The sequence below is a fragment of the Streptacidiphilus albus JL83 genome (genome assembly GCF_000744705.1).
GTDB lineage: Bacteria > Actinomycetota > Actinomycetes > Streptomycetales > Streptomycetaceae > Streptacidiphilus > Streptacidiphilus albus.
Genome location: NZ_JQML01000001.1, coordinates 5,263,195 through 5,319,982 on the forward strand (window position 1 = coordinate 5,263,195; position 56,788 = coordinate 5,319,982).

Annotated in this window: 52 protein-coding genes, 1 tRNA gene and 2 pseudogenes (2 of these 55 running past the window's edge); 38 read left to right on the forward strand and 17 right to left on the reverse strand. The window is 72.1% G+C overall.

Annotation, left to right across the window (positions count from 1 at the left end):
- The 14 genes from BS75_RS22975 to BS75_RS23035 form a co-directional block, all read left to right on the forward strand.
- Positions 1-323, forward strand: partial view of an ammonium transporter gene (locus tag BS75_RS22975; protein WP_034089605.1) — the final stretch only. It extends 1,030 nt beyond the left edge of the window; only the last 323 of its 1,353 coding nucleotides appear in the window; the start codon falls outside the window, past its left edge; it ends in the stop codon at positions 321-323.
- A 304-nt stretch (positions 324-627) separates the two neighbouring features.
- Positions 628-3,042 carry a sodium-translocating pyrophosphatase gene (locus BS75_RS22980; RefSeq protein ID WP_034089606.1) on the forward strand — a complete coding sequence of 805 codons (2,415 nt, stop codon included), beginning with the start codon at positions 628-630 and terminating at the stop codon, positions 3,040-3,042.
- A 179-nt stretch (positions 3,043-3,221) separates the two neighbouring features.
- Complete coding sequence (locus tag BS75_RS22985; protein WP_152645743.1) at positions 3,222-3,911, forward strand: hypothetical protein; 690 nt, start codon at positions 3,222-3,224, stop codon at positions 3,909-3,911.
- A 215-nt stretch (positions 3,912-4,126) separates the two neighbouring features.
- Entirely contained in the window at positions 4,127-5,716 is a 1,590-nt protein-coding gene (locus tag BS75_RS22990; RefSeq protein WP_034093592.1) for a DUF7059 domain-containing protein, read from the forward strand.
- A 214-nt stretch (positions 5,717-5,930) separates the two neighbouring features.
- Positions 5,931-6,413, forward strand: coding sequence for a DUF3592 domain-containing protein (locus tag BS75_RS22995; protein ID WP_152645742.1), 483 nt, complete (start codon positions 5,931-5,933; stop codon positions 6,411-6,413).
- A 496-nt stretch (positions 6,414-6,909) separates the two neighbouring features.
- Positions 6,910-9,843, forward strand: coding sequence for a type I DNA topoisomerase (topA, locus tag BS75_RS23000; RefSeq protein ID WP_034089608.1), 2,934 nt, complete (start codon positions 6,910-6,912; stop codon positions 9,841-9,843).
- Between the two features lie 192 nt (positions 9,844-10,035).
- Positions 10,036-13,476 carry a dTMP kinase gene (tmk, locus tag BS75_RS23005; protein WP_034089609.1) on the forward strand — a complete coding sequence of 1,147 codons (3,441 nt, stop codon included), beginning with the start codon at positions 10,036-10,038 and terminating at the stop codon, positions 13,474-13,476.
- Between the two features lie 119 nt (positions 13,477-13,595).
- Complete coding sequence (locus BS75_RS23010) at positions 13,596-14,792, forward strand: DNA polymerase III subunit delta' (RefSeq protein ID WP_034089610.1); 1,197 nt, start codon at positions 13,596-13,598, stop codon at positions 14,790-14,792.
- Positions 14,793-14,999: 207 nt separating this feature from the next.
- Complete coding sequence (locus BS75_RS23015; RefSeq protein WP_156164278.1) at positions 15,000-15,365, forward strand: hypothetical protein; 366 nt, start codon at positions 15,000-15,002, stop codon at positions 15,363-15,365.
- Entirely contained in the window at positions 15,359-16,030 is a 672-nt protein-coding gene (locus BS75_RS23020; RefSeq protein WP_156164279.1) for a hypothetical protein, read from the forward strand. Before BS75_RS23015 ends, BS75_RS23020 begins: the two co-directional genes overlap by 7 nt.
- 56 nt (positions 16,031-16,086) lie before the next feature.
- Positions 16,087-17,682 (forward strand): alpha/beta hydrolase, encoded by a 1,596-nt coding sequence (locus BS75_RS23025; protein ID WP_034089613.1) that lies wholly within the window; start codon positions 16,087-16,089, stop codon positions 17,680-17,682.
- Positions 17,683-17,783: 101 nt separating this feature from the next.
- A complete protein-coding gene (locus tag BS75_RS51945; RefSeq protein ID WP_331281434.1) occupies positions 17,784-18,170 on the forward strand; it encodes a LysE family transporter in 387 nt (128 codons plus the stop codon).
- The gene (locus BS75_RS51950; RefSeq protein WP_331281435.1) at positions 18,077-18,448 is read left to right on the forward strand and encodes a LysE family transporter; all 372 of its coding nucleotides are present in this window, start codon (positions 18,077-18,079) and stop codon (positions 18,446-18,448) included. The genes BS75_RS51945 and BS75_RS51950 overlap by 94 nt, the downstream gene beginning before the upstream one ends.
- 91 nt (positions 18,449-18,539) lie before the next feature.
- Positions 18,540-18,613, forward strand: a tRNA-Thr gene (locus BS75_RS23035).
- A gap of 176 nt (positions 18,614-18,789) precedes the next feature.
- Here the strand turns inward: BS75_RS23035 and BS75_RS43480 are convergent.
- Positions 18,790-19,543, reverse strand: a pseudogene (locus tag BS75_RS43480) (class I SAM-dependent methyltransferase).
- 241 nt (positions 19,544-19,784) lie between these two features.
- Between BS75_RS43480 and BS75_RS23045 the strand changes: the two are divergent.
- Together BS75_RS23045 and BS75_RS23050 are read left to right on the forward strand one after the other, a co-directional pair.
- A complete protein-coding gene (locus BS75_RS23045) occupies positions 19,785-20,459 on the forward strand; it encodes an NUDIX hydrolase (protein WP_034089614.1) in 675 nt (224 codons plus the stop codon).
- Positions 20,452-20,865, forward strand: coding sequence for an NUDIX hydrolase (locus BS75_RS23050; RefSeq protein WP_034089615.1), 414 nt, complete (start codon positions 20,452-20,454; stop codon positions 20,863-20,865). Before BS75_RS23045 ends, BS75_RS23050 begins: the two co-directional genes overlap by 8 nt.
- 481 nt (positions 20,866-21,346) lie before the next feature.
- Here the strand turns inward: BS75_RS23050 and BS75_RS23055 are convergent, their stop codons facing one another.
- Positions 21,347-21,766, reverse strand: coding sequence for a PIN domain nuclease (locus BS75_RS23055; protein WP_034089616.1), 420 nt, complete (start codon positions 21,764-21,766; stop codon positions 21,347-21,349).
- Entirely contained in the window at positions 21,766-22,008 is a 243-nt protein-coding gene (locus BS75_RS23060; RefSeq protein ID WP_034089617.1) for a type II toxin-antitoxin system VapB family antitoxin, read from the reverse strand. Before BS75_RS23060 ends, BS75_RS23055 begins: the two co-directional genes overlap by 1 nt.
- 333 nt (positions 22,009-22,341) lie before the next feature.
- On the opposite strand from BS75_RS23060, the pseudogene BS75_RS51955 reads away from it, so the two are divergent.
- Positions 22,342-22,509, forward strand: a pseudogene (locus BS75_RS51955) (integrase); the annotation flags it as partial.
- Positions 22,510-23,173: 664 nt separating this feature from the next.
- Here BS75_RS51955 and BS75_RS23065 read toward each other — a convergent pair.
- A complete protein-coding gene (locus BS75_RS23065) occupies positions 23,174-24,580 on the reverse strand; it encodes a pyridoxal phosphate-dependent decarboxylase family protein (RefSeq protein ID WP_034089618.1) in 1,407 nt (468 codons plus the stop codon).
- A 133-nt stretch (positions 24,581-24,713) separates the two neighbouring features.
- On the opposite strand from BS75_RS23065, the gene BS75_RS46840 reads away from it, so the two are divergent.
- Positions 24,714-25,052, forward strand: a complete 339-nt coding sequence (locus BS75_RS46840) for a GntR family transcriptional regulator (RefSeq protein ID WP_231607871.1) — start codon at positions 24,714-24,716, stop codon at positions 25,050-25,052.
- On the opposite strand, the gene BS75_RS23070 is transcribed toward BS75_RS46840, so the two are convergent.
- Positions 24,997-25,698, reverse strand: coding sequence for an SDR family oxidoreductase (locus BS75_RS23070; RefSeq protein ID WP_034089619.1), 702 nt, complete (start codon positions 25,696-25,698; stop codon positions 24,997-24,999). The genes BS75_RS46840 and BS75_RS23070 overlap by 56 nt on opposite strands.
- Before the next feature lie 117 nt (positions 25,699-25,815).
- On the opposite strand from BS75_RS23070, the gene BS75_RS23075 reads away from it, so the two are divergent.
- Positions 25,816-26,430, forward strand: coding sequence for a TetR/AcrR family transcriptional regulator (locus BS75_RS23075; RefSeq protein WP_081982530.1), 615 nt, complete (start codon positions 25,816-25,818; stop codon positions 26,428-26,430).
- A gap of 38 nt (positions 26,431-26,468) precedes the next feature.
- On the opposite strand, the gene BS75_RS23080 is transcribed toward BS75_RS23075, so the two are convergent.
- Entirely contained in the window at positions 26,469-27,566 is a 1,098-nt protein-coding gene (locus BS75_RS23080) for an acyl-CoA dehydrogenase family protein (protein ID WP_052069628.1), read from the reverse strand.
- Positions 27,567-27,800: 234 nt separating this feature from the next.
- Between BS75_RS23080 and BS75_RS23085 the strand changes: the two genes are divergently transcribed.
- Entirely contained in the window at positions 27,801-28,388 is a 588-nt protein-coding gene (locus BS75_RS23085; protein ID WP_052069629.1) for a TetR/AcrR family transcriptional regulator, read from the forward strand.
- Here the strand turns inward: BS75_RS23085 and BS75_RS23090 are convergent.
- Genes BS75_RS23090 through BS75_RS23100 form a run of 3 tightly spaced genes read right to left on the reverse strand, consistent with a single transcriptional unit; the run spans position 28,344 to position 30,415 of the window.
- Positions 28,344-29,108 (reverse strand): HAD family hydrolase, encoded by a 765-nt coding sequence (locus tag BS75_RS23090; protein ID WP_052069630.1) that lies wholly within the window; start codon positions 29,106-29,108, stop codon positions 28,344-28,346. The genes BS75_RS23085 and BS75_RS23090 overlap by 45 nt on opposite strands.
- Positions 29,109-29,125: 17 nt before the next feature.
- Entirely contained in the window at positions 29,126-29,485 is a 360-nt protein-coding gene (locus BS75_RS23095; RefSeq protein ID WP_231607872.1) for a LysR family transcriptional regulator, read from the reverse strand.
- A gap of 30 nt (positions 29,486-29,515) precedes the next feature.
- Complete coding sequence (locus BS75_RS23100) at positions 29,516-30,415, reverse strand: ScbA/BarX family gamma-butyrolactone biosynthesis protein (protein ID WP_160312239.1); 900 nt, start codon at positions 30,413-30,415, stop codon at positions 29,516-29,518.
- 219 nt (positions 30,416-30,634) lie between these two features.
- Between BS75_RS23100 and BS75_RS23105 the strand changes: the two genes are divergently transcribed.
- Both BS75_RS23105 and BS75_RS23110 read left to right on the forward strand, forming a co-directional pair.
- The gene (locus BS75_RS23105) at positions 30,635-31,276 is read left to right on the forward strand and encodes a ScbR family autoregulator-binding transcription factor (protein ID WP_034089620.1); all 642 of its coding nucleotides are present in this window, start codon (positions 30,635-30,637) and stop codon (positions 31,274-31,276) included.
- A gap of 473 nt (positions 31,277-31,749) precedes the next feature.
- Entirely contained in the window at positions 31,750-31,962 is a 213-nt protein-coding gene (locus tag BS75_RS23110; protein ID WP_152645740.1) for a polysaccharide deacetylase family protein, read from the forward strand.
- 221 nt (positions 31,963-32,183) lie between these two features.
- On the opposite strand, the gene BS75_RS23115 is transcribed toward BS75_RS23110, so the two are convergent.
- The 4 genes from BS75_RS23115 to BS75_RS51555 all read right to left on the reverse strand — a co-directional run bounded on the left by BS75_RS23115 (position 32,184) and on the right by BS75_RS51555 (position 36,070).
- Complete coding sequence (locus BS75_RS23115; RefSeq protein ID WP_034089622.1) at positions 32,184-33,146, reverse strand: hypothetical protein; 963 nt, start codon at positions 33,144-33,146, stop codon at positions 32,184-32,186.
- A gap of 54 nt (positions 33,147-33,200) precedes the next feature.
- Positions 33,201-33,758, reverse strand: a complete 558-nt coding sequence (locus BS75_RS23120; RefSeq protein WP_081982533.1) for a SigE family RNA polymerase sigma factor — start codon at positions 33,756-33,758, stop codon at positions 33,201-33,203.
- Positions 33,759-33,973: 215 nt separating this feature from the next.
- Positions 33,974-35,173 carry a permease gene (locus BS75_RS23125; RefSeq protein ID WP_042437437.1) on the reverse strand — a complete coding sequence of 400 codons (1,200 nt, stop codon included), beginning with the start codon at positions 35,171-35,173 and terminating at the stop codon, positions 33,974-33,976.
- Between the two features lie 108 nt (positions 35,174-35,281).
- Positions 35,282-36,070, reverse strand: a complete 789-nt coding sequence (locus BS75_RS51555; protein ID WP_052069632.1) for a DUF4232 domain-containing protein — start codon at positions 36,068-36,070, stop codon at positions 35,282-35,284.
- Positions 36,071-36,383: 313 nt separating this feature from the next.
- Between BS75_RS51555 and BS75_RS23135 the strand changes: the two genes are divergently transcribed.
- Positions 36,384-37,202: an SAM-dependent methyltransferase gene (locus tag BS75_RS23135; RefSeq protein WP_034089623.1), complete on the forward strand. Its 819-nt coding sequence runs from the start codon at positions 36,384-36,386 to the stop codon at positions 37,200-37,202.
- Between the two features lie 69 nt (positions 37,203-37,271).
- Here the strand turns inward: BS75_RS23135 and BS75_RS23140 are convergent, their stop codons facing one another.
- On the reverse strand, positions 37,272-38,318 hold the full coding sequence (locus BS75_RS23140) for a terpene synthase family protein (RefSeq protein WP_042437436.1): 1,047 nt from the start codon (positions 38,316-38,318) through the stop codon (positions 37,272-37,274).
- Between the two features lie 216 nt (positions 38,319-38,534).
- Here BS75_RS23140 and BS75_RS43485 point away from each other — a divergent pair, with 216 nt between their 5' ends.
- From BS75_RS43485 to trxA, 3 genes are all read left to right on the forward strand, one after another.
- Entirely contained in the window at positions 38,535-41,381 is a 2,847-nt protein-coding gene (locus BS75_RS43485) for an ATP-binding protein (protein ID WP_052069633.1), read from the forward strand.
- Positions 41,344-41,544 (forward strand): helix-turn-helix domain-containing protein, encoded by a 201-nt coding sequence (locus BS75_RS48450; protein ID WP_052069634.1) that lies wholly within the window; start codon positions 41,344-41,346, stop codon positions 41,542-41,544. Before BS75_RS43485 ends, BS75_RS48450 begins: the two co-directional genes overlap by 38 nt.
- Before the next feature lie 76 nt (positions 41,545-41,620).
- Positions 41,621-41,992, forward strand: a complete 372-nt coding sequence (gene trxA, locus BS75_RS23150; RefSeq protein WP_034089624.1) for a thioredoxin — start codon at positions 41,621-41,623, stop codon at positions 41,990-41,992.
- A gap of 37 nt (positions 41,993-42,029) precedes the next feature.
- On the opposite strand, the gene BS75_RS23155 is transcribed toward trxA, so the two are convergent.
- Positions 42,030-42,635, reverse strand: coding sequence for a TetR/AcrR family transcriptional regulator (locus tag BS75_RS23155; protein ID WP_034089625.1), 606 nt, complete (start codon positions 42,633-42,635; stop codon positions 42,030-42,032).
- Positions 42,636-42,789: 154 nt separating this feature from the next.
- Here BS75_RS23155 and BS75_RS23160 point away from each other — a divergent pair, with 154 nt between their 5' ends.
- The 5 genes from BS75_RS23160 to BS75_RS23180 all read left to right on the forward strand — a co-directional run bounded on the left by BS75_RS23160 (position 42,790) and on the right by BS75_RS23180 (position 47,651).
- On the forward strand, positions 42,790-43,164 hold the full coding sequence (locus BS75_RS23160) for a Zn-ribbon domain-containing OB-fold protein (protein WP_034089626.1): 375 nt from the start codon (positions 42,790-42,792) through the stop codon (positions 43,162-43,164).
- A gap of 115 nt (positions 43,165-43,279) precedes the next feature.
- On the forward strand, positions 43,280-43,702 hold the full coding sequence (locus BS75_RS23165; RefSeq protein WP_034089627.1) for a hypothetical protein: 423 nt from the start codon (positions 43,280-43,282) through the stop codon (positions 43,700-43,702).
- 116 nt (positions 43,703-43,818) lie between these two features.
- Complete coding sequence (gene efeU, locus BS75_RS23170; protein WP_034089628.1) at positions 43,819-45,948, forward strand: iron uptake transporter permease EfeU; 2,130 nt, start codon at positions 43,819-43,821, stop codon at positions 45,946-45,948.
- Entirely contained in the window at positions 45,948-47,279 is a 1,332-nt protein-coding gene (efeB, locus tag BS75_RS23175) for an iron uptake transporter deferrochelatase/peroxidase subunit (protein ID WP_042437435.1), read from the forward strand. The genes efeU and efeB overlap by 1 nt, the downstream gene beginning before the upstream one ends.
- A gap of 132 nt (positions 47,280-47,411) precedes the next feature.
- A complete protein-coding gene (locus tag BS75_RS23180) occupies positions 47,412-47,651 on the forward strand; it encodes a hypothetical protein (protein WP_034089629.1) in 240 nt (79 codons plus the stop codon).
- Between the two features lie 227 nt (positions 47,652-47,878).
- Here BS75_RS23180 and BS75_RS23185 read toward each other — a convergent pair whose 3' ends face one another.
- Positions 47,879-48,187: a hypothetical protein gene (locus BS75_RS23185; RefSeq protein ID WP_034089630.1), complete on the reverse strand. Its 309-nt coding sequence runs from the start codon at positions 48,185-48,187 to the stop codon at positions 47,879-47,881.
- A 298-nt stretch (positions 48,188-48,485) separates the two neighbouring features.
- Here BS75_RS23185 and BS75_RS23190 point away from each other — a divergent pair, with 298 nt between their 5' ends.
- From BS75_RS23190 to BS75_RS23210, 5 genes are all read left to right on the forward strand, one after another.
- Entirely contained in the window at positions 48,486-50,237 is a 1,752-nt protein-coding gene (locus tag BS75_RS23190; protein ID WP_231607873.1) for a threonine/serine exporter family protein, read from the forward strand.
- Positions 50,238-50,256: 19 nt separating this feature from the next.
- Positions 50,257-51,357: a hypothetical protein gene (locus tag BS75_RS23195; RefSeq protein WP_063776575.1), complete on the forward strand. Its 1,101-nt coding sequence runs from the start codon at positions 50,257-50,259 to the stop codon at positions 51,355-51,357.
- A gap of 132 nt (positions 51,358-51,489) precedes the next feature.
- Complete coding sequence (locus BS75_RS44675) at positions 51,490-52,719, forward strand: C40 family peptidase (RefSeq protein ID WP_052069636.1); 1,230 nt, start codon at positions 51,490-51,492, stop codon at positions 52,717-52,719.
- Positions 52,720-52,815: 96 nt separating this feature from the next.
- Positions 52,816-53,547, forward strand: coding sequence for a class I SAM-dependent methyltransferase (locus BS75_RS23205; protein ID WP_034089631.1), 732 nt, complete (start codon positions 52,816-52,818; stop codon positions 53,545-53,547).
- Positions 53,548-53,985: 438 nt separating this feature from the next.
- Positions 53,986-54,309 carry a hypothetical protein gene (locus tag BS75_RS23210; protein ID WP_152645739.1) on the forward strand — a complete coding sequence of 108 codons (324 nt, stop codon included), beginning with the start codon at positions 53,986-53,988 and terminating at the stop codon, positions 54,307-54,309.
- A gap of 27 nt (positions 54,310-54,336) precedes the next feature.
- Here the strand turns inward: BS75_RS23210 and BS75_RS23215 are convergent, their stop codons facing one another.
- Positions 54,337-56,100 carry an MFS transporter gene (locus BS75_RS23215; protein WP_231608169.1) on the reverse strand — a complete coding sequence of 588 codons (1,764 nt, stop codon included), beginning with the start codon at positions 56,098-56,100 and terminating at the stop codon, positions 54,337-54,339.
- 321 nt (positions 56,101-56,421) lie between these two features.
- On the opposite strand from BS75_RS23215, the gene BS75_RS23220 reads away from it, so the two are divergent.
- Both BS75_RS23220 and BS75_RS48455 read left to right on the forward strand, forming a co-directional pair.
- Entirely contained in the window at positions 56,422-56,649 is a 228-nt protein-coding gene (locus BS75_RS23220) for a hypothetical protein (RefSeq protein ID WP_034089633.1), read from the forward strand.
- A 53-nt stretch (positions 56,650-56,702) separates the two neighbouring features.
- Positions 56,703-56,788: the start of a hypothetical protein gene (locus BS75_RS48455; protein ID WP_156164281.1), read on the forward strand. 91 nt of this gene lie beyond the right edge of the window; only the first 86 of its 177 coding nucleotides appear in the window; its start codon is at positions 56,703-56,705; the stop codon falls past the right edge of the window.

Genomic DNA, 56,788 nt, shown 5'->3' on the forward strand with positions numbered 1-56,788 from the left:
CCACGGCCCGGATCAGCGGCCACAAGGGCCTGTTCTACGGCGGCGGATGGGGACTGCTGGGCAAGCAGGTGGTGGCGATCCTGGCCGTCGCGGCCTTCTCCTTCCTGCTCACCTGGATCATCGCCAAGGTGGTGGACGTCGCGGTCGGCTTCCGCTCGGCCGAGCAGTACGCGGTCGTTCCGGGCGCGGACGAGGAGCGGGCCTACGACTTCGCCACGGCGGAGCGCCTGGGCGCGCTGGTCTCCGACCGGCCGGTCCGGAGCGACGACGAACTGGTGCAGGAGATCCGGAAGTTGCTGCGGGCCCGGGAGGAGGGCTCCTGATCCGACTGCCCCGGCCGATGGCGCTGAGGCGCCGTCAACGTCGCCCTGCGGCTGGGACGGCAGTGCCGGAGGGGCCGTGCGGACGACCCTGGTGCGGGTGGGATTTGGCGTGATTCGGTGCTGATCATAGGGTTTGTGCACTAATCCCTGCGCATACCCTGTTTTGATCAGGCCGTGATTCCTACAATCGCGGCCTGCCGTGTCGGCACAACAGGGATGCGACGCGGCGCACACTCGCCCGCGCAGCCGGGCGGCCAACTGCCGCTGCCCGCCCGGCGCACGAGCCAGACGTCAAGGAGGACGAATGGCCGGGCTCATCTTCACCGGTGCTCCAGCTACCGCTGGTGCCGTGCTGACCAGTACGGACCAGACCGTTGTCGTCATCGTCGCGATCGTCGCCGTCGCCGCACTCGGCGTGGCCTGGGTGCTCGCCCGCCAGGTCCTCGCCGCGGACGAGGGCACCGAGGCCATGAAGCGCATAGCCGGCGCCGTCCAGGACGGCGCCAACGCCTACCTGGCACGGCAGTTCCGCACCCTCGGCGTCTTCGCCGGGGCGATGGTGTTCCTGCTCCTGCTGCTGCCGGCCGACACCTGGTCCCAGCGCATCGGCCGCTCCGCCTTCTTCCTGGTCGGGGCGGCCTTCTCGGCGTTCACCGGCTACATCGGGATGCGCCTCGCGGTCCGCAGCAACGTCCGGGTCGCGGCCGCGGCCCGCGCCGCCACCCCGGCCGCCGGCTCCGCCGAGTCCGATGCGGATCCGGACATCCGGGGCGTCTCGCACCGGGCGATGCGGATCGCCTTCCGCACAGGCGGGGTGGTCGGCATGATCACCGTCGGTCTCGGCCTGCTCGGGGCCTCCGCCGTGGTGCTGATCTACAAGGAGAACGCCGCCAAGGTGCTGGAGGGCTTCGGCTTCGGCGCGGCCCTGCTGGCCATGTTCATGCGCGTCGGCGGCGGGATCTTCACCAAGGCCGCCGACGTCGGCGCCGACCTGGTCGGCAAGGTCGAGCAGGGCATCCCGGAGGACGACCCGCGCAACGCCGCCACCATCGCGGACAATGTCGGCGACAACGTCGGCGACTGCGCGGGGATGGCCGCCGACCTGTTCGAGTCCTACGCCGTCACCCTGGTCGCCGCGCTGATCCTGGGCAAGGCCGCCTTCGGCGACGACGGGCTGGCCTTCCCGCTGCTGGTCCCCGCCGTCGGTGTGGTCACCGCGGTCCTGGGCATCTTCGCGGTGTCCCCGCGCCCCCGGGACCGCAGCGGGATGACCGCGATCAACCGCGGCTTCTTCATCTCAGCCGTCTTCTCCCTGCTCCTGGTCGTGCTCGCGGCCTTCACCTTCCTCCCGGCCCGCTTCGCCGACCTCAAGGGCGTGCCCGCCGCGATCACCTCCCACAGCGGCAACCCCCGGCTGTTCGCGCTGGCCGCGGTCGCCATCGGGATCGTCCTGGCCGCCGTGATCCAGCAGCTCACCGGCTACTTCACCGAGACCAACCGGCGCCCGGTGCTGGACGTCGCCCGGACCTCGCTCACCGGACCGGCGACGGTGGTGCTCTCCGGCATCTCGCTCGGCCTTGAGTCCGCCGTCTACTCCGCGGTCATCATCGGCGCGGCCGTCTACGGGGCGTTCCTGCTCGGCGGCGGCTCGCTCACCCTGGCCCTGTTCGCCGTGGCCCTGGCCGGGACCGGGCTGCTGACCACGGTGGGCGTGATCGTGGCCATGGACACCTTCGGCCCGGTCTCCGACAACGCCCAGGGCATCGCCGAGATGTCCGGCGACGTCACCGGTGCCGGCGCGCAGGTGCTCACCGAACTGGACGCGGTCGGCAACACCACCAAGGCGATCACCAAGGGCATCGCCATCGCCACCGCCGTCCTGGCCGCCACCGCGCTCTTCGGCTCCTACACCGACGCCGTCAGCACGGCCGAGGCCAAGGCGGGGCCGGCCGCCCACGGGCTCAGCCTGAGCCTGGACATCTCCCAGCCGAACAACCTGGTCGGGCTGCTGCTCGGGGCCGCGGTGGTGTTCCTGTTCTCCGGACTGGCCATCAACGCGGTCTCCCGCTCGGCCGGTTCGGTCGTGTTCGAGGTCAGGGAGCAGTTCCGGACCAAGCCCGGCATCATGGAGGGCACGGAGCTCCCGGACTACAAACGCGTGGTGGACATCTGCACCCGCGACGCCCTGCGCGAGCTGGCGACGCCGGGACTGCTCGCGGTACTGGCGCCGATCGCCGTCGGGTTCCTGCTCGGCGTCGGCTCGCTGGGCTCCTACCTGGCCGGTGCGATCGGGGCCGGCACGCTGATGGCGGTGTTCCTGGCCAACTCCGGCGGCGCCTGGGACAACGCCAAGAAGCTGGTCGAGGAGGGCAACCACGGCGGAAAGGGCAGTGCCGCGCACGAGGCGACGATCATCGGTGACACCGTCGGCGACCCGTTCAAGGACACCGCAGGACCGGCCATCAACCCGCTGCTCAAGGTGATGAACCTGGTCTCGCTGCTGGTGGCCCCGGCCATCGTCCAGTTCAGCTTCGGCAAGGACGCCAACCTGGGGCTGCGCCTCGGCGTGGGCCTGTTCTGCGTCGTGGTGATCGTCGGCGCGGTGTGGGTGTCCAAGCGGCGCGGCATCGCCGTCGGCGCGGAGGGCGCGGAGGGCGCGGACGGTGCCACCCCGGTCGGCGAGGAGGTGTCGGCGGACACCGCCCCGGTGGTCTCCTGAGGAGCGGCCGTCGGCCCGACCGGTGGTGGACAGGAAGCGGTCCGCCACCGGTCAGGACCTCTCATAAATCATGGGATAACGGTCGTAATCGCTGACCTTCGTGCCGACCGGCCGTCCACTCCGTGTAGGTTCCCAGGCTGGGACTGGAGCACGCGCGGTGCGTGCGAGGAGAGGAATCCGTGGTGGCGAGGACATGGCTGAGACTCGCGGTTCCGGCCGTGCTGCTGGCCTTCGGTGCGGCGGGCTGCACGAGTGACAACACCGGACAGTTGAACGCCTGGGCCACGAGCCTGTGCCAGGGCATGCAGAGCCCGATCCAGCAGGCCAACACCGCCCTCGCCGACACCGGCGCGGTCAAGACGGGCGAGTCCCCGCAGGCCCTGCAGACCCGGCTGGCCACCGACCTCGGCACGCTGGCCACGGCCAACACCCAGATCGCCCAGGCGGTCCAGCAGGCGGGCATGCCGAAGGTCGACAACGGGGCACAGCTGCAGGCGAACGCGGTGGCCGAGTTGAAGAAGGCGGCGACCGGCTACACCAACGTGCAACAGGCGGTGACCGCCCTCTCCGTCGCCGACCAGGCGAAGTTCGCGGCGAACCTGAAGGGCATCGGCGACCAGGTCCAGCAACTGGCCGAGCTGTCCACCTCGGCCCTGACGCAGCTGCAGACGGGGGATCTGGGGACGGCACTGGCGAAGCAACCGGGCTGCAGCAGTGTGAACGCGTCGCCGACGGCGGGCGCGACCGACGGCTCCGGGGCCGCGCCGGTGCCCTCCGGCTCCACGGCGGGATCGTCCACGGCCTCGGGCAAGGCCGGGTCCGACGCGTCCGCTGCGGGTAAGCCGTCGCCGTCGGCGTCGGCCCACTGAGGCAGTCAACCGCACGCGGGCATCGGTCGACAGTCGGCGGCCGACAGTCGGCGGCTGACATCTGACGGCTGACAGCAGACGTCCGGCTGTCAGCCGCCGCCGGGTGCGACGCCCTCGGGGGCAGGCCGGGAGACAATGTCCCCGTGACGAACAGCACAGCTCCCACTCCCCAGCCCGCATCCGGTCCCGGCGCCGACAGCGCCCAGGCCGCGCCGCTGCGCCCCGCCGTCGACGTCGAACTGGCGGCCCGGCTCCGCGCGGCCTTCGTCGCCGCCGACTTCACCGCCGACGGCTGCCTCGACCTGCTCGGCGCGCCCGCGTACGCCGCGCTCGCCCGCAGCGAGACCGTGCCGGCCCTGCGGGCGACCGGCGGCGGCAGCGCCCGGGAGACCCTGCTGCGGCTCTTCCTGCTGCAGTGCCCGGTCTCTCGTGAGGCGGCCGAGGCGGCGGGCCTGCCGGTGGCGGAGTGCCTGGCGGCCGGATGGCTGGTCGCCGCCCCGACCGGGACCGGCGCCGAAGCCGGGACCGACTCGGGATCCGCCCCTGGGGCCGAGCAGGTGCGGGCCACCGTCGACGTCCGTCCCTACGCCAGCGACATCGCCGGGACGGACGACGCGGGCGACGCCTGGATCGTCTCCGACCTCGGCTGCGCCGTCGGCGGAGCGGGTGGGATCGGCTCGGCGGGGGGACCGGCCGGGGTGGAGCGCTCGGAGCTGGTGCTGGGCGTGGGCGGGGCGTCGACCACGCTCGCCAACATCACCGTGCGCCGACCGGTGCGCCGGGTGCTCGACCTCGGGACCGGCTCCGGCGTGCAGGCCCTGCACGCGGCCCGGCACGGCGGGCAGGTCGTCGCCACCGACGTCAACTCCCGTGCGCTGCACTTCACCCGGCTGACGATGGCGCTGTCGGGGCTGCCCCAGGTGTCCACGCGCCAGGGCAGCCTGTTCGAGCCGGTCGGCGTGGAGCTGTTCGACCTGATCGTGTCCAACCCCCCGTTCGTGATCTCGCCCGGAGGCCGCTTCACCTACCGCGACGGCGGGATGGCCGGTGACGACCTGTGCCGCAGCCTGGTGGCCGGGGCCGGGGAGCACCTGGAGCCGGGTGGCTACTGCCAGTTGCTGGCCAACTGGCAGCATGTGCGCGGCGAGGACTGGCGCGAGCGGATCTCCGGTTGGCTCGCCGGGACCGGCTGCGACGCCTGGGTGGTCCAGCGCGAGGTCCAGGACGTCTGCGAGTACGCCGAGTTGTGGCTCCGCGACGGGGGCGACCACCGTACCGACGCGGCGCACTACGCGGCCCGCTACGCGGAGTGGCTGGACGTCTTCGAGGCGGCGAAGGTCGAGGGGGTCGGCTTCGGCTGGATCACTCTGCGCAAGGCCCCCGAGGGCCGGGAGCCGGTGGTGCTGATCGAGGAGTGGCCGCACTCCGTCGAGCAGCCGCTCGGCCCGGAGGTCGAACGTTGGTTCGCCCGACAGGACTTCCTCCGCGCCCAGGACGACGCCGGGCTCCTGGACACGGCCTACCGGCTCGCGGACGATGTCGTCCAGGAGCAGGTCGGAGTGCCCGGGGCGGAGGACCCCGAGCATGTGATCCTCCGTCAGAACCGGGGGATGCGCCGGGCGACCAAGGTCGACACGATCGGTGCGGGCTTCGCCGGGGCCTGCGACGGCACCCTGAGCGCCGGCCGCATTCTGGACGCCATCGCCCAACTGGTCGGCGAGGATCCGGTCGCGCTGCGTGACCGTACCCCGGGGCAGATCCGCCTGCTGGTCGAACAGGGCTTCCTGCTCCCTGCCGACTCCTGAGCCCCACCGGCCCCCGGCCGCACCGGCCCCCGGTCCCGTCGGCTCCCGAGCCTGCCCGCCGCGAAGCGGGACGGCCGGGGGCCACGGGTCCGGCCCTCGGCGTTCACCATTCCTTCCCCCTGACGATGCCTGCCGTTCCCGGGGCCCTGTCAGTCTGACGGTCCAATAGGTCGCACAGTCCTATGAATCGTTACTCAGGGTGGTTGGGGCAGGCGTGGGGACTCCACTGGGCGTGTTCACCGGGGCGTTCTTCACGCTGTTCGGTCTGGCCGTGCTGGGGTGGTGCCTGTCCGAGATCCGGATCCGGCGCGTGCTGCTGCGCGGCGGGGCCCGGGCGACGGCGCGGGTGCTGCCCGGTCGGGCGCTGCCGACCGCTGCGTCGGCGACCGCCTCGGCGGCGCCCGGGGCGTCGGGCGCGGAGGCGGCCTTCGTCGACCATGCGGACACCTCGCCGGTGCTCGGCTTCCAGACCGAGGGCGGGGGCGTCGAGGTCGTTGTCCGCCCCCGCGGCTGGACCTCGATCCGGAGAACGCCGGCGCTGCCGCTGGACGCCCTGGTGCCGGTCTCCTACGATCCGGCGCGGCCGCAGCGGGTCGTGGTCCACGGGGTGAGCCAGGCCTTCAGCGACGTCTTCTGGCTGCTGCTCGGCCTGGCCTTCGCGGCGGCCGGCGTGGTCCTGCTGCTGCACACCCTCTAGCCGACCATGGCCGGTTCCGGTGCCCCTACCAGCGCGGTGCGGGGTCCGGCGGCCGGATGGTCGTAGACACGCCGAAAGAGTCGGATCTTCGCTCGATCCGACCGACGGCAGTCCTATCATCCGGCTTGTATCGGTCTGTCCAATCCCCTGGCCGATTCGGTCCACCCGGCACCGCGTCCGGTCCGTCGAGCGCACAGTTGCACAGCACAGCACACAGCAGGGCAGACAGCGGTAAACCGTGGTCGACCAGCCCAGGTCCGGCCAATCCCCAGCCTCTTCTGAGCCATACCCACGACCGTCGACGGTGATCTGCCCAGCGGGAACGACCGCTCTCGGGTTACCGTTCGAGTGGCGTCGGGTGGGTTCCACCGACGGCAGAGCGGCAAGCGTCCGTTTGACAAGGGGGACCTGGGTACGGTCACACTCCGCTTTCAGGGACGTTTCCTCAGTGAAGCGGACCGACGGCCCCCCACACGACCGGGAGAGAAGAGCGAAGGTGTCCCCGACCAGCGAGACCGCACGCGAAGGACGGCGACTCGTGATCGTCGAGTCGCCGGCCAAGGCGAAGACGATCAAGGGCTACCTAGGCCCCGGATACGTGGTCGAGGCGAGCGTCGGGCATATCCGCGACCTGCCCGGCACCGCCGCCGAGGTACCCGACGGCTACACCGGCGAGGTGCGCCGGCTCGGCATCGACGTTGAGCACGACTTCGAGCCGGTCTATGTCGTCAACGCAGACAAGAAGGCCCAGGTCGCGAAGCTCAAGTCGCTGCTGAAGGACGCCGACGAACTCTTCCTCGCCACCGATGAGGACCGCGAGGGGGAGGCCATCGCCTGGCACCTCCAGGAGGTGCTGCGCCCCAAGGTGCCGGTGCACCGGATGGTCTTCCACGAGATCACCAAGGACGCCATCCAGGCGGCGGTCAACAACCCCCGCGAGCTGAACAAGCGCCTGGTCGACGCCCAGGAGACGCGCCGGATCCTCGACCGCCTCTACGGCTACGAGGTCTCGCCGGTGCTCTGGAAGAAGGTCATGCCGAAGCTCTCGGCGGGCCGCGTCCAGTCCGTCGCCACCCGGCTGGTGGTGGAGCGCGAGCGGGAGCGGATGGCGTTCCGCTCGGCCTCCTACTGGGACCTGACCGCGGTCTTCTCCTCGGCCACCGCGACCGAGGGCGACCCCGGCACCTTCGGCGCCCGGCTGTCCTCCGTGGACGGCCGCCGGGTCGCCGCCGGCCGCGACTTCGACTCCCTCGGCCGGCTCAAGGCCGGCTCCGCCCAGGTCCTGCACCTGGACGAGGAGGCCGCCCGGGCACTGGCGGCCGGACTGGCCGGCGCGGACTTCCGGGTCCGCAGCGTCGAGTCCAAGCCCTACCGCCGCTCCCCGTACGCGCCGTTCCGCACCACCACCATGCAGCAGGAGGCCGGGCGCAAGCTGGGCTTCGGTGCGAAGCGGGCGATGGACGTGGCGCAGAAGCTGTACGAGAACGGCTTCATCACCTATATGCGTACCGACTCGACCACGCTCTCGGAAACGGCCGTCAACGCCGCCCGGGCCCAGGTCGAGCAGCTCTACGGACGCGAGTACCTGCCGGACGCGCCCCGGGTCTACACCGGCAAGGTCAAGAACGCGCAGGAGGCGCACGAGGCGATCCGCCCCTCCGGCGACCGTTTCCGCACCCCGGCCGAGACCGGGCTGCGCGGCGACGAGTTCCGGCTCTACGAGCTGATCTGGATGCGCACCGTCGCCTCCCAGATGAAGGACGCGGTCGGCCAGTCGGTCACCGTCAAGGTCGGCGGGACCGCCACCGACGCCCGGACCGCGACCACCCGGGACGTCGAGTTCTCCGCCACCGGCAAGATCATCACCTTCCACGGCTTCCTCAAGGCCTATGTCGAGGGCCGCGACGACCCGGACGCCGAGCTGGACGACCGTGAGCGCCGGCTGCCGCCGGTCGCCGAGGGCGACGCCCTGGGCGCCGAGGAGATCAACCCCGACGGCCACGCCACCAAGCCCCCGGCCCGCTTCACCGAGGCGTCGCTGATCAAGGACCTGGAGGACCGCGAGATCGGCCGCCCCTCCACCTACGCCGCGATCATCGACACCATCGTCGCCCGCCGCTACGTCTTCAAGAAGGGCACGGCCCTGGTCCCGTCCTTCCTGGCGCTGGCCGTGGTCCGACTGCTGGAGGAGCACTTCGGCCGGCTGGTCGACTACGACTTCACCGCCAAGATGGAGAACGACCTCGACGGGATCGCCCGCGGCGAGGGCGCCTCGGTGCCCTGGCTGCGCCGGTTCTACTACGGCGAGGCCGCCCAGGGCGACGTCGGCCCCTCGGCCGCCGACGCCGGCAACGGCGACGGCGACCACCTCGGCGGACTCAAGGAACTGGTCACCGACCTCGGTGCGATCGACGCCCGGGAGATCAGCTCGTTCCCGCTGGGCGACAGCGGCATCGTGCTCCGCGTCGGGCGCTACGGCCCCTACGTGGAGAAGGGCGAGCAGCGCGCCGACGTCCCGGACGAGCTGGCGCCGGACGAGCTCACCGTCGAGCTGGCCGAGGAACTGCTGGCCAAGCCCAGCGGGGTGCGCGAGCTGGGCACCGACCCGGTCAGCGGCAACGAGATCGTCGCCAAGGACGGCCGCTACGGCCCGTACTTCACCGAGGTCCTGCCCGAGGGCACGCCGAAGACCGGCAAGAACGCGGTCAAGCCGCGCACCCAGTCGCTGCTCAGCACGATGAGCCTGGACACGGTCACCCTTGAGGACGCGCTCAAGGTCTTCGGCCTGCCGAGGATCGTCGGCGCCGACCCGGAGGGCGTGGAGATCAGCGCCCAGAACGGCCGCTACGGCCCGTACCTCAAGAAGGGCACCGACTCGCGCTCCCTGGAGAACGAGGAGCAGATGTTCACGGTGACCCTGGAGGAGGCGCTCGCGATCTACGCCACCCCCAAGGCCCGCGGCCGGGCCGCGGCCAAGCCGCCGCTGAAGGAACTGGGCACCGACCCGGTCAGCGAGCGTCCGGTCGTGGTGAAGGACGGCCGCTTCGGGGCGTATGTGACGGATGGTGAGACCAACGCCACACTTCGCCGCGAGGACAGCGTCGAGGAGATCACCCCGGAGCGCGGCTACGAGCTGCTGGCGGAGAAGCGCGCCAAGGGGCCGGTGAAGAAGACCGCGAAGAAGGCCCCGGCCAAGAAGGCGACGGCGAAGAAGGCCCCGGCCAAGAAGGCGGCGACGGCCAAGAAGGCCCCGGCGAAGAAGGCGGCAGCCACCAAGGCGACCGCCGACGGGGCGGCCGCGACCGGCTCCGCGGCGGCCAAGGCCGCTGTGAAGAAGGCCACGGTCAAGAAGACCGCGGCCAAGACCGTGGCGGCGGAGGCAGGCACCGCCAAGAAGGCCGCGACGGTGCAGGCCTCGGCCGCCGAGTAGCCGTCGAGTAGCCACCGGCCAACGCTCGTTGCCGCTCCGGCGCCGCTCCGGTCCCGCACTCCCGGGACCGGAGCGGCGCCGTCCTCCGTCACCGTCGCCGAGCCGCTCCGGTCTGTCACGGGCCTGTCCTGAACCCTCGTCCGCCGGTTCAACGACCCCTACGATGACGGCCCCTCCGGTTAGGCTGGCCGCATGACGAGTGCGGAACTACCCGGATCCGACCGCCCCCAGCCTGCCGCCCGAGCCGAGACCGAGCGCGCGCGGGCCGTCCTGCGTGTCCGCCCGTACCGGCGGATGTGGCGGACGCAGCTGCTGGACGGTATCGGCGACCGGCTGGGGCTGCTGGTCCTGCTGATGCTCACCTGGACCGCAGCCGGAGAGAACGGCGTGTTCGGCGACACCGACCGGGGACTGCTGCTGGCCGTCGCCGCGGTCTTCGGCGTCCGGCTGGTCGGCACGGTCCTCTTCGGCGCCGCCCTGCTCGGGCCGGTCGCCCAGCTGACCCACCGGCTCGACCGCCGCTGGACCCTCCTCGGCGCGGACGCGCTGCGGGTCGTGCTGCTCGCACTCGCTCCCTTCTGGGCGGACTGGACCTCGTCCCAGGCCACGATCTGGCTGCTCGTCAGCGTCTTCCTGGCCGCCGTCGCCGAGCGGTTCGCCGTCGTCGTCCGTGAGTCCACCGGACCGCAGCTGCTGCCGGCCGCCGACCCGGGCACGAGCCCGCTCGACCAGCGACCGGCGCTGCGCCGGATCGACCGCTGGACCGGCTACGCGACCGTGCCGCTGGCCGCCGTCGTCCTCGCCGTCGTCATGGTCATCGAGAACGGCCTGGCCACCGGCATCGGCTGGCTGAACGACCATCAGGGCGCGCTCGCGGCCTTCGCCGCCGCCGGCATCTTCCTGGCCGCCGCCGTCCGGCTCTACCCGCAGAGCCTCCCGGCCGCCCCGGCCGCAGCCCTGCCGCCCCGGTCCCCGCTGACCGGTCTGCGGGCCCCCGCCGACACCACGCTCGGCCTCGGCCCGCGCGGACGCACCGGCAGCTCCGTCTTCTTCAGCTTCGCCGTCACCGGCGCGGTCGGCGCCATGGCCGCCTTCGCCGGCCTGGCCCTACCGCACGCCTACGACCTCGGCGCCGGACCGGTCGGCTTCGCGCTGCTGGTCCTCGCCGCCGCCGGCACCCCGCTGCTCGGCCTGCGGATCGCCCCGTCGGTGCTGCCCGCGCTGAGCCGCCGCCGGCTGCTGCCGCTGGCCCTGGGCACCACCGCCGTCGCGCTGATCCTCAGCGGCCTGGTCGTCGACTACGTGCTGGCCCTGGTGCTGGTCGTGCTCGCGGGCACCGCGGCCGGCACGGCCGTCCGCACCGGGCGCGCGCTGCTCGACCAGGAGACCGAGGAGGCCCGGCAGCCCAAGGTCGCCGAGCACCTGCACGCGATGCTGCGCACCGCCGTCGGCGCCGCGCTGGTCCTGGCCCCGCTGCTGGGAGCGGCCATCGGCGGCCAGTACTACAACAGCGCGACGGTCGACTTCGACCACGGCGGCGCGGGTCTGGCGATCGCCGTCGTCGGCCTGCTGCTGCTGGTCCTCTCCGTGGTGGTGCTGGCCCGCGTCGACGACCGCCGTCGCGTCGCCCCGTTCACCCGGGACGTCTGGGACGCCCTGCGCGGCGACCGGCAGCCGGTGCCGCACCAGGCCGGCCACGGCTACTTCATCGCCCTGGAGGGCGGCGACGGCGCCGGCAAGTCCACCCAGGCCCAGGCCCTCGCCGAGTGGATCCGCAGCAAGGGCCACGAGGTCGTGGTCACCCGCGAGCCCGGCGGCAGCGCGATCGGCCAGCGGCTGCGCGCGATGCTGCTGGACGTCGGCAACACCGGCATCTCGCACCGCGCCGAGGCCCTGCTGTACGCGGCCGACCGGGCCGAGCACGTGGAGACGGTGATCCGGCCCGCGCTGGAGCGCGGAGCCGTGGTCATCACCGACCGCTACCTGGACTCCTCCATCGCCTACCAGGGCGCCGGCCGGGACCTGTCCGGCAGCGAGGTCGGCCGGATCAACCGCTGGGCCACCGAGGGCCTGGTCCCGGACCTGACGGTGCTGCTGGACGTCGATCCGGAGGCGGCGCGCGAGCGCTTCACCGAGGCGCTGGACCGGCTTGAGTCCGAGCCGCTGGAGTTCCACAGCCGGGTCCGCGCCGGGTTCCTCGGCCTCGCCGCCGCCGATCCCGCCCGCTACCTGGTCGTCGACGCCGGCCAGCCGCCGGCCGCGGTGACCAGCGCCATCCGGCACCGGCTCGACCGTGAGCTGCCGCTCTCCGAGCAGGAGAAGGCCGCCCAGGCGGAGCAGGAACGGTTGGCCCGGGAGGCCGAGGCCGCCCGACTGGTCGCCGAGGCCAAGGCGAAGGCCGAGGCCGAGCAGGCCGAGCGGGACAAGCAGGCGCTGCTGGAGCGGCTGCGGATGGAGGCCGAGGAGCAGGCCAAGGCCCGCCAGGCCGAGGAGGACCGCCGCGCGGCCGAGGTCGCCCGGCTCGCCGCCGAGGAGGCCCGCAAGCAGGCCCTGGCCGAGGCCGACCGCCGGGCCGCGGAGGAGGCGGAGCGCCGCGAGGCGGAGCTCGCCGCCCGCCGCCACGCCGAGGCCGAGACCGCGCGCCTGGCCGAGCTGGAGCGCCAGCGCGAGGTCAGGCGGGAGGAGGAGCGCCGCCGCGCCGAGGACGCGCTGCGCCGGGCCGAGGAGGCCCGCCGGGCCCGGGACGCGGCAGCAGCGGCAGCGGCATCGGCATCGATCGGCTCCGGCGACGCTCCGACGGTCGAGACCCCGGTGGTCGGCGCCCTGCGGGCCGAGCCCGGCAACGCCGAGCCCCCCACCGCCGAACTGCCGGTCGTCGAGCCCGCGACCGCCGAGCTGCCGGTCGTGGAGACCACGGCTCCGGACGCCCGGACCGAGGTGATCCCGGCCGTGACCGACACGGCTCCGGAGGCCCTGACCGAGGTGATCCCCGCGGTCACCGATGCGCCGCCGAAGCCCAGCACCCCGCCGTCGGCTTCCCCCGTTCCGCCGAGCCCCGCCCCCGGGCAGCCCGCCGGGCAGCCGGACGCCGAGCCGGCGCCCGGGGCCGAGTCCGAGCCCGGATCCGGACCCGGCTCGGAGCCGGGCACTGGCTCCGCCTCCGGATCGGGATCCGGATCCGCCTCCGCGGCCGCCTCCGGATCCGTTTCCGGGTCCGCCTCCGGGTCCGGCGTCACACCGGTCTCGGCGAACGAGCGGACCGCGGTGCTGCCGCCGCTGCCGAAGGCCTGGCGGGTGGCCAGGCCGCGCAGCTCGGAGAGCGTGCAGGACCGGGTCCCCGAGTGGCTCTTCCGTCCGGAGGAGGGGACGGTCGAGACCGGTCACCGTCCGGTGGCCGCGCCCGCCGACGTCACCTCGACCCGGGAGATGCCCGCCGTCTCCGTGCCCGGGCCCGACGCCGATCCGGAGTCGACCACGGTGCTGCCGCGTGGCCGCTACGACTGGGCCGAGGAGACCCCGCTGGACAACCTGCCGAGCCTGACCGACGAACTGCTCGGTTCCCGTGACGAGTGGGCGCAGTGGCACGACAGCGGCGAGGAGGGCCCCGAGCCCGAGCGGCGGGGCAGGCGCTGAGCCGGGCGCAGGGCCTTCGGTCGAGCCGTCGGCGGGCGCGCCCTGTCGGTGCCGCCCGCTAGGGTCGGTGCAGAGCGGACGAGCAGTGCGGCAGACAGACAGGGCACCGGAGTGACAGCGTGAGCGTGTGGGACGACATCGTCGGCCAGGACGCGGTGGTGGAGCAGTTGGTCACCGCCGCCCGGGCGGCCCGCGCCGTGCTGACCGGTGAGGGTGGCGACACCTCGGGGATGACCCACGCCTGGCTGTTCACCGGTCCGCCCGGCTCCGGCCGTTCGACGGCGGCCCGGGCCTTCGCCGCCGCGCTCCAGTGCACCTCACCCGACCTGGAACTGGGAGGGGTGCCCGGCTGCGGCTTCTGCGAGGGCTGCCACACCGCGCTGATCGGCAGCCACGCCGACGTCGAGATGGTCCGCACCGACGTGCTCAGCATCGGCGTCAAGGAGACCCGCGAGCTGGTCCGCAGCGCCTCGATGTCCCCGGCAGGCGGGCGCTGGCAGATCATCGTGCTGGAAGACTCCGACCGGCTCACCGAGGGTGCGGCCAACGTGCTGCTCAAGGCCATCGAGGAGCCCGCGCCCCGGACGGTGTGGCTGCTGTGCGCGCCGTCGGTCGAGGACGCGCTGCCGACGATCCGCTCCCGCTGCCGACTGCTGGTGCTGCGCACCCCGCCGGTCCCGGCGGTCGCCGACGTGCTGGTGCGGCGCGACGGCATCGAGCCGGAGCTGGCGATGTTCGCGGCCCGCGCGGCCCAGGGACACATCGGCCGGGCCCGCCGACTGGCCACCGACCCCGCCGCGCGCGAGCGCCGCGCCGAGGTGCTGGCGCTGCCGATGCGCGTCGCCGACCTCGGCGCCTGCCTGGCCGGGGCGCAGAAGCTGATCGACGCGGCGACGGCCGACGCCAAGCAGGTCGCGGAGGAGGTCGACACCAAGGAGACCGAGGAGATGCGGGCCGCGCTGGGTGCGGCGGCCGGTATCGGCGGGCGGATGCCGCGCGGCACGGCCGGTGCGATGAAGGAACTGGAGGACCGGCAGAAGCGCCGGGCCACCCGGACCCAGCGGGACACCCTGGACCGGGCGCTGATCGACCTGTCCGCCTTCTACCGCGATGTGCTGGCCCTGCAGTTCGGCGCAGGCGGCGAACTGAACTGCGAGGACCTGCGCCCTGCGGTGCAGCGGGTCGCGGGGGAGTCCACGCCGGAGTCGACGCTGCGTCGGATCGAGGCCGTGCTGGCCTGCCGCCGGGCGCTGGAACGCAACGTGACCCCGCTGCTGGCGGTCGAGGCGATGACGGTGGCGCTCCGCGCGGGCTGACCGCGCGTCATGCCCGGGCTCCCCGCCGGGCCTCGTACCGACCGGGGCCTCATGCCGGGGCCTCACGCCGGGGCCTCATGCCCGCGCGCCCCACTTGGTGCGTCAGGGCCGCCTCGTCCCGGTCGCTCCTCTTTCGGCCGTCGCCCGATCGGGTGACAGTTGCTGCGGAGCGTGACGGGGACCGGCCCGGTTGGGGATGGCCTTCAAGTGATCTTTGCGGTGCTACTGGTGGCGGGCGTCTCGACGGCAATGTGGCTGGGCTGCGCGGCACAACGCTGCTGGCGCGAGCAACGGTCGGTGCTGGCCTACGAGCTGACGCCGCGCTATGTCGGCGCCGCCGTGCGCGGAGCGGCCGCGCTGGTCGCCCTGGTCTGTGCGACGGTCGGCGGGGTCCAGTTCGTCGCGGCACGCTCCGTGCCGGCGTCCCTCGCCGTCGCCGCCGACCGGGCCGTCGCCTCCGACGCCCGGGCCCCCGTCCGCACCGCCGTCCGCACCCCGCCGCCGCCGCCGGCCCGACCCCGGCGGCGGCCCAGGCTCCCGCCTCCGCAACCGCGCCCCTCGCGGGCATGGTGACGGTCGGTCATCCGGCCGGGGGCGAGCTGAGGCAGGGCGTGCTGCCGGGCTATCCGGGGCAGCTGCGGGTCTGGCTTCCGCAGCAGTACCCGCACCACAGCCATCCGCTGCAGGCCCTGGTCGTCCAGGTCGACGACGGGCAGCTGCCGGACGTCCTGGCCGGGCTGATCGCGGGGGTGGCCGAGGGCCGGGCCAACCCCTTCGTCGTGGTCCTGCCCGGCTGTGCCGGCCCGGTGGACGGGGACCGGCTCCGGGCCGCCGTGGCCCGGTCGTTCCATGTGGAAGCCGGCGCGCGGTCCTGGGGCGTGCTGGGCGTGGGTCCGGGCGCCGCCTGTGCGGTCGGGACGGAGCTGGCCCAGCCCGAGTCCTATGCGGCCGGGGCCGGGGTGAGCGGGGCCTACGATCCGCTGCTGCCGGTGCGGTCCGGTGGGCGGTCGGGGGCGCAGTCCACGGTTCGGCTGCTGCTGGCCGTCGCCCAGCGGGACAGCGCGGGCCAGGCGACGGCGGCCCGGCTGCGGCGTGCGCTCGCCGGGCTGCCGCAGAAGCAGGTGCGGCTGTCCAACAGCGTGCGCGACGTCGACGACCAGCAGGAGCGGGTCCGGCTGTGCCGGCTCGCGGTCGACTACCTGACCGAGCAGATGGCCCTGAGCTCCCGGTCGGCGTAGGTCGGCGTAGCCAGTTGTGCCGATACCTTTGGCGTACTCGAAGAGCGGGAGAAACGATGAGCAGGTTGCGGCAGGCGGCCACAGCGGCGTTGGTGGTCACGGGTCTGGCGTTGAGCGGGTGCAGCTCCGCCGGTACCGGTCCGTCCGCGGCCGGTAAGGGATCGGTGGGCGCGAGCGGCACCAGCAGTTCGCCGACCTCCGGCGACGCCGCCACCGCCCCGGTCCTCCAGCCCCTGGCCGCGTCCATCCCGGCCGACCTCCAGCGGTACTACGCGCAGAAGTTGAGCTGGACCCCGTGCGACAGCGGCTTCCAGTGCGCCACGATGAAGGTGCCGCTGGACTACGCGAACCCGTCCGGCGGTGACATCACCCTCGGCCTCGCCCGCAGTCCTGCGGCCGGGCACGGCTACAAGCGGCTCGGCTCGCTGCTGATCAACCCGGGCGGCCCCGGCGGCTCGGCCGTCCAGTACGCCGAGTACGCCGCCGAGACCTACCCGGTGCCGGTCCGGGACTCCTACGACTTCGTCGGCCTCGACCCGCGCGGCGTCGGCCGCAGCACCCCGGTGACCTGTCTCAGCAACCAGCAGATGGACGCCTACACCGCAGTCGACTCGACCCCGACCACCCCGGCCGAGGTCGACAAGCTGGTCGCGGCGGACAAGGCCTTCGCCCAGGGTTGCGAGCGGCTCTCCGGCAAGCTGCTGGACCACGTCAGCACCGTCGACGCCGCCCGTGACATGGACGTGGCCCGGGCCCTGCTCGGCGACGCCAAGCTGAACTACCTGGGCAAGTCCTACGGGACCTTCCTCGGCGCCACCTACGCCGGCCTGTTCCCGAGCCGGGTCGGGCACATGGTGCTGGACGGCGCGATGAACCCCTCGCTCACCTCGCTGGAGCTGAACAGCCAGCAGGCGGGGGGCTTCGAGACGGCGTTCAACGCCTTCGCCCGCGACTGCGTCAGCCGCAGCGGCTGCCCGCTCGGCAGCACCGTGGCACAGGCCGACAGCAACCTGGACACCCTCTTCGCCTCGCTCGACGCCAAGCCGCTGCCGACCGGGCAGTCCCGGACGCTGGACGAGTCGCTGGGCATGACCGGTGTGATCGCCGCCATGTACGACCAGCAGCAGTGGCCGCAGCTGCGCACCGCGCTGACCCAGGCCGAGAGCGGCGACGGCTCCGGCCTGCTGGCCCTGTCCGACCAGTACTACGAGCGCGACGCCACGGGCCACTACAGCAACCTGATGTACGCCAACGCGGCCGTGGACTGCCTGGACCTGCCGGGCGCCGCGAGCGATCCGCAGCAGGTCCAGCAGCAGCTGCCCGGCTACCTCCAGTCCTCGGCCCAGTTCGGCGCCTCGCTCGCCTGGTCCGGCCTGAGCTGCGCCTACTGGCCGGTCAAGGCGACCGGCGAGCCGCACACCATCCCGGCGAAGGGCGCCGGACCGATCCTGGTGGTCGGCACCACCCGCGACCCGGCCACCCCCTACGCCTGGGCGCAGGCGCTCGCGGCGCAGCTGGACTCCGGCACGCTGCTGACCTACAACGGCGACGGGCACACCGCGTACTCGCGCGGCAGCCAGTGCATCGACTCGGACGTCAACACCTACCTGCTCACCGACAGTCCCCCGGCCGCAGGAACCGTCTGCCAGTAGCCGTCGGCCGACGCTCCCCGGCAAACGGGTCCGGTAAGGACCGAAATAGTGCCACAATCCTTTCGTCATGCCAGTGGTCGGTGCGACGAAAGGATTGTGGCGTGTTCGGGGTCATCAACTACGGAACCTATGCGCTGGGCGCCCTGCTGATCGTGCTGGTCCCTGGGCCGAACTCGATGTACGTGCTGTCCGTCGGCGCCCGCAAGGGCATCCGCACCGGCTTCCGGGCCGCCTGCGGCGTGTTGGTGGGCGACAGCACGCTGATCGTGCTGACCTCGCTCGGCGCGTCCTCGCTGCTGCGCACCTCCCCGCTGGTCTTCGACGCGGTGAAGCTGCTCGGCGCGGGCTACCTGCTCTTCCTCGGCTACGGGATGCTGACCTCCGCCCGCAGCCTGTGGCGCGACCGCCACGCCGCGACGGACGCCCCCGACGCCCCGCCGAGCCCGACCCGGCCGGGGACCGCGAGCGACCGTTCCGCCGGGCCCTGATCGTCAGCCTGCTGAACCCGAAGGCGATCCTCTTCCTGCTCTCCTTCTTCGTCCAGTTCGTCTCCCCGAGCTACCACGACCCCGCGGTCTCCTTCGCGATCCTCGGCGTGACGCTGCAGTGCTACAGCGTGCTCTACCTCACCACCCTGATCCTCGCCGGCACCTACCTGGCCAACACCTTCCGCCGCCGTCGCCGCCTCGCCGCGGGCCTCAGCGCCGGTGTGGCCGCCGTCTTCATCGGCTTCGCCGCCACCCTGGCCACCGCCTCGGCCGGCTGACCGCCGCCGCCGGCGGCCCCCGCCGATGCTCGTCACGACCAGGTCCGCGACCTGTGTAGACTGTCCTCCGTTGCCGGTCATGGACCGGCTCGCCGCCTTAGCTCAGTTGGCCAGAGCAACGCACTCGTAATGCGTAGGTCTCGGGTTCGAATCCCGAAGGCGGCTCACTCAAGGCCCAGGTCACGTAGCCCGTGACCTGGGCCTTTTGCTGTTCCTCGGTATGTGGGCATGCGTCAGTGACGCGCTACAAGATCGCTTGTGTGAGCGATGGCGGGGCTGGGGCTAGGGGAAGCTGGTTCCTGGACTGTGGCCGGCCACCAGCCGTTCCTGGTGGATGCGTGTTACTTGGCCGCGGTGACGTAGACGCTGCCACACCGGCGTTTCGGGTTGGCCAGTGCTGGATCGAACGGCCAGGGCTCCACGGAGGTGAAGCCCGCCTCGGTGAAGAGCTGCACCAGCTTCTCGTGGTCGTAAGCCCACAGATGGGGGGGTGTAGGTGGGATCGTCGTCCTGGTCGCGGAAGACGTAGTTGATGAGGTCCAGATAGGTGTTGATGTCGCCGAGGCAGTCGCGTTTGGCGTACCAGCGGTGGACCATTTCTGTGGTCTGCTCCGGCGGGGCGGGGTGCTGCTGGAGCAGGAACGTGGCGTCCGGCACGCCCGTGATCAGCTGACCGCCGGGCGCGAGGACGCGGTGGGTCTCGTGGGCGTAGTGCTTGGCGGAGCGGGGGTAGTCGATGTGTTCCAGGAAGTGCTCGGAGAAGAGCAGTTCGACACTGCCCTCCTTCAACGGGATGCCTTCGCGGACGTCCCAGAGGAGGTCGGCCGGCGGAACCAGATCGATGTTGTAGAAACCGTCGAGCCGGTGGCTGCCGCCGCCGATCTGGACCTTGAGGGGGCCTTGGTCGAGGTCGAGATCGAGGCCGTTGGGCCAGGCTCGCTGGCTGACGCGGTGGTAGCGGCTGAGTTCGATTTCCTTGGCGGCGGCGCGCAAGACCCGGGCCAGACCGTGTGTGGTGGAAGGGTTGGCGAGGATCTCGGTGATCTGCTCCCCGAGCAGGTCGATGGAAGGTATGCGTGAAATGTCGCTTTCCATGACAGAGCTCTCCTATGGTCGGAGCGTCGGGCAGTTGGACGAAGGCGTTGGAAGAGAACGCGGCCGGGCCTCAGGAGGCGCTGGTGCCGGCGGCAGTCCACTGGTTGTTGCGCATGAGCGTGTACTTCATGCATCCGAGTCTGCTGCAGGTGGCTACCGACCACTAGGCAGCTCCAGTGCGCTGGCAATGCAGTTTGGTGCACATGTCCGGCACTTTGGCCGCAGCAAGGCGAGGGCACCCATGGACGTGATCGAAGCCTGGAGCGGGCGGTACGCCTGCCTGCTGCAAGCTGCTCTGCGCCTGACCAACGAGGCGTTCGCAGCTCAGCTCGGCATCGGCGTGAGGACTGTCGGGGCGTGGCACGCTGATCCGACGGTCGTCCCCCGCGCAGAGGTCCAGCAGCTCCTCGACCATCTGCACGAAGGAGCCCCAGCGGCGGCGCGCCAGCGTTTCCAGACGTCGATAGCAAGCGAGCGGGCCAGCCACGCACCGGCCCTTCCGGACACCCCAGCGGCCCAGGCGCTACGCGTAGCCATCGCCATCGTCACCCGCGAAACCGACGTCCTCCTGGTCTGCCGCCGCGACGACGAGACATCCGGAATCCGATGGCAGTTCCCAGCCGGGGTGATCAAGCCAGGCACGAAGGCCGAGACCACCACGGTCCGGGAGACCCTCGACGAGACCGGGGTCCGCTGCGCGGTACGGCAAGCCCTTGGCCAGCGGCTGCATCCGGTGACCGGAGTGATGTGCGAGTACTTCCTGTGCGAATACCTGGCCGGCGAGGCGACCAACAGCGACACAGTGGAGAACATGGACGTCATGTGGGTTCCGAGAAATGCCCTGACCCGCTTCATCCCGGTGGATACGATCTTTGCACCCGTCCTGGCCGCCCTGGAGGAGAGCACAAATGACTGAGCAGACTGCCCAAGAGCGGCCCGGGATTGCCGCAGCCGTCGTGACGGACGCCGGGCGAGTACTGATGGTCCGGCGCCGCGTCAGCGAGGGACAGCTCTCGTGGCAGTTCCCGGCCGGGGAGATCGAAGCAGGCGAGTCAGCCGAGCAGGCCGCCGTCCGGGAGACCCAGGAGGAGACCGGACTGACGGTGAAAGCCAACCAGCTGCTCGGTGAACGGGTGCACCCCAAGACCGGCCGGTTGATGTCGTACACAGCATGCGCGGTCGTCAGCGGCGTCGCCGAGGTGGTCGACACGGACGAACTGGACGCGTTCGCATGGGTGGCCCTGGCCGACATCCCCGAGTACGTGCCGTACGGGCTCTTCGAGCCGGTCCAGGAGTACCTGGACACCTTGCTCACGAGCTGACTGGGCCAGAGTGCAGTCGGTGGCAGAGAGTAGAACGGTAACGCTTCCCTCAGCGGGCGGAGGACACGTTGGGCTGAGGGCGAGGGCATCGCCCGGTAGGTGATCTTGATCAGGCCACCCCCCGGAAGCTATCTCTGGATCTATGTGCCGGACATCGCCGGGCGGACGAGTTGGGTCATTCACCGTGCGCCAGCGAGGTCGTTGATCAGGAGGGTTCCGCCGGCGGGCCCCGACCACTTCGTTGGACACCAGGAACAATTCGGGCTGGCGTAGAGCTGTTGGGCCAGCGTGGTCATGTAAGGAGGATCTGGGTTTGATCCCCTCGGGTCCTCGGGCTTCACTGGAAGCCCCGACGGGTGCGGTGTAGCGGCGGAGAGTAGTGGTCTGGGGTCTGGGCGTTCGTCACTGACACGATCCCGATGGCGAGGCCGGGCACGCTCCCTGCAGGAGTCAGCGGTCTCACTTGCGGTCTCAGTACCGTTCAGCGGTCGGCGATGCCTGGTGGCACGACCCACTCAGTGGGTTGGCCGGTGAGGGAGGCGATCATGTCGAAGTCGCCGTCGTAGTGGAGGACAGTCAGGCGGTTGAGCTCTGCGGTGGCGGCGATGAGCAGATCGGGGAGTGACAGTGCCCGGTGGAAGCCCGCGTTGAGAGCGTGGCGCTGGACCTCCAGCGCGCGGGTGAAGGTGTCGTCGTCGCTGTGCAGGTAGTCGAAGGCGTGGAGCCAGGTGCTGATTCGCGTTGCCTCGGCGGCGTCCCGGGCCGAGTGGATCATCTCGTACTCGGTGGGTTGGCAGACCGCGAGTAGGTAGCGTTCGTGGAGGGGCTTGAGTACCTCTCTGACGCCGGGTTTCGTCCAGCGTGCGAGAGCGGACTTGTCGATCAGGTAGCGGTCCTGCATCAGGCGGCCCGGCCGCCTTCCTGCTTGAGGGTTCCGTCAGCGTTGCGGGGGCCGGTGCTCTCGATGATCTCGCTGAAGTCGAAGTCGCCGGAGTCCATGGCGTCGAAACCCTCCTGGCGCAGGTGCCGTTTGACGGCGTCCTCCATGGCGAGGCGCACGGCTTGGGCTTTTGTCTTGGTGCCGAAGATGCGCATGGCCTCGGCGACCATGGTCTCGTCGAGGTCGATCACTGTTCTTGCCATGCTGGCCTCCTCGGGTCTTCAAGTACGTCAAACGATATCATCCCATAGTTGAAGACGATATCGTTTGCTGTGTGGCGGGATTTGCTGGGAATCGGGTGGCCCCCAGAGGGCGGCTGCGGAATGCGGTCGGTTGGCTGTCCAGGTCCGCATGGATGTCGCCGGTAGTGCTCCTCGTTGGGGTGAACCGGCGGCGTAAGGGGACTGCTTGTGTCCGTAGCGGTGATCCTTCTCTCGGGGGCGGATTCGGCTCTCATCGCAGAGGCGGGGCTGGGGGGCGCGTTGGCTGAAGCTCATGGGACGTTCGACGGGGCGACCTTGCTACGCACGTATGTGATGGCGCTGGGGCCCACGGTGGATCTGCGGACGGCCAACAAGATCCTTTCTATCGGGAGGAGTACTGGCTATCGCCTGGCGAAACAAGGCGAGTACCCGTGCAAGGTGCTGAGGCTCGGCGATGCCTACAGAGTGGTGACCGCTGACCTTCAGCGTGTCCTGGAGCTCGAACGGGAAGCAGAGGCATCGGATCCAGCGGCGCCGCCGGCTCGGATCACTTATCCCCCGCGTACGGAAGCGATACAGGACCGCTGCTGTCATTGCGGATGCCGATGCCGCTCGGGTACTTAAGCGGCCCCGGGGCGTCCGTGGCTTGTAGGGTCGTGACAGTGCGCGTGGCGTGCCGAGGAGCGGACACCGGCCTCGGCCGCGGCAATCGCGGTGGCCGCCCGGTGGCCGGACGCCTTTGGACGGGGCATCACGAGGTGGCATGGGCCAACCTGCCGCATGTGCTCTGATCAGGCACGACATCACGAGACGGCACCACGCGGCATTCGGCAACATGATCGCTCATGGGCTCGTAATGCGTAGGTCTCGGGTTCGAATCCCGAAGGCGGCTCCATGGAGAACCCCAGGTCAGATCTCTGACCTGGGGTTTCTTTTTGCCGACCGATGGAAATCGGGCCAGTCGGGCACTCGTGGTCCGTGCACCGTGGTGCGTAGCCCGGTGACTCGGTTCCTTGTCCCTTGCCCCTCGCCGCTGATCCACTTCGGCTCGTTCGGGTGGGCGCGGTCAGTGGTCGGCGCTGCCGGGTGGGCGACGGGCCGGGGCAGCGCGAGGTAGCAGGGGACGGCCCGGGAGGTCCGGCCCGTGTCACCGGTCCGGTGGTGGTCAGTGGATCGTCGGCGTGGTCGTCCCGGTCGGGGTCCGGGCGTTGCGGAGGGCGGTGCTGATCCGTTCGACATCGGCCGGTGTGGTGCGCCAGTTGCTGAACGCGGCCCGCAACGCCGGAACCCCCGCGTAGACGGTCGGAGTGAGGAACGCGACCTCGGCGAGTTCCTGGACGAGGGCTGCGAGTCGTTCGGGGGTCGGGGCCTCGGCCAGGGTGAAGCAGACGACGTTCAGTCGCACGGGTGCCAGGAGCCTCAGGCCGGGGGTGAGTTCGACGGCCCGGCCGAGTGCGCGAGCGCATGCGATGTCGCGCTCGACGATCTCACGGTGCCCGTCGCGGCCGTAGGCGCGCAGGGTGAACCAGGCTGCGAGAGCGCGCAGGCGTCGCGAGTTCTCCGGGGTCAGGTGGACGAGGTCGGGCGTGCTGCCCAGCGGACCGAGGTAGGCCGCCGAGTTCTGGAAGACCTGGGCCTGTAGATCTCTGCGTCGGGTGAACTGCACCGCGCTGTCGTAGGGGACATTGAGCCACTTGTGCAGGTCCACGCAGATCGAGTCGGCCGCGTCCAGGCCTGCGACGAGGTGGGCCTCGGCCGGGGAGAGCGCGGCGAAGGCGCCGAAGGCCGCGTCCACGTGCAGCCAGAAATCGTGGTGCTGCTTCAGCGCGGCGACGGCGCGCAGGTCGTCGAAGTCGACTGTGTTGACCGTGCCCGCGTTGGCGACCACCACGCACGGGCCGTCTGACTCCGCCAGCGCGCGTTCCAGCGCCTCGATGTCCACGGCCTCGCGTCCGGGCAGGGTCGGTACCTGGGTCAGGGAGCCGCGGCCCAGGCCGAGGACGGACAGGGCCTTGGCGATGCTGGAGTGCGGGGCGCCGGACAGGACGCGCACCGGACCGAGTGCGCCCGTGCCGCTCTGGGCCACGGAGACGCCGCGGCGCTCGCCGAGCCATTCGCGGGCGATCGCCAGACCGACCAGATTGGACATGGTCGCCCCGCTGACGAAGGCCCCTTCGTGCTCGGCGGTCAGGCCGAACAACTCCCGCAGCCAGCCGACTGTCTGCCGTTCCAGATACTGCCCGGCTCCGTCCAGCGCCGAGTTCGAATTCTGGTCCACGGTCGCGGTCAGCCAGTCCCCGGCCACGGCCGCGGGAGTCGCGCCACCGGTGACGAATCCGAGGTAGCGCGGTCCCGTGCTGGATGACAGGACCGGATCCCACTCCCGGGTGAACTCCTCCAAGGCACCCCGCAGTCCCACGCCCTTTTCCGGGAGCGGCGCGGCGCGGGGGACAGGCGCGGACGGCAGGACCGGCCGGTCGTCCACCCCTTCCAGATAGGCGACCGCATGCCGCGCCGTGGCGTCGAGCAGCTGGGGCAGGCGCGCCAGGTCGTCTGCGAGGTGAGGGTGCATGTCCGGCTCCGTCCATCGTCGGTCGGACCGAAGCTATCCGGCACGATGGCCGGGCCGCCTGGTCCAATCATGGAAAACTGGACCAGTGCGCATCACCGAACCTCAGTTGGCCGCGGCACTGGGGGGATGGCGGATGCCTGGGGTCCCACTGGCTGCGGGCCTCGCCGCAGCCGTGCGCGACGGCGTGCTCGACGGCAGGCTGCGGGCCGGCAGCACGCTTCCCGCCGAGCGCCGGCTTGCCGCCGTCCTCGGTGTCAGCCGCGGCACGGTGATCGCCGCGCTGGCGGTGCTCCGCGACGAGGGCTGGGTGCAGACCCGGCAGGGGAGCGCAAGCACCCTGCGACTGGCCCAGGGCGGCCGAACGCTGACCCCGAGCGGTCGGCAGCGCCGCCCGCGCGGACGCCGGGATGCCCTGCTCAGTCGGCCAGTTGCGGGTACAGCGCGGCGGGGTCGGCGGAGAGTCCGGCCTTGACCTGGCGGGTCAGTTCGTCGGCCAGCACCTCGTAGGCGTCCGCCTCGATGCCGTCCAACGCCTGCTCGGCGACGCTCTGCGGCGAGGCCTTGGGGCCGTCGACGTGTGCGGCCAGGTCGGTGTCGACGTAGCCGACATGCAGTCCGGTGACGCCGATGCCACGGGGCTTGAGCTCCAGGCGCAGCGAGTTGGTCTGGGACCAGAGCGCGGCCTTGGAGCCGCTGTAGGAGCCGAGGAGCGCGATCCAGGACAGCACGGAGTGCACATTGAGCAGGTGGCCGCCGCCGTTGGCCTCGATGATCGGCGCGAAGGCCCGGGTGGTGTGCAGCGGGCCGTAGAAGTTGGTCTCGAACTCGCGGCGGATGTCGTCCACCGGGGAGGTCAGGTACGACGCGCTGACGGCCGCTCCGGCGTTGTTGATCAGGATGGTGATGTCGGAGGCCTGTTCGGCGGCGGCAGCCACCGACGCCGGGTCGGTGACTTCGAGCGCGAGCGCGACCGCGTCGGGGTGGGTGACGGTCGCGGGGTTGCGGGCCGTGGCGTAGACCTTCTTGGCCCCGCGGTCGTACAGCGCTTCGACCAGGGCCTTGCCGATGCCCCGGCTGCCTCCGGTGACCAGAACGGTCGAACCTGCGATTGCGGTCATGGTCGTCTCCTGGTGGTGCTGTCGTGGTGATGCGCCCAACGGCGGAAACCGATCGGTTTCCACTCACCGTAAACCGATCGGTTTCCGTCGGCAAGCCCGGAGCGTAGCCTTGGGGGCATGACCTCGACCCCGGGAGCCCCGACCAGGCCCGGAGCCGCGACGGCCCCGACCGGAGCCGCGACGGCCCCGACCCGTGAGCGGCTGCTCGATGCCGCAGCCGAGCTCTTCTACCGGCAGGGCGTCGGGGTGGGGGTCGAGACGCTGTGCCGGACTGCCGGGGTGTCCAAGAAGTCGATGTACCAGCTCTTCGGGAGCAAGGACGAGGTCCTGGCCGCAAGCCTCGAACGGGTGGCTCCCGCCTACCACCACCTGCTCACCCCCGCCGAGGACGACCGGTCGCCGCGCGCCCGTATTCTGCATGTCTTCGAGCGACTGGAGTACCTTTCCGGTACGCCGGACTACCTGGGCTGTCCATGGGTGGCCACGGCGGTCGAACTCAAGGACCCCGGGCACCCGGCGGCCGAGGTGGCCCGGCGCTCCAAGGACGCACTCACCGGCTTCTTCCACGAGGAGGCCCGGCGGGCCGGCGCGCGGGACCCGGAGCTGCTGGCCCGTCAGCTCACCGTGGTGTTCGACGGATCCAGCGCCCGCTCGGTCGTGCAGGACCAACCGCTGGACGGTCTCGCCACCGCCACCGCCATCGTCCTGCTGGACGCGGCCGGAGTCATCTGAGCCCTGCCCCTCGCTCTCCGGCGGGTGTTGACGGGCGATCAGCCGACCGTATCGACCCCGACCGTATCGACCCCGATCGTCTCGACCCCGACTGCCTCCGCGTACGCCGCCGAGGCGGCGTCGAGTCGCAGCATCGCGTGCGCCGCGATGGCGTGGACGTCGCGCCAGGCCCGCTCCAGCAAGCCGCCCTCCCGCTGCCCGGCAACGCCCGACGCGCGGTAGAGCCGCTCCACGGCGCCGACGAGGATGTCCACGGCCACCGCGCAGTCCCGCTGGTTGGTGGCCACCGCGAGCCGGTCGCACTCCTGCGCGTCGGCACGGGCCGCGGCGCGCGCGAGCAGCAGGCCCGCCGCGTCGATCTCGGCGGCGCTGCGGGCCAGCGCCTCGCACCCGCGCGCCCCGCTCCGGGCGACCGCCGCGCCCCCGCCCGCCTGGGCGACCCAGGCCCGCAGTGCGGACCGTGCGGCTCCCAGGCAGGGGGCCGCGAACAGCAGCGAGGCGACCAGGGCGACGGGGACCCGATGGCAGGGATCGCCGCAGCCGTTGCCCGCCCCGGCGATCATCACCTCCCGGCCCACGGCCCGGTGCCGGGGAACGCGCGCCCCGGAGACGGCGATGGCATGGGTCCCCGAGCCGCGCAGCCCCGCTCCGGACCACTGGGACTCGATGCGGACGTCCGCCCGTGGCACCAGGAAGACCGAAGGGCGCGGTCCGCCCGACTCCTCGGACTCGGCCGCCAGCAGGACCCAGTGCGCGTGGTCGATGCCGCTCGCGTAGCGCCAGCGTCCGGTGAGCGACCAGCCCTCGGGGGTGGCGACCGCCCGGCCGCCGGACTCGCCCACCGCGGCCGCGATGGACACGTCCGGGCCGTCGGCCCACAGGTCGCGCTGGGCCTCGGTCGGCAGCAGTGCGGCCAGTCGGGCGTGCTTCGCCTGGAGGCTCGCCCACCAGCCGGCCGCTGCGCAGCCCTCGCCCACGGTCGCGACCGCTTCGAGGGCCTCGGTGAAGCTGCCGCCCGAACCGCCCCAGCGGACCGGGGTGAAGTGCCGCGCGAAGCCGCTCAGCCGGGTCGCCTCCGCCACGGCCGGATGGAGCGTCCGCGCGTGCTCCGCCTCCTCGGCGTACTCGGCGGCCACGTGTGCGACCGTCCTTGACGGTATGGTTGCGTTTTTCGGCGGTTGATATGAATTAGGGGCTGCGACGGTCATTGTTCCGGTTCTCCTCGGGGTGGCTCGAACGGACCGTGGGGCCCGCCGGGGGATGTCGGGGGACTGTCTGTTATCGGACTTTCGGCAGGGGACTTGCGAAAAGGGCCCCATCTCAGAATAAATTCCTCCTTATAGGATTTTTTTGAGGTCACAGGGGTCCAGGTGAAGCAGGATCGGGCACGTCGCACGCATGCGCTCCTACTCGACGCTGCCGCCGTCGAGTTCGCCGCCCACGGGGCCACGGCCGGTTCGCTGGACCGGGTGGCCGAGCGGACCGGCCTGACCAAGGGTGCGCTGTACGGTCACTTCCCTTCCAAGGCCGCGCTGGTGTCCGAGTTGCTGGCGCAGTTCGAGGCGGTCTGGCGCGAGTTGCTGCACCATGCCGACACCGTCCCCGGGTCGGCGCTGGCGGCCCTCGACCGGCTGCTGCTGGAGCTGGCCCAGCGCCTGGGGGACGACCCGCGGTTCAGCTGCGGCATGCGGCTGATCGTCGACGCGGCCCAGGTCGAAGGTCAGGTCCCGTCCCAGTTCCCGGAGTTGCGCGACCGGTTCACCCAGCTGGCGGTTCGGGCGCAGCAGGCGGGCGAGCTGCTCCGGGATCCGTCGGCCGAGGTCGTCGGCGACACGATGCTGGCGATCCTGGTGGGCGTGCGGCACACCACCCCCAGCGGTTGTCCGGATCAACTGGTCGCACGAGTAACGGAGTTACGCGACGCCCTGCTGACCGGTCGGATCCGCCGCGGCGAGTAGCGGCGGGTCGTGGTCGACCGGAGGGTCGGACGGCCGGGTGGCGATCACGGGCCAGCCGGCGACCCCGGCGCACCGCCCGAGCAGCCCGTGCCCGCCGACCACGACGGGGTGCCCGATCGAGCGCAGCAGCGGCAGGTCCGAGATGTGGTCCCCGTACGCGTAGCTCCCCCCGGGGGAGGCGCCGAAGGACTCCAGTGCCCGGCGTGCGGCCGCAGCCTTGCCCCGGCCGATCACCGGCTGCCGGATCTCCCCGGTCAACACCCCCTCGTACTCCAGAAGTCGGGCGCCGACGGCGAGGTCGGCGCCCACGTCCTCGGCGATCGGCTCCAGGCAGGGCGCGAACGATCCCGACACCAGCACGATGCGGAAGCCGCGCGCCCGGTGGTCGGCCAATGCCGCCCGCACCCCGGGGTGGTAGAGGTCGCCGCGCCGCGACTGGGCGGCGAACCAGTCCCGCCCGGCCGCCCGCAGCCGGTCGTAGCGGTGGCCCCGGAACAGGCGGTAGTACTCCCGGTTCAGCGCGGCGCGGCCGCGCCACCCGGAGCCGGCCGTGCGGCGGGTCAACCGGGCTGCTCCTCTGCGCAGTTCGTCGGCGTCGCGGTCGGGCAGGTCGACCGCGGTGTCGAGGTAGTGCTGGAGAAAGCCGGCCATGCTCTTCCGTCGGATCAGCGTCTCGTCGACATCGAAGAACGCGCAGTGGACCGGGGCTGGGAACGCCATGGCAGTGTCCTCTCTGGTCACGTCGGGTTGGTGGTCGGCCGCCCGGCCAGGGCCCGTGGACCGTGGCCACCGGGCGGTCTGGTCGAACGGCTCGGGACGGCGTCCCCGTGCAGCCTGCGGATGTCCTGCTGGGTGGTGTCGACCGCCGCGAGGATGGCCTCGGCCCGCGACTTGAGCAGCAGCCCGGCCCCGGTCAGCTCGATCCGGCAGCGGCCCCGGCGATGGAACAGTTCGGCGCCGAGCGTCCGCTCCAGCTGCTGGATCTGGGCCGTCACCGTCGACTGGGCGCAGTGCAGCCGCGTCGCGGCGCGGGTGAAGCTCAACTCGTCCGCCACCGCATGAAAGGCCCTCAGGTGTTGGAACTGGATACTCCCCACGCGGAACCTCCTCCTTCGCCGTCACCCATGTCAACGGAACCGTGCGGGGACGAAGTCGACCGACCCCTTGGCCAGGATCACCCCGGACTGGACGGCCTCGATCTCCAGTCCGCCGGCGGTGTCGGACGCACTCGTCCCCTCGGTCCGCACCAGGACGTCGTCGTCCAGTTCCCCGAAGGAGCCGAAGTCGATGGACAGGTGCGAGAGCCACAGCGGCCGGGTCCGGCCTTCCGGCCCCGGGTCCGGGCGGTGCCGCGCGACGTGGCCGGCCTGCCGGAACGCCTCGATCAGCACCATGCCGGGGACGTGGTCGCAGACGTGTTCGAAGTAGCCCGGGTGGGTGGGATCCACCCGCAGCACCAACTCCCCGTCCGAGCGGCCGAGGAGCACGTCCCCTGTGCCGTGGCGCCCCACCTGGTCACCCGTCAGCTGCTCGGCCCGACGCCGCACGGGCACCCCCCGCCTCCCGGCCGACCGGTTGCGGAGCTGACGGTAGAGCGGTGTCTCGACGGCGAGCAGTCCGGCCCTGGCCCGTCCGACCGGCCGTCCCGCGACCTCGATCACGCAGTCGAGCGTGCCGCGGCTCTTGTCCCGCAGCCACACCGCCTCGTAGCCGCAGTCGAGCACGGCCTGCACCGGACCGCTCCGGGGCCGGGTGAACTCGTGCTGTTCCAGGCTGACTTCGAGCCCGGTGAAGATGAAGTGGCGGGACAGCGGTACCGCGTAGTGGGCGTGGGCGAGGTAGATCGCGGCCTGCCGGACCGTCTCGATCACCAGCAGCGGGTCGCTGCAGCCGAGCCCGTCCGACCGGTAGAAACCGTGGTTCCCGGGCCAGCTGACGCCCACGCGGATCCGCTCGTCGCCGGCGGTGAGGGTGTTGGTCAGGAAGACCTCCGCGGCCGACTCCTTGTGCACCAGCTCGCGGGGCACGGTCCGGCCGTACCCCGGCACCGTCCGTCGCCCGTCCCCCGGGCACTCGAAGCCGAGCGGGGCCAAAGTTGGCAAATTGGACAGTAACATCACATTCCCCCTGCTGTGGCCGGCGACTGCGTCCATCGTTCTGCAACGACTAGGGCTGAAAATAAACCTACCCAAAGGTATATTGCAATGGTTCGACCAATTCCTGATCCCTTCATGGAGCGACCACACATGGCACCGACCCCCACTGCCTCCCCTGTCGCGACGGCGTCGGGAAGGCCGCCCAAGGCGCTCAAGCAGGAGCGGGCCCGGAACACCCGGCGCACGATCCTCGACGCGGCGGCCCAGGTGTTCGCCGAGAAGGGGTTCGCCGCCATGACGCTCCAGGACGTGGCCGAGCGCGCCGGCCTCACCAAGGGGGCGCTCTACTTCCACTTCTCGAACAAGGAGTCGCTGGCCGTCGAGATCGTCAACATCTACCTGGAGCGCTGGCAGCCGCTGATCGACTCGGTGGAGCAGGCCGGCCTGTCGCCGCTGGAGACCCTGGTCGAGATCCTCGACCGGACGGCCGAGGTGTTCCGCACCGAGGTCCCGATCCAGGCCGCGGCGCGGCTGCAGATCGAACGCTCCCTGATCCACGCCGATGTGCCGACGCCCTACGTCGGCTGGATCGCGGTGATGACCGAGCTGGCCGAGCAGGCCAAGGAGGCCGGCGAGCTGCGGGAGGGGCTGGATCCGGCCGTGGCGGCCCGGGTCATCGTCTCCTCGTTCTTCGGCATGCAGCACATGTCCGACATGCTGAGCGCCCGGGCCGACCAGCGGGAGCGCTACCGGGAGATGTGCGACGTCCTCCTGCTGGGCATCCGCGCCTGAGGCTGCCCCGACGCCCCGTGCCGTCCCGGACGCCTTCGGCCCGCGGCGGGCCTTCGATCGGTTCTTTCGATCGCGGCTTGAAAACCTTCACGAAGGAATGATTCTCTGGTCGGGCAGCTTCGCAGTGGCGCCACCGGCCGTGGGTCCGCACCCGCTGACGCGTGCCGGCGTCCGGTGAACCCAGGAAGGGACCGCTCATGTCTGCGTCCGGCCGGTCGGGGAGCGCGGTGCTCTTCGATCGCGACGGACTCCGGGCGGGTCCATGTCCACGATCGAACGGCACATCCGCCTCCGGGCGGAGTGCACGGCCGGGAGCCCGACCTTGTGACGGCCCACCCGCTCTGCACCGCACAGATCCCGGCGCGCTGCGTGACGCCCGGGCGACCGGCGAGCGCCCCGCGCCGCTGCGGCCGCCGTGCGGCTCGCCGACCCCGCGAGTCCTGGACAAGTGGACCGGCTTTGAGGAGAAGATCGTGATGTGGGACATCGAGGCCGGCGACCGGGCCATGCCCGGAGCCGACCGTACTGCCCAGCAAGCGCCGGCCCAGGTGGCGGTGGGCTCCGTGATTCGGCTGCACGACGCGGGCGGCGACCGCCCGCGCTCGGTCGGGGCTCGGTCTGCCGTCATCGAGGGCCTGCTCGGACGCGGCCTCGACCTGGTCTCCGTCCCGGAGCTCAGCGCCTGATCCGCGCGGCGACGACACCGCGCGGCGACGACACCGCGCGGCGACGACACCGCGCGGCGACGACACCGCGCGGCGACGACAGGAGCACGCAGCGACGACAGAACCGCGAAGTGACGACAGGAGCGCGCAGCGCCCCGGCCCCGGACCGGAGATCCGGTCCGGGGCCGGGGCGTGCCCGGTCGCCGCTGTGGTCGGGGCCCCGACCACAGCGGCAGCACGGGCTAGCCCGCGATGGAGATTCCGGCTTCGCCGTTCCCGGGGATGGCGGCGGACCGGCTGGTGGCGCACACCAGTCCCACCGTGCCCGGGATGACGGTCGGCGAGTTGACCGTGCCGGCCATCACGCCGAACTTGCACTGCGCGGGGAGCGACTGCCCGATCCGGTCCCAGGCCGGCGAGGTGACGATCGCCGTCATCTGCTGCGCCGTCAGCGCCTGTCCCGCGGCCTGCGTCGCCGCGTGCGCGGCGTCCGTGACCTCGTCCAGGTGCACCGACTGACCGCTGGGGCCGTACCAGTACACGTCCCAGATGGTGGCGCCCTGGCCGTTCAGCGAGTTCTTGAAGCCCAGGTCCACGATGAGGGTGCCACCGTTGACGGAGGTCTTGGTGCAGGTCTCGTGGGGCGCCTCGGCAGCGGTGGGGCAGTGGACCTGGTAGTTGTCCATCGAGGTGATCAGCACGACCGCGGAGGTGCCGGTGGAGGTCTTGAGCCCGGTCTGCGCCCGGCCCCCCGACGTGCCCTTGATGTTGATCAGCGTGGGTACGGAGGCCTGGATGCGGCCGTTGTCCCCCTCGTCGTCCTTGATCGAGGTGTCGGACCCGGCCGGGAGCAGCGACTTCAGGGTCTGCTCCATGTAGGCCGGCATCCAGGCCGTGCCGGCCTGGGCCGCCGCGGCCTTCTTGGTGTCGTCGGCCGTGGGCGTGGTCTTGATCTTCACCGTGGGCGCGGCCGCAGCCCCGACCACGGTCGGCCCGTGGCCGCCGGTCAGCAGCGGCACGCCCACGGCGGCGACCACGCCGAGCGCGGCCACGCTCGCCAGCGTCCGCTTGACGATGGCCGTGCGCCGGATCCGACGACCCCGGACCACCGCCCCGGCGTAGATGTCCCCCGGAGCGGGCTGGACGGCCGACTCGGCCGCCGCCCTGAGCTCCTGCGCGAATGCAGCCTCAATGTCAGATGACATGTCATACCTCTGTCTTGTCGTCGAGAAAAGTTCTGAAATTCCGGGGACGGGAGGTCAGCGCTCGGCGATCTCGGCCATGCTGCTGCCCAGCACCCCGCGCAGCCGCTCCAGCGCCCGACTGCTGCGCGAGCGGACCGCCGTGGATGAGAGCCGCAGGGCCGTCGCCGTCTCCTCGACGCTCCGGTCCTCCCAGTACCGCAGCACCAGCACCGCCCGGTCCTGCGGCGCGAGCTGCCGCAGTGCGGCCAGCAGCGTCACCCGGAGGGCGGGATCCTCGTCCCCGGCTGTGCTGCTCTCCCGCTCGGCCAGCATCTCGGTCGGCCGTTCACTGCTGCTGTGCTTGCGCCGCTGCGATATGAAGACGTTGACCAGTACCGTCTGCGCGTAACCGACGGGGTTGTCGAGCCGGGGCAGTCGTCCCCAGCGGGCGAACATCCGCCCCAGCGTCTCCTGGACCAGGTCCTCGGCCAGGTGTGAGTCCCCGGCCGCCAGCAGGAACGCCGTCCGGAACAGTTGCCCGCCCCGAACCACCGCGAACTCCTGGAAGTCGATCGGCTCCTGCGTCCGGACCCGCGACCGTGCTGCCGTACCGAGGGCTGTCGTGTGCTCCATGACCAACTGACGTCGCGGCCGCACGCTTCTGTTGCAGCCGGAGCCCGAGAATCTTCTGACGGGTCGAGCCCGGTCAGTACCCGTCGGAGCCGTCGGGGGTTCCGTCTCCCCCTGTGGTCTGCCGCAGAGCCTTCTCCTCCCACGTTGTGATCACCCTTCAGATCAATAGACGTGTCGGGAGGGCCGTTGTGTCGCAGCCGAATCTGTGACCGGAATCACATCTGCGCCGAGGGCCCGTGCTCGGCGCTGTGCCCGGTGTGGGTGCCGTGCCCGGTGTGGCCGGGGTCGGGGGCGCCGCCCATCATGCGCAGCATGGCGCCGCCCCCGGTGCGCCGGAAGCGGATCAGCAGGACGGCGGCCAGGGCGAGGAAGGCGATGTTGAGGAAGGTGGTGTAGTTCCAGCTCACACCCTCCATCGGGATCTTCGCGCGGCGCTGCTCGGGGACGAGGCCCAGGCCGCCGAAGAGGAGCTCGACCACGTAGCCGGCCACGACCATGGCTGCGTAGGAGGTGCCGGCCAGGAACACGGCCATCCGCAGCCCGTAGTACTTCCGGTAGATGTTGAGGATCGGGAGGATCAGCAGGTCGGCGAAGATGAACGCGACCACCCCGCCGAAGCTGATGCCGCCCTTCCACAGCACGACCGCCAGCGGCACGTTGCCGATCGAGCAGACGAAGGAGACGACCGCGACCAGCGGGCCGATCAGCGGGCCCCAGAGCTCGGACGCCAGCGGGTGGCCGTCGAAGAAGAAGGTGCGCCAGAACGAGTCCGGCACCCAGGCGGCGATCGCGCCCGCGATCAGCAGACCGATGACCAGGTCGCGCAGGATCGCGGCCCACTCCATCACGAAGACGTGCGCCACCGAGGTGAAGCCCTCGCGGGAGAACAGCCGCCGGGTGAAGGACCCCGGTGCGGCGATGGACATGTCCATCGCCGCATGGCCCTCCATCGACCCGGCCAGGCCGCGTTCGGCCTGCTCGCGGGCGTCGCGCAGCAGTCTGTCGCGCAGGAGCAGGCGGAACAGCACGGCCAGGACCACGATCATGATCGGGCCGCCGACGAACTCGGCCGCGGTGAACTGCCAGCCCATCAACAGGGCCAGAATCACTCCGAGTTCGACGACCAGATTGGTGGAGGCGATCTCGAACGCCATCGCCGCGGTGAAGTCGGCGCCCTTGCGGAACAGTGAGCGGGCCAGGGCGACCGCCGCGTACGAGCAGGAGGAGGAAGCCGAGCCGAGCAGGGCGGCGCGGGCCAGGGTGCGCGGGCGGTCGTCGCCCAGCAGCCGCACGACGGTGGACTTGCGCACCACTGCCTGCACGATCGCGGACAGCAGGAACCCGAGGATCAGGGCCCAGGTGATCTCCCAGGTCATCGACCCGGTGATGGACAGCGCGTGCCGGACGGCGTGCATGGGGCCTCCAGTGGTGTCGGGTTGCTGTCGGACCGCCCGATGGCATCAACCGATTTACCCCTGGGGGGTACTTCTCGCACCGGCGACGGCGTGTCGCCGGGCCGCGGCTCAGCCGTTGGCCGGGTTGGCCGAGCTGACGGCGTCGGCGACGGTGCTGCGGTAGAGGCCGAGGAAGGGGCTCTTGACGTAGGGGTTGCCGCCGCCGCTGCCCTCCTCGGTGATGGTGGTGTTGACGGTGTCGGCGTCGGGCAGCTCGGTCGTGGCGATCGCCGAGAGGGTGTTGTACTGCTTGCTCGCGCCGGAGGTGGCGTGGCTGGGGTCGAGGTCCACCACCGCGTAGGCGTGGGCGCCGGCGTAGATCGGGAAGTAGGGCGGGCCGCCGAGGCCGCCGGGGACGGCGGGCTGCACCGTCTCGGGGGTGCCGCTGGTGGTGTTGACGGTCGCGCTGTTGTCGATGGCGACCGTGGGGTAGTAGGTCAGGCCGCAGGAGGCGCTGCCGGTGTTGGTGACCTCGATCAGCCGCTTGGTGACACCCAGCGCGGAGTCGTAGGACGCCTTGACTGTCAGCTGGCCGCCGGTGCAGGGGTGCTTGTAGGCGTAGGAGTCGCTGGTGGCACTGGTGCCGGCGGCGCCCGGGGCGGTGGTGGGTGCGGCGGCGGAGCCGGAGGAGTGCGGCGCGGCGGACTTGGACGGCTGCGCGGGGGAGGAAGGGGTGGCCGGACCCGACGCCGGAGCCGAGGCCGAGGCAGCGGTCGGAGCCGAGGCCGACCCGGACGCCGGGGCGCTGCCTCCGGCGGAGATGTTGCCGGAGGCGTTGCCGTTGCACGCGGTCAGCGCCAGCGTGGTCGCGGCGGCGAGGAGGGCGAGCGGCAGGATACGGCGACGGCTGTGCTTCATGGTGTCCCCCGGGGAGTCCGTGTGGCTGCGTGGTTTCAATCACCTACACGACCGGGCCGGCCCCGCAGTTTCGCCCGTTCCGTCACAACCCGCGTTACCGGGAGTGGACCTGACTGAGACACAGCACCGGCCCCGACCTGCGCCAACGGGATCCGCCTCGGGCAGGTGGCGCTCCGTCGAACTCTCCGGAGCGTTCGGTGACGGTGGCGGAGCAGCGATTGACCGAAGCGGAACCGGGCCTAAAGTATGTGAAGGATCATCGGATTCGCATGTGAGTGGCAGGGGCGGCACCGTGGCTGACGAGTTGCACTGGATGAAGCCGGGCGAGAACGACGCGCCCTCGGTGGAGCTGCGGACGGACATCCCGCATCCCGCGCGGATCTACGACTATCTGCTCGGAGGAAAGGACAATTTCCCGGCCGACCGCGAGGCCTCCGCCGAGATCTCCTCCGTCTGGCCGAACCTGCCGAAGTCGATGCGGGCGAACCGGAGCTTCATGCGGCGGGTGACGCACTACCTCGCGGCGGAGCGGGGCATCCGCCAGTTCCTGGACATCGGCACCGGGCTGCCGACCTCGCCCAACCTGCACGAGGTGGCGCAGGCCGTGGACCCGACGGCGCGGGTCGCCTACGTCGACAACGACCCCATGGTGCTGGTGCACGCCCGCGCCCTGCTGGCCAGTACGCCCGAGGGTCGGACCACCTACATCGACGCCGACCTGCACGACGCCGAGTCCATCCTGACCTCGCCGACCCTGTTGGAGACGCTGGACCTGGAGCAGCCGGTCGCGCTCAGCCTGATCGCCGTGCTGCAGTTCGTCACCGACGAGGACGCGGCCCACTCGATCATCGACGGGCTGATCAGGCAGCTGGCGCCGGGCAGCTTCCTGGCGCTGTCCACGGTCACCGCCGACAGCGCGCCGGAAGAGGTGACCCGCGGCATCGCCGCCTACGCGGCGCGCGGCATCCCGGAGCGGATCCGCACCCGGGAGGAGGTCGAACTGCTCTTCAGTGGCCTGGAGTTGGTGGACCCGGGCGTCTGCCTGGTGCACCGCTGGCACCCGGACGCGGAGTCCGCGGCCACCCTCGACGAGCACGTCCACATGCACGGCGGCGTCGCCGTCAAGGCCTGACGCCCCCGGCGGACGCCCCGGCGTCCCCGGGGCGGCGGTACCGCCGCCGCCCCGGGGACGTGTGAGCGCTCACCTCTGCGAGGCGGTTCCGGCGGCCCTGGCGGAGAGCAACGGTTCCAGGTGGCCCGGGCGGTCCACCGGGAGCGAGCCCTGCGGCCGGTAGCGGGCGGTGCGGCTCTCCCAGTCGAAGTAGCCCCCCATCCAGGCGATCAGCCCGTCCGCGTAGCGCTCGACGGCCAGCCGCTCGTCCCGGCGCAGCCCGAGCCGTTCGCACAGCTCCGGGATCTCGACCGCCAGTTGCAGGTACTGGTCGATCATCCACTGGGCCTCGGCCAGCACTGCGACGCTGGCCTCCTCGCGCTTGCACTGGCGCTGGTGCTGCAGGATCACGACCAGGTTGTAGACGTCGCCGCGCGGTGCCTCCTTGTCGTAGGAGTAGACATCGTTGCTGAACGCCGGCGCGTCGGCCGCCAGTTGGCGCATCAGCCGCAACTGCGGGCTGTGGAAGGCGGCCGGCGGCACCTCGGCCTCGAAGCGTTCGATCATGTCGAGCACGGTCTCGGTGCCGTCCGCGCCCCGGCGCAGCATCAGATAGGCGGCCCGGTCCGGGATGGTGGGATCGACGCCCTCGGCCTCGGCCTCGGCCGCGAGGGTCCGGCCGAGCGCCTCGTTCGGATGAGCGGCGAAGTACCACTCCCAGTTGGTGGCGGCACGGGCGCGCCAGCGCGAGGACATGCCGGCGGAACTGCGTCGCCAGAGGTCGCGGAAGGAGGAGGTGACAGGGGAGTCGGAGGGTCCGGTCGGCTCGCCGTGGGCGATCCGGATCAGCGGATCGCAGGCCGCGGCGACGGCGGACGGGTGCAGCCCGAGCTCATCGTCGAACTGGTCGTCGAAGAGGAAGTAGAAGCTGAAGAGGTCGGTGGCGAGGCACAGGTCCTCGGCGCCGAGGTCGGGGAAACTGCGGGCAGCCAGATCGGGTATGTCCCAGCGTGTGTACAGCGCGACCGCTTCGGACCCGGTCAGCATGCCGTGTCCCCGCAGCCAGTCGAGGTTGTGAGCCTCGGCGGTGTCGCGGTGCTCGTTGAAACGCCTGGGGTAGGGGAGGTTCAGCTCCACGATTGGGTTGCATCTCCTCTCTCGGTCGAAAGCATTCGATCGCGACGCTACTGCAAGTAGGCAACTTCTTGCAGTCTGCTATAGGACAACTGCCCATACCGTGACCATGGCTGATGGCTGGGCAGTTGCTGAATGCACGGCAAAACCACCCCGCGTCGCAAGGTGAGTGGATAGCCTCGACAGAGGGTGCGGACAGCGAGCGAGTGGGAGCGAACGGTGAGCGATCACGGAGGCGCGGGCGGTGCGGATGCCGCCCGGGGCGGCGCGGCCGACCGCAGGATCGACGACCGGCGGATCGACGAGCACGGGCTCTACACCAGTGGCCTCTACGAGCGCGCCGAGGTGATGGAGGTCGTCGAGAGCGCGTTGACCCGGCTCTGCGAGGGCTACCGCAACGGCGACACCGACATCGGCACCCTGCTCCGGTTCAGCGGCGAGGCCGGTCTGGGCAAGACCGCCCTGCTGGGCGAGCTGCGCCGGAGCGCCCGCGCCCGGCAGGACCACTGCCTGGTCCTCTACGCCCGCGGCGGCGAGCAGCAGCGCAACGTCCCGTTCCACGTGGTCCGGCAGTTGCTGCAGCCCACCCTGCTGCGGAAGTCCGTTCCCGAGCGGCGGGAGTTCCTGGAGGGCGGCTGGCTGGACCTGGCCGCGCCGGCGCTCGGCCTGGTCCCGGCCTCCGACGCGGTGGGCCTTCCGGTGCCGCCCGACCCGCAGGGCATCAGGGACGCCCTGGACCTGCTGCTGACCCAACTCGCGGTCCGGATGGGGCCGCTGGTCGTGGTCGTGGACGACCTGCACTGGGCCGACCCGGAGTCGCTGGCCTGGCTGGTCGCCTTCGCCTCCCGGCTGCCCGGGGTCCCGCTGCTGATGGCGCTGGCGTTCCGCCCGGAGAGCCTGCCGATGGCCGGGGATCCGCTGCTCAGTCCCGTTCTCGGCGGCAGCGACGGACTGCTGAGTCTGCGTCAGCTCGGTCCGGTGTCCGTCGAGACCCTGGTCCGGCAGGAGCTGGGCGCCGACGCCGACGACATGTTCTGCCGCGAGTGCTGGTCCAAGACCGGTGGCAACCCCTACGACCTGGTCGCTCTGATCGCCAGGCTGCGGGAGCGGTCCATGCCGCCGAACGACGAGTACCTGAGCGAGATCGGCGGGCTGGTCGCCGCCAACAAGGGCCCCGGGATCGCCCGTCGGCTGGAGAAGCTCGGGACCGACGCCTACCGCTTCGCCTACGCGGCGGCCATCCTCGACACCCAGATCGACCCGGACATGGCCGCCAACATCGCGGGCCTCAACCCGGCCGCCGCGCGCACCGCGGTGGAGAAGCTGCGCGCCGAGCGGCTGCTGCGCTCGGACTACAAGCCCGACGGCACGACCACCCTGGAGTTCGTCCACCCCACCATCGGCACCGCCCTGTACGAGACCATGCTGTCGCCCAGCATGCGCACCGCGATGCACGGCAAGGCCGCGCGCGAGATCATCGACGCCGGGCTCAGCATGGCGGAGGCGTCCCGGCACCTGCTGGAGACCCACCCCGAGGACGACCTGACGGTTGTCGAGCAGCTCCGGCAGGCCGCCGACGAGCACCTGGCGATGGGCGCGCCCGCGGCGGCGCACCGCTGTCTGGAGCGCGCCCTGCGGGAGCCCCCGGCCGAGGAGGACCGGGCCGACGTGCTGTTCGAGCTGGGCCGCTCGGCCCTGCTGACCGACCCGACGGTGACCGTCAACCACCTGCGGGCCGCCCTCACCACCCAGCCCGGCCTGCGGGTGCAGCGCCGGGAGGAGGTCGTGCTGCGGCTCGGCCAGGCCCTCGGCCACAGCAACCAGATGGGCGAGGCGGCCCGGGTGACCGCGGAGGAGGTCGAGCGGACCCAGCCGGGGCCGGCCCGGGTGCTGCTGGAGACGGCGTACTACATGTGGCGCGGCTTCCTGCGGGACGTCCCCGACGGCCCCGGGCACTCGCAGCGGCTGGCCGAGCTGTCCGCCGCGCGCGGTGACGGCGGGGCCAGCTCGCACGCCGTCCAGGTGCTCCGGGCCTGGGACCTCACCTTGCGCGGCGAGGACTCCCAGCAGGTGGTGGAGCTGGCCGGGTACGCCTTCGAGGACGGCAGCCTGGTCCGCGACATCGGCTGGACCAACACCATCTGGGGCTTCGAGATCCCGATCGTCCTCTGCCTGTCCTACATCTACAACGACCGGCTCGACCTCGCCTCGGAGCTGGCCAACGAGGGCGCCAACACCTACGAGCTGGCCGGGTGGAGCGGCGGCCACCTGGCCTTCGTCAACTTCGTGCGCGGGCTGGCGCTGTTCCGCTGGGGCCGGCTGGCGGAGGCGGAGTCCTTCCTCCGGTCGACCCTGCGCAGCTCGCTCCGGCTGGGCCGGGGCCTGCCGCTGGAGTGGGACGTCATCGGCGTCCTCTGCGAGACCCTGATGGCCCGGGGCCGGCTGCAGGAGGCGGTGGACCTCGCCCAGCAGTACGGCTTCGGTCCGCCCTTCCCGCCGGTCATGGTCCTGCCGGACGCGCCCACCCTGTACGGGCGGCTGCTGCTGGCGCAGGGACGGCGGAAGGATGCGGTGCAGCAGCTGGAGCAGGCGGGCGCCGGGCTGGAGGCACGCGGTTGGCGCAACCCGGTCTGGGCGCCCTGGGCCGGCGAGCTGGCCCGCGCCCTCGCGCCGGAGTCGCCCGAACGGGCGGCGGAGCTGGCCGAGAAGGCACTCCAGGACGCGGAACGGGTGGGCAGCAACTCCGCGATCGGCATCGCGCTGCGGACCAAGGCGGCGCTGGCCGCCCCGGCCGAGGCGCTCGACCTGCTCCGGCAGTCGGTGGGAGGCGCTCGGCAAGTCGCCCGCGGCCTACGAGCACGCCCTGGCGCTGGTCGACTACGGCTCCGCGCTCCGCCGGGCGGGGCGTCCCCGGGACGCGGTCAGCGTGCTGGAGCAGGGCGTCGAGCTGGCCACCCAGTGCGGTGCGGACGGGCTGAGCGCGCGCGGTCAGGGGGAGCTGGTGGCGGCCGGTGCGAGCCCGCACCGGATGCGCGCGGTGGAGACGCGGGCGCTGAACGCCCGTGAGCGCCAGGCGGCGGAACTCGCCGTCGAGGGCCTGACGGTGCGCAAGATCGCCGCCCGGATGCGGGTGAGCGAGAATGAGGCCCGACGGCTGCTGGCCTCGGCCCACCGCAAGGTCGGCGCCGGTCCCGAGGGGCTGTCCCGGGCCCTGGAACCGGGGGAATAGGGCCGGTCCGGCACTGGTTGGACCCTGGCAGCGCAGCACCGAGCAGCAGATCGAGCCGAAAGCAGGTCAACGCACCATGAGCACTCTCGAGCTCACCAAGGACAACTTCAACGAGGTCGTCGAGAAGAACGACTTCGTCCTGATCGACTTCTGGGCGGCCTGGTGCGGTCCCTGCCGCGGCTTCGCCCCGGTGTACGACAAGGCGGCCGAGGACAACCCGGACCTGGTCTTCGCCAAGGTGGACACCGAGGCCCAGCAGGAGCTGGCCGGTGCCTTCGAGATCCGCTCCATCCCCACGCTGATGATCATCCGTGACCGCACGGTGGTCTTCTCGCAGCCCGGTGCGCTCCCCGCCCCCGCCCTGGAGGACCTGATCAAGCAGGCCCGGGCGCTGGACATGGACGAGGTGCGGCGCGAGGCGGAGCAGCAGCAGGGCGCGTCCGAGTAGCCAGCGGAGGTCCGGCCCGGCCACTGCGGCCGGGCCGTTACGGCCGGGCCGACCAGGAGCGCTGCGGCCGGTACTCGACTACCGTCAGCGCGATGGCGACATGGCGGTCCACCAGCGAGTCCAGGCTCAGCTCGCCGCCGTCGGGGCGGAACCACTGGGAGACCGCGTTGCACATGGCGATCACGGTCCGGCGGGCCTCGTCCGGGTACGGGGTGAGGAAGACGCCCAGTTCGACGCCGGCGTCGATGGCGTCCCGGAACAGGTTGGTGGCCTCGGCCTGGCGCGCGCTGTAGCGGGCCAGCCGGTCCGGGTCGAGGCTGCGCTCCTCGGACAGCAGGATGTTGCTCCGGGCGTGGTGCTCCGCGCGGAACCGGGTGGTGGCGGCGACCACGGCGGACAGCCGGTCGGCCGGTTCCGTGCCGACCTGTTCCAGGGCGGCCGAGCAGGCGGCGAAGTAGGCGTCCATGCCCTCGTCGAGCAGCGCATGGAGCAGTTCCTGCTTGCCCGAGTAGTAGTGGTACATCGCCGACAGGCTCATCCCGGCGCGCTGGGCGATGTTCCGGATCGAGGCGCTGCCGAAGCCACGGGCGGCGAACTCCTCGCGGGCGGCCTCCAGCAGGGCGGTCTGTCCGGCAGGTCGCATGGGGATCCTTGCTGAAGGTGACTGATCGGTCGTTCGGATCCTAGCCCGGATCGGCCCGGTCGAGTCCGCCACGCCTCTGGACAGTGCCGCCGGGTACGCATAGCTTAACGATCGTTCGTGAAGACGAGATCATTCTGCCGCCGCAGGAGCCCTGATGACCGTGCACACCGACGACCCCGCCGGAATCTTCCAGGACGGCCTCGCCCGGGGCGAGCTCCGCTACCAGCGCTGCCGATGGTGCGACGACCGCTCCGCCCGGGTCCGGCTGCTGTGCGCGACCTGCGGTGGCACGGACTTCGCCTGGGAGTGCAGCAGCGGGCAGGGGCGGATCTACCGGATCCCCGATCCGGCCGGCGCCGCCGAGGCCGGGCGCACCGTGGTGATCGAGCTGGAAGAGGGCTTCCGGATGAACGCCCGGCTCGCGGCCGTCCCGGCCCACCGGCTGTGGGCGGGGGCGCCGGTGTGCCTGGACGTCGCCGCCGCGGACGGCGGGGCGCTGCGCCCGGTCTTCCGTCCGGTTGCCGCCTGACCCGGACCGGATGCACGCTGGGCGCAGTGTTGAGCGCTGAAACCTGTGGGTGTTCCTGTCCGTCTCTACAGTTGGCACTTGACTGACGCGTCGTCTCACCCCAGGGGGCTGTTCCATGAAGAACACCACAGGCATCGTTCGGCACCGCGCGCTCGTCCGGCGCGTCGCCTCGGCCGCCGCCGTCGCTGCCGTCGTGGTCGGGGGCCTGGCCGTCGGTGCGGGGTCGGCCTCGGCCAAGTCGGCGATCGACATCGGCGTGCGCAGCCACAGTGTCGCGGTCGGCCAGTCGGTCCAGGTGACCGCGACCGGCAACAGCGACGACTTCGGCCCCACCCCCATCCGGCTGTGCATCGACGAGCGGAGCGGTTCCGGCGCCTGGCGACAGCTGGGCTGCGCTCCCGCCGGAACGTTCAGCCTTGACGCCAAGGCCCAGCAGCGGGGCGAACTCCAGCTCCGTGCACAGCTGTTCGGGATCTTCGGCCCGCACCACGCGGTGCTGGACCGCACCTCGGGCGCCGTGGACGTCCGGGTGCACTGACCCCCTGTGGACGAAATCCTTACCCTCCTACTAAGGTATGCCTAAGCTTAGCCCGCCGAAGATCGGCGGGCTGCTGTCGGCATGACCGGGGTGGGCCCGGGGAGGAGTCTCTTTCCATGTGGGACGACGCGTTTCCCAGCTTTCTGATCGGGCTGCGGGAGGGCCTTGAAGCGGGACTGATCGTCTCCATCCTGGTGGCGACACTGGTCCGCGCCGACCAGCGGGCACGACTTCCGCAGGTATGGACCGGCGTGCTGGCGGCCATCGCCCTCTCGCTCAGCTTCGGCGCGGTCCTCACCTTCACCGCGGCCAACCTTCCGACCAACGCCCAGGAGGCCTTCGGCGGCGCGCTCAGCGTGATCGCCGTGGCCTTCGTCACCGCGATGGTCTTCTGGATGCGGCGCAACGCCCGCAACCTCTCCGGTGAGATCAAGGAGAAGGTCGCCGCCGCGCTCGCGGTCGGCTCCGGGATGCTCGTGCTCACCAGCTTCCTCGCGGTCGGCCGCGAGGGCCTGGAGACCGCGCTCTTCATCTGGACCACGGCGCAGACGGCGGGCAGCTCGACCGGTCCGCTGATCGGCGCGGCCGTCGGCCTGGTGCTCGCGGTGTTGCTCTGCTGGGCGCTGTACCGGCGGGTGCTGAAGATCAACCTGACCCGCTTCTTCACCTGGACCGGGGTCGGCCTGATCATCGTCGCGGCCGGTGTCCTCGGCTACGGCCTCCGCGACCTGCAGGAGGGCGGGGTGCTGCCGGGCGGATCCGCGTTCGCCTTCAACCTCGGCGGCAGCATCGACGCCAACTCCTGGTACGCGACCCTGGTGCAGGGCGTCTTCAACCTGACGACCGAGATGACCTGGCTGCAGATCACCGCCTACGTCCTCTATCTGGCGATCGTGATGACGCTCTTCGTCCGGGGTGTGCGGACACCTGCGCCCGCAGCCGCTCCGGCCGCCGCACCCGCCCCGGTGGCCGAGCCCGCTGCTGAGCCGGAGGCCGCCGAGGCCGCCGCCGAGCCCGCCGCCGCCGAGCCCGCCACCGCCGAGCCCGCCACCACCGAGCCCGCCGTCACCGAGCCCGCCGCGTCGGGCGGTCGGCCGCGCTGGCTGGTGCCGACCGCGATCGTCGCGGTGCCGGCCGTCGTCGCCGGGATCGTCATCGCCGCCGGTGACGGCAAGCCCGCCGCCTCGGCCACCGTCACCGTCTCGCAGAGCGCTTGCGGCCAGGGTTTCACCACGCCCAAGCCGGGCCAGCAGGTCTTCCAGATGAAGAACAGCGGCAGCCAGACCTCCGAGGTCTACCTGATCAACCCGACCACCAACGCCGTCTACGGCGAGGTCGAGGGGATCGCACCGGGCACCACCCGGGCGCTCACCGCCACCATCGGCAGCGGCGACTACGCCTGGCGCTGCGTGCCGACCTCCGGAAAGGCCGTCACCTCGGCGACCGTCCACGTCACCGGCGGCAGCGCCGTGGCCGCCGTACTGCCGCTGGCCGCCGCCGACCTGGACGCGCCGCTCGCCGCCTACAAGGCCTACGTCAACGCCGGTCTGGCCACTCTGGTCCCGGAGACGCAGAAGGTCGCCGCCGACATCCACGCCGGCAACCTGACTGCGGCCAAGGCCGACTGGCTCACCGCGCACCTCCAGTACTCCTCGCTCGGCGCCGCCTACGGCACCTTCGAGGACTTCGACAAGGCGATCAACGGCCGGGCCGACGGCCTGCCGCTGGGCGTGCAGGACCCGGGCTTCACCGGCTTCCACCGGCTGGAGTACGGACTGTGGCACGGTGAGTCCGCGCAGAGCCTGGCCCCGGTCGCGGACAAGCTGGTGGTCAGTGCGACCGGGCTGCAGAAGGCCTTCCCGACCCAGGACTTCGACCCGACCGACCTCCCGCTGCGCACCCACGAGATCCTGGAGAACTCGCTCCAGTTCGAGCTCACCGCCGACACCGACGAGGGCAGCGGCAGCAACCTGGCCACCGTCCGGGCCAACCTGGCCGGCACCCAGGAACTGCTCACCGTCCTGCGCCCGCTGATCAGCGAGCGCAGCCCGGGCCTGCTCGCCACCGTGGACGCCGACATCAGCCGGGTCACCGGGCTGCTCGCCGCCCAGGACACCGCCGCCGGCTGGACCCCGGTCGAACAGCTCGCACCGGTTGCCCGGGAGACGCTGAACGGCGCCGTCGGCCAGCTGCTCGAAGACCTCTCGCCCATCCCCGACCTGCTTGAGATCCGGAAGTCCGCCTGATGACTGATCACATTCAGAGCCCCGTCGACCAGCCCTCGGCGCAGCCGGGCGCCACGGACGCCTCCGCCACCGGCTCCTGCCCGTTCGGGTTCGGCACCTCCCGGCGCACCGTGATCCTCGGTTCCGGGGCTGTCGGTGCGGCGGTCGCCGCCGGCGCGATCGGCTTCGGCGCCGCCCCGGCCGCGGCCGACAGCGCCGGCGGGACGAGCGGCAGCGACGACGGCGGCGCGGTCGCCTTCTACGGCGAGCACCAGGCGGGGATCACCAACCCCAACCCGGCCTACGCGATCTTCCTCTCCTGCGACGTGATCGCCCCGGACCGCGCGGGCCTGGAGGCGCTGCTGCGCACCCTCACCACCCGGATCGCCTTCCTGACCTCCGGCGGCACCCCGCCGGACCTGGGCGTCGGCGCGCCGCCCGCGGACAACGGGATCCTGGGCCCGACGGTCCCGGCCGACGAGCTGACGGTCACCGTGGGCGTCGGCGCCTCGCTCTTCGACGCACGCTACGGGCTGGCGGCGCTCAAGCCGCGCAAGCTCACCCCGATGAAGACCTTCCCCAACGACAACCTCAAGGCCGCCGAGTGCCACGGCGACCTCTCGCTGCAGATCTGCGGCGGCCACCAGGACACCGTGCTGCACGCGATGCGCGACATCGCCAAGCACACCCGGGGCCAGATGCAGATCAAGTGGCGCATCGACGGCTTCGCCAACGCCCCGCGTCCGACCGGCACCCAGCGCAACCTGCTGGGCTTCAAGGACGGCATCGCCAACCCGGACACCAGCTCCAGCCGCGAGATGAACCAGCTGGTCTGGGTGGACTCCGGCAGCTCCGAGCCGGCCTGGGCGGTCGGCGGCAGCTACCAGGTCATCCGCATCATCCGGATGCTGGTGGAGTTCTGGGACCGGGTCTCGCTGAACGAGCAGGAGCTGATGTTCGGCCGCCGCAAGGACACCGGCGCGCCGCTCGACGGCACCCAGGAGACCGACATCCCCGACTACGCCAAGGACCCGGACGGCAACGCGATCCCGCTGGACGCCCACATCCGGATCGCCAACCCGCGCACGGCCAAGACCGACGACTCGCGGATCCTGCGCCGGGGCTACAACTACGACCGGGGCATCGACAGCGTCGGCAACCTGGACATGGGCCTGGCCTTCTGCTGCTACCAGCAGGACGTGCAGCGGCAGTTCGAGGCGGTGCAGACCCGACTGATCGACGAGCCGCTGGTGGACTACATCTCGCCGACCGGCGGCGGGTACTTCTACGTCCTGCCGGGCGTGCGGAACTCCGCCGACTGGCTCGGACGGGGGCTGCTCTCGGCGAGCTGAGCAGCGGCGTTCCCCGGTTGTCGGTGGCACTCGGTACTGTGCGTGTCTGCTGGGGAACGCAGCGTCGGCCTCCGCCCGGAACCGTGGTGGCCCGCGCGTGCGTCCTGGAGGACACACGAACGGGAGCACGCCATGTCCGCAACACTCGTCGGCACCGACAGCCGGGCCGGGACCGTTGGCACGGTTGGCACCAGCGCCTGCCGCCTCTGCCCGCCCCGGGGCGGCGTCGTGGTCGCGACCTACGCCGGGGACGGCCCTCCACACCGGGCCGAGCACCGTGCCGAGGAGGAGGCCGAGGCCACCGGGCTTCCGCACCACGACCACTACGACCCCTCGCTGGACGCCTTTGTGGTGATCCGTCACCAGGAGTGAACCCGGCCCCGGGGGCTCCGGTCCCGGAAGGCCCCCGGGCCCGGAACGAGCATGGGTAGGGGGCCGACAGCCCCATCTGCTGTCGGCCCCCGGGTGGTGCCTGACCCTGTCCGCGCCGTCGGCCGCCGCTGCCGCGCGCCCGCCCTGGCGCTGGTAGGGCGGGGTACGCGTGCGGGCCGGCCGGTGCGGTCGGCGTTCCGGACCGGTCGGAACGGTCCGGAACGCCGTCAGTAGTAGAGCTCGGCTGCCAGCCGGTTGCTGTTGGCCTGTCCGCTGCCGACCGTGCCGGTGTTGCCCCTCACCCCGGCCGTGTTGCCGGAGTTGGCCGCGCCGCCGCCGGTGGCGGTCTGCTGGGCGGCGTGCGCGTTGCCGTCGACCGAGCCGAGGAGGTTGCCGGAGTCCTCGTTGCTGACAACGCTGCCGTTGGACTGCTGGGTGGCGGACGAGCCGTTCCCGATGGCCGAGGCCGTGCCGATGCCCAGGCACATGCAGGCGGCGAGGGCGGCGAAGGCCGTGAAGATGCGGATGCGGGACACAAGGTCTCCCTGAGAGTGGAGAAGCGGTGGTGACGCCGGGGCTGGCCATCCCCTGGGCGTCGAGATCCTGACTGACGTCGCGTAACCAGCATTCACCAACAAGTCGACAAAGTTCCATCTCGATTGGTAAATATCCCCCATAGGAGTCAGTAACCTATTCCTGACCCCTTGTCCCGCCCCGTTCCGGCGTCAATCGCCGATTGACCGAGGGGCGTGCGCCGCGATCGTGCGCCGTCCAGCCTGATCGGGCAAGGTGGTGACGCAGACCCACAACAGCAGGTGCGGCGAGGAGCAGAGGGTGCCCGAGGGGAAGAGGCCAGGCCGACGTGTGCGGCGCGCGCACCCGGGGCGGAAGCCGGTTCCGCCGACGCCCGGCGGCGACTCCCCCGAGGTCGGGACGCCGCTGGTCGCGACCACCGGGGCGGGTGAGCCCTTCCCGGCGGAGCACGAGGACGGGCCGCGCGCCGTCACCCCCGGACTGCTCGGCCCCGCCGGGCCGGTCGTCGGCACCACCCCCGCCTCCCTGGAGCAGCAGCCGCTGACCGCCCCGCCCACGGGTTCCGAGTCGCCCGCGCCGCCGCCCCAGGACTGGGCCGTCCTCGGCTACACGCCCCCGGCCGGCATCTCGGTCGCCCAACTGCGCCTGGGCGCCGCGCCCTGGCCGGACCGGATGCGCACCCTGCTGCGCACCCCCATGTCCGAGCGCCCGGTGCTGGAACGCGGCACCCAGGCCGAGCCGCACGAGGTCGGCCCCAACGTCCCGCGCATCCTCGACCTGACGCTCCGTATCGGCGAGCTGCTGCTCGCCAGCGGGGAGAGCGCCGAGGACGTCGAGGCGGCGATGCTGGGCGTCAGCCACGCCTTCGGCCTCGACCGCTGCGAGCCCCAGGTCACCTTCACCCTGATCTCCATCTCCTACCTGCCCTCCCTGGTCGACCCCCCGGTCACCGCCTCCCGGGTGGTGCGTCGGCGCGGCTCCGACTACACCCGGCTGGCGTCGGTGTACCGGTTGGTGGCGGACATCACCGGGCAGCGGACCAGCCTGGAGGACGCGTACCGGCGGCTGGCCGAGATCCGGCGCAACCGGCACCCCTACCCGCCGTGGCTGCTCTCGCTGGCGACCGGGATGCTGGCCGGCTCGGCGACGCTGCTGGTCGGCGGCCGGGCCGACCCGCAGGCCGTGCTGCTCTTCGTCAGCGCCTTCTTCGCCTCCATCATCGGCGACAAGCTGGCCTGGGCGATCGCCAGCCGCGGGCTGCCGGAGTTCTACCAGTTCGTGGTCGCGGCGATGCCGGCCGCGACCGTGGGCGTGGTGCTGAACCTCAATCACAGCGGGCTGCGCGGTTCGGTGGTGATCACCGGTGGGCTGTTCGCGCTGCTCCCGGGCCGGGCCCTGGTCGCCGCCGTCGCCGACGGCCTGACCGGCTTCTACATCACGGCCGCCGCCCGGCTGCTGGAGGTGATCTACCTCGTCGTCGGCATCGTGCTGGGGGTGCTCCTGATCCTCTACATCGGCGTCAAGTTCGGCGCCGACCTGCACCCCGAGCAGAGCCTGGTGACCGGCATCCTGCCGCCGCTGCAGCTGCCCGCGGCGATGGCGCTGACGCTGACCTTCGCGGTGCTGCTGCAGACCTCGCGCCGGGTGCTGCCGATGGTCACCGTGCTCGGCGGCGTCGGCTGGTCGGTCTACGGGGCGCTGACCGTCCAGGGCCATGTCTCGCCGATCATCGCGACCGGACTGGCGGCCGGGATGGTCGGCCTCTTCGGGCAGATGGCCTCGCGCTACCGCTACGCTTCGTCCCTGCCGTATGTGACCGCCGCGCTCGGACCACTGCTCCCGGGCTCCGTGATCTATCTGGGCCTGCTCTCGCTCGCCAGGGGCGAACCGCTGGACGGGCTGATCTCGGTCTCCCGGGCCGCCGCGATCGCGCTCGCACTCGCCGTGGGCGTCAACCTCGGTGGGGAGGTCGCCCGGCTGTTCCTGAAGGTCCCGCAGGGCGAGGGCCCCGCGGTGGTGCGCCGCGCGGCCAAGCGCACCCGCGGCTTCTGAGAGAGGGGGCCCGACCACCATGGACGCCAGCCCGGTGCCGACGCCGACCTCGACGCCCTCCCCGGCCCCGGTGCCCGTGCACCACCACTTCCACTTCGGCGAGTACTACGTCCACCACATCCAGGACCCGGGCAAGCAGCCGCTCTTCCTGCTGCTGCTCGGCTTCATCGGCTCCTTCCTGTTCATCCGCTTCAGCGTGCGGATGATCCGGCGGGGGGTCCGCTGGTGGCCGGGCAATGTCACCCCGGGCGGCCTCCACATCCACCACTTCGTCTTCGGGATCTTCTTCCTGCTGGTCAGCGGGGTCGGGACGTTCGTGACGGTCGGCACCCATCCGTGGATCGACATCTTCGGTCTGATCTTCGGCATGGGCTGCGGCCTGGTGCTGGACGAGTTCGCCCTGCTGCTGCACCTGGAGGACGTCTACTGGAGCGAGCAGGGCCGCAAGTCGGTGGACGCGGTCATCGTCGGCATCCTGTTCACCGGCCTGCTGCTGGTCGGCTACCTGCCGCTGGGCCTGAAGCCGAGCGACCGGGTGCACTGGGGGCTGATCGCCGCGCTCTCGATCAACGCGCTGTTCACCGTGGTCACCCTGTTCAAGGGAAAGTTCTGGAGCGGGATGATCGGGATCATGGTCCCGGGCGTGTCCTGGGTCGCGGCCGTCCGGCTGGCCCGGCCGAACAGCCCCTGGGCGCGCTGGCGCTACGCCGACCGCCCCCGCAAGTACGCCCGCGCCCGGCGTCGCGAGGCCCGCTGGCACCGCCGCGGCGACCGGGGCCGGATGTGGGTGTTCGACCTGATCGCCGGCAAGCCCACGCCGGTCGGCGCCCGTCCCACCCGGGCCCATCTGCTCGCCGAGCGGGTGGCCGACCGGCTCAGCGGCGCCCTGACGGCACCCGGGGACGCCCACCGCTCGCGCAGCTACCTGCCCTCGGACGAGCAGCGGATCCGCAGCCTGACCCGGCTCAACCGGCTCGCCGCCCGGCACGCGGCGGTGGCGACCACCGCGCCGCCGAACGCCGAGGCCGCCGCCCGCCGCCGCGAGGCCGCCGCCCGCCGCAGCGCCATCGCCGCCGGCCGCAGCCGAGGCACCAAGGGCAACCGCCGCGGCCCGTGCTGACGACCGAGGCGTGCCGACGACCGAGGCGTGCCGACGACCGAGGCGTGCCGACGACCGGCCCGAGCTGACGCCGCGTCACCCGTGCGGGCCTCCGGGACTGCGGGCCGCCGGGCCCCGGCACAGACTGGAGCGGTGAAGAATTCCTGGCGGGTCGCCCTCGGCGCGGCACTGGTGCTGGTCCTCGCCGCCCTCCCGCTCGGCGGGGTGGCGGACGCGGACGGCGGACCGGCGCCGAGCGCGGGCGACCTCCGGACCGCCCGTCAGCTCACCGACCGGCGCGCCGCCCAGGTCGCCGCGGTGGAGCAGCAGCTGGCCGCCGCCCGCGCCGCGGAGCAGGAGCTCGACGTCCGGGCCGAGCTCGCGGTCGAGCGGTACGACGGAGCGCTGCTGCGGCGGCAGCAGGCGGAGGCCGCCGCCGGGCTGGCCGCGGCGGCGTCGGTCCGGGCCCAGGCGGACCGCCGCACGGCGACCGACGCGGCCGGGCAACTGGCCGCCGAGCAGTACCGGACGGGGCTGCCGGCCGGACTGGCCGGACTCGGCGGATTGGTCCAGGCCCAGAACCTGCAGGCCGCCACCAGCGGCCGGGCCGCCCTCCGGGCCGTCACCGACCGCGCCCGCAGGGTGGTGGACTCCGCCACCGACAGCGCGGCCGAGGCCGCCGCCACGGCCGGGGCCGCCGCTCGGGCGGCCGCGGCGGCGCAGCGGGCGGCGGCGGTCGTGGCGCAGGCCCAGCAGCAGGTGGCGGACCGGCTCGCGGCGCAGCGGGTCGAGCTGGCGGCGCTCGCCGCCCGGAGCACGTCCCTGCTGGCGCAGCTCGCCGCCGCCGAGCAGGTCTCGGTCGAGCTGGCCGGGCAACGGGAGCAGGCTCTGACCGAGGCTGCGGCCGGAGCCTCGGCCGAGGCCGCGCGCCAGACGGCGCTGCACGCCGCCGCCCCGGCCCAGTCGGGGCGTCCGTCCGACTCGGACGCAGCCGCCGGTCCGGCCCGGTCGAGCGGGCCGGTCGACCCCGGGGCAGCGGTCTCCTTCGCCCGCGCCCAACTCGGCCTGCCCTACGTCTGGGGCGGGGCCGGACCCGACAGCTTCGACTGCTCGGGCCTGACCATGCGCGCCTGGCAGCGTGCCGGCGTCGAACTGCCCCACTACGCGGCCGACCAGTACGCCCGCTCCCGCCCGTTGAGCTACGGTCAGCTGCGCCCCGGCGACCTGGTCTTCTGGTCCCACGACGGCAGCCCGCAGGACATCTACCACGTCGCCCTCTACATCGGCGACGACCGGATGATCGAGGCTCCCCGCACCGGCGCCTACGTCAAGGTCGCCAGCCTCTGGATCATGGGCGTCCCCAACTACTACGCCCGCCCCTGACCCGGAGGGCCCCACCGGCCCCGACAACACCCCGGCTCACCCCACGGGGTGCGATTCTCCGTTGACCGGTGTCGCGGTCATCGGGACCATGCCCGGGTGGACTTCACCGATGACGATGTCGCGGAACTTTACGATCTGACGAATCCCTGGGACCCCGACCGATGGCCGAGTGACCGGTTCTACAACGGCCTGGTGACAGCAGCCGGATCGACGCTGGACGTCGGCTGCGGGACCGGGCAGATGCTGCACCAGGCCCGGGTTCGTGGCCACATCGGCCGTCTTGCGGGCATCGATCCCGACGCGGCGGCCCTCGGACGGGCGCGGCGGCGCGCCGATGTCGAGTGGGTCGAGGGGAGGGCCGCCGACATTGCCTGGCACGGGGAGTTCGACCTGGCCACGATGACCGGCCATGCCTTCCAGTGCCTGCTCTCCGACGAGGAGGTCCGGATCTCCCTCGCCGGGATCCGGAACGCCCTGCGGAACGGCGGTCGCTTCGCCTTCGAGACCCGGCACCCGCAGGCTCGGGCCTGGGAGCAGTGGGCGGTGGGCGACTCCGGAGACATCGCCTTCTCCGACGGACGCGTGCTGCGTATCCAGTACCGGATCGAGGTCCGCGGTGACATCGTCGACACCACCGAGGTCACCTCCCTGGCCGACGGCACGGTGTTGCGGGAGGACACCGGTGGCCTGCGGTTCCTGGACGTCGGGCCGTTGAACGCGCTCCTGGCCGGGGCCGGATTCGAGGTCGAGGCTCAGTACGGGGATTGGGAGCGCGGACCGGTCACGCCGGAGAGCAGGGAGATCATCACGATCGCCCGCGCAGCGTAGTCAACTCATAAGCCGCACCGCCGAACCGGATCTGAGGCGGGCGGTGTCGGGACGGGGGTCCGAGGGGGGAGTACGGGGGCCGGAGGACGGTGGTCGCGGGCGGGAGTCGATCTGCTCCTCCCGCGCGGGCTGCTCTTCGCCACGGGCGGCTGCGGCACCTCGGCCGGCAACGGGGCGGGCCGCGCCGGCGGGGCTCGCGGTGCACCCGGTCGCCTGCGCGGTGGCCCGGCTGGTGCTGCTCGGCTGACCGCAGCGGGGCCGCAGCGGGGCCGCATGGCGGCTATGGCGGCCAATCCCCGTCTCGACATGGATAGTTGACGAAGCGAACGGTCCCGGTCATGCTTGGGCGGCGGTTGGTGCAGGACCGAATCCGGGGGGATCGCGATGCGGCAGGGCGTACGGTTCGGAGTGGTTCTCGGCGCAGCTCTGCTGCTGCCCGTGGTGGCGACCGCGTGCTCCAGCGGCTCGTCGACGGCCCCGCTCACCGCGCAGCAGAAGTCCTACGTCACCTCGGTCCGCGGCCTCTTCTCCCAGGACGGGACCGGTCACGCCCAGCACTCGGACGGACAGCTCGCCGAGGTCGGTGACTCCACCTGCAAGCTGATGAAGGCCGGGAAGATGGACCAGGCGTACTCCGCGCTGGAGTCCTCCGGCTACTCGCGCGGCGAGGCCGGGGAGATCGAGCTCAGCGTGGTCCAGACGCTGTGTCCGGACCAGCGGTCGGCCTACTACAAGTGGACCAGCACGCCTGCCCAGGGCTAGCCGCCGCCGAGGGCGGCGGACCCGGTGTCAGCGGGCGGCCCCGGCGCACGGGGTGCCGCGCGGGAGGGTGTACTCGGCGCCGATCCGGAAGGTGCCCGCGGTCCTGGTCGTCAGCCGGGTCCAGGCGCCGTCCGGGGCGAGGCAGCCCGCGCCGCCGTCGAGCACCGAGAGCCAGGGCGACCAGACGACCCGGATCACCGTGGTTCCCGGGGCCGGTACCCGGAGCGTCAGTTGGGCCTCGCCCGCCCTGACCACCGTGGCCGGAGCGGAGACCAGCGGGACCGCGCCGGTCACCCGGTAGACCGCCCAGTGCGCGTCCCGCCAGACCGGCTGCAGCCAGGACACGCCGGCGGCGACGAGTCGGCCCTCGGCCGCGGAGCCGTAGTCCTCCGTCGCCCTGGGCAGCACGACGTAGCCCACCGCCCAGTTGCGCAGCCAGGCGCGGTACGCGGCGGGGGTGAGCCGCCCGGCGTAGAAGAGCGGGTTGCGGGCCAGGTCCACCTGCCGGTTCCAGCCGCGCGCCAGCTCGACGTAGGGCGTCAGGGTGGAGGACTCGACATGGGAGTCGGCGCCGACCACCTCGACCCGGGCCCGGTCCGCCCCCAGCCGGTCCAGCTCGGTCCCCAGGGGCTCGGCGTACCGGGCCCAGCCGGTGGCCGGCGCCGCGCCGACGAGGTCGACCACCGGCTGGACGGTCTGCCAGCTCAGGGCGACGGCGAAGGCGAGCCACAGGGCGGTGGCGCGCCGGCCGCGCGACACCCGGGCGGCGGCCAGCAGCAGCGGCGCGGCGAAGAGCAGCGAGAGCCGCTCGACATTGCTGCCGATGGGGGAGGGGATCAGCAGGGTGAGGACATTGCCCAGCACATAGGTCCAGGCGCCGACCCTGACGGCGGGCCAGGAGCGCGGCGCCCAGAGGGCGATCGGCAGGGCGGTCGCCAGTACCGGTGCCAGCTCGGCGAGGTCGTACGGCTGGACGCCGTAGAACGGGAACAGCAGCGTCGTGGTGCCGACCACCAGCGGTGGTCCGACGGCCAGCGCCCAGGCGGCCTTCCGGCGGCCGGTGAGGAACAGCGCCGGGGCGGCGACCAGCAGGAACAGTCCGTCCACCGGGCTGGCGAGGGTGGCCAGTACCCCGAGCAGGCCGGCCGCCGCGATCCGCGCCCCCGGTGTCCCGCGCTGCTCGTGGACGACCAGCACGGCCGCGAGCGCGAACAGCGCCCCGATCCCGAAGGTGATCCGCCCGGAGACGATGTCGCCGGCCAGCGCCGCCGCGCCGGCCAGCGCGGGCAGCAGCGGCCGGTGGATGCCGGAGCGCTCCAGCAGCCGGGCCAGCAGTGCGGCTCCGATCGTCCCGGCGAGGACACCGGTGGTCCTGACTCCCAGCCAGGACATCAGGTAGGGGGTGAGCACGCTGTAGTTGACCGGGTGCATCCCGCCGTACCAGGCGAGGTCGTAGGCCGAGCCGGGATGGGCGGAGGCGAACTGCGTCCAGGCGTACTGGGCGGCGAGGTCGCCGCCGTCGGTCGCGAAGAAGAGCGCCCACGCCGCCTGGACGACCGCCGCGAGCAGCACCGCCGCGACGACCGGACGCCGCAGCCAGGCACCGGGCGAGCGCCGGGCCCGGGCGCGGAGCCCCGGACCGGCGGCCCGGCGTCCCGGCCCGGCGGTGGCCGGCGGCCCCGGCGGCGGCAGCGTGACCACCTGCCGCAGCAGGGCGCCCGGAGCGGCGGGCGGTGCGGCCCCGGCCGGGGCGAGGCGGCCGGGGCGGTGCGGCGGGGCGGTGCGGATCATCAGGTTCAACGGCCGGTTCCAGGCGGTTGGTCACCGCGGGGGCGGCCAAGAGGGACGATCATTCGGTGGACGGGGCCGCGTCCGCGTCCCGAGCTCGTCAACGGTACGCGGCCCGGTCGTTCGCGCCGTCGACAGCCCCCCGGACCGGCGGAACAGCCGTCCCGGCGCGAACGGCGTGGTGACCCCCGGGACAGTGACCCGGACATGACCCGGACATGACCCGGACATGACCCGGCCAGCATCCCCCGCCCCGGCTAACGCTGGGGTAACAGGCGCCGGCAGGACCCGGACCGGCGTCGCGCCGGTGCCTAGACTGCCGGGATGACCAACACCCTCCGCTGCACCTACTGCGGCACCGTCGGCCTGCAGCCGGGCTTCATCGCGGACAACGCCCCCAGTGGGCGCGGTGACGCCCGCTGGATCGCGGGCGCGATCGAGCGCGGCGCGCTGGGCGGAGCGAAGCGGATGGGGCGGCCCAACCACCAGATGGACGTCTTCCGCTGCCCCAACTGCGGTCATCTGGAGCTGTTCGCCGGTCCGGTCGGCTGAGGGCGGGGCGGCGCCGATGACTGCCACGGTGCCGCTCCGGCACGGCTGCACCAATGCGGCACTTCTACCGGGGCGACGGCGCCCCGCCGCCTCCATGGCCGCTGCGCCGCGCCGTGATGGCGGCCAAGCGCCGTGCCAT

Excerpts from the sequence above, each read along its gene's own strand:
- BS75_RS22980 (WP_034089606.1), top strand. The coding sequence starts at position 628 with ATGGCCGGGCTCATCTTCACCGGTGCTCCAGCTACCGCTGGTGCCGTG.
- efeB (WP_042437435.1), top strand. The coding sequence starts at position 45,948 with ATGACTGATCACATTCAGAGCCCCGTCGACCAGCCCTCGGCGCAGCCG.
- BS75_RS23120 (WP_081982533.1), bottom strand. The coding sequence starts at position 33,758 with ATGGAGCACACGACAGCCCTCGGTACGGCAGCACGGTCGCGGGTCCGG.
- tmk (WP_034089609.1), top strand. The coding sequence starts at position 10,036 with ATGACGAGTGCGGAACTACCCGGATCCGACCGCCCCCAGCCTGCCGCC.
- BS75_RS51555 (WP_052069632.1), bottom strand. The coding sequence starts at position 36,070 with ATGAAGCACAGCCGTCGCCGTATCCTGCCGCTCGCCCTCCTCGCCGCC.
- efeU (WP_034089628.1), top strand. The coding sequence starts at position 43,819 with ATGTGGGACGACGCGTTTCCCAGCTTTCTGATCGGGCTGCGGGAGGGC.
- BS75_RS23075 (WP_081982530.1), top strand. The coding sequence starts at position 25,816 with ATGACCTCGACCCCGGGAGCCCCGACCAGGCCCGGAGCCGCGACGGCC.
- BS75_RS23065 (WP_034089618.1), bottom strand. The coding sequence starts at position 24,580 with ATGCACCCTCACCTCGCAGACGACCTGGCGCGCCTGCCCCAGCTGCTC.
- trxA (WP_034089624.1), top strand. The coding sequence starts at position 41,621 with ATGAGCACTCTCGAGCTCACCAAGGACAACTTCAACGAGGTCGTCGAG.
- BS75_RS23090 (WP_052069630.1), bottom strand. The coding sequence starts at position 29,108 with ATGGCGTTCCCAGCCCCGGTCCACTGCGCGTTCTTCGATGTCGACGAG.
- BS75_RS23160 (WP_034089626.1), top strand. The coding sequence starts at position 42,790 with ATGACCGTGCACACCGACGACCCCGCCGGAATCTTCCAGGACGGCCTC.
- BS75_RS23195 (WP_063776575.1), top strand. The coding sequence starts at position 50,257 with ATGGACGCCAGCCCGGTGCCGACGCCGACCTCGACGCCCTCCCCGGCC.
- BS75_RS23055 (WP_034089616.1), bottom strand. The coding sequence starts at position 21,766 with ATGCAGGACCGCTACCTGATCGACAAGTCCGCTCTCGCACGCTGGACG.
- BS75_RS23105 (WP_034089620.1), top strand. The coding sequence starts at position 30,635 with ATGGCACCGACCCCCACTGCCTCCCCTGTCGCGACGGCGTCGGGAAGG.
- BS75_RS46840 (WP_231607871.1), top strand. The coding sequence starts at position 24,714 with ATGCCTGGGGTCCCACTGGCTGCGGGCCTCGCCGCAGCCGTGCGCGAC.
- BS75_RS48450 (WP_052069634.1), top strand. The coding sequence starts at position 41,344 with ATGCGCGCGGTGGAGACGCGGGCGCTGAACGCCCGTGAGCGCCAGGCG.
- BS75_RS23045 (WP_034089614.1), top strand. The coding sequence starts at position 19,785 with ATGGACGTGATCGAAGCCTGGAGCGGGCGGTACGCCTGCCTGCTGCAA.
- BS75_RS23050 (WP_034089615.1), top strand. The coding sequence starts at position 20,452 with ATGACTGAGCAGACTGCCCAAGAGCGGCCCGGGATTGCCGCAGCCGTC.
- BS75_RS23155 (WP_034089625.1), bottom strand. The coding sequence starts at position 42,635 with ATGCGACCTGCCGGACAGACCGCCCTGCTGGAGGCCGCCCGCGAGGAG.
- BS75_RS23125 (WP_042437437.1), bottom strand. The coding sequence starts at position 35,173 with ATGCACGCCGTCCGGCACGCGCTGTCCATCACCGGGTCGATGACCTGG.
- BS75_RS23180 (WP_034089629.1), top strand. The coding sequence starts at position 47,412 with ATGTCCGCAACACTCGTCGGCACCGACAGCCGGGCCGGGACCGTTGGC.
- BS75_RS23165 (WP_034089627.1), top strand. The coding sequence starts at position 43,280 with ATGAAGAACACCACAGGCATCGTTCGGCACCGCGCGCTCGTCCGGCGC.
- BS75_RS23025 (WP_034089613.1), top strand. The coding sequence starts at position 16,087 with ATGAGCAGGTTGCGGCAGGCGGCCACAGCGGCGTTGGTGGTCACGGGT.
- BS75_RS23020 (WP_156164279.1), top strand. The coding sequence starts at position 15,359 with ATGGTGACGGTCGGTCATCCGGCCGGGGGCGAGCTGAGGCAGGGCGTG.
- BS75_RS23135 (WP_034089623.1), top strand. The coding sequence starts at position 36,384 with ATGAAGCCGGGCGAGAACGACGCGCCCTCGGTGGAGCTGCGGACGGAC.
- BS75_RS23115 (WP_034089622.1), bottom strand. The coding sequence starts at position 33,146 with ATGTCATCTGACATTGAGGCTGCATTCGCGCAGGAGCTCAGGGCGGCG.
- BS75_RS23215 (WP_231608169.1), bottom strand. The coding sequence starts at position 56,100 with ATGATCCGCACCGCCCCGCCGCACCGCCCCGGCCGCCTCGCCCCGGCC.
- BS75_RS23060 (WP_034089617.1), bottom strand. The coding sequence starts at position 22,008 with ATGGCAAGAACAGTGATCGACCTCGACGAGACCATGGTCGCCGAGGCC.
- BS75_RS23070 (WP_034089619.1), bottom strand. The coding sequence starts at position 25,698 with ATGACCGCAATCGCAGGTTCGACCGTTCTGGTCACCGGAGGCAGCCGG.
- BS75_RS23220 (WP_034089633.1), top strand. The coding sequence starts at position 56,422 with ATGACCAACACCCTCCGCTGCACCTACTGCGGCACCGTCGGCCTGCAG.